55 protein-coding genes, 1 pseudogene and 1 other annotated feature (2 of these 57 only partly in view) are annotated in these 57,671 nt (G+C 47.7%); of the genes and pseudogenes, 46 read left to right on the top strand and 10 right to left on the bottom strand.

From position 1 onward, the window contains the following. On the bottom strand, positions 1-38 hold the 5' portion of the coding sequence (gene ytvI, locus SB24_RS15565) for a sporulation integral membrane protein YtvI (protein ID WP_003152446.1). 1,078 nt of this gene lie to the left of the window's left edge; 38 of the gene's 1,116 nt are visible here — the first part of the coding sequence; its start codon is at positions 36-38; its stop codon lies off the left edge, out of view. Between the two features lie 97 nt (positions 39-135). Here ytvI and SB24_RS15570 point away from each other — a divergent pair, with 97 nt between their 5' ends. The 12 genes and pseudogenes from SB24_RS15570 (at position 136) to coaE (ending at position 13,504) form a co-directional block, all read left to right on the top strand. Continuing rightward, on the top strand, positions 136-600 hold the full coding sequence (locus SB24_RS15570) for a DUF441 domain-containing protein (protein ID WP_015417989.1): 465 nt from the start codon (positions 136-138) through the stop codon (positions 598-600). 126 nt (positions 601-726) lie between these two features. Next, positions 727-863: pseudogene (locus tag SB24_RS19730) on the top strand (peptidoglycan-binding domain-containing protein); the annotation flags it as partial. Positions 864-1,025: 162 nt separating this feature from the next. Next, the gene (locus tag SB24_RS15575) at positions 1,026-1,436 is read left to right on the top strand and encodes a YjdF family protein (protein WP_031379142.1); all 411 of its coding nucleotides are present in this window, start codon (positions 1,026-1,028) and stop codon (positions 1,434-1,436) included. A 746-nt stretch (positions 1,437-2,182) separates the two neighbouring features. Next, a complete protein-coding gene (citZ, locus tag SB24_RS15580) occupies positions 2,183-3,301 on the top strand; it encodes a citrate synthase (protein WP_007613059.1) in 1,119 nt (372 codons plus the stop codon). Positions 3,302-3,461: 160 nt separating this feature from the next. Then, complete coding sequence (gene icd, locus SB24_RS15585) at positions 3,462-4,733, top strand: NADP-dependent isocitrate dehydrogenase (protein ID WP_007408075.1); 1,272 nt, start codon at positions 3,462-3,464, stop codon at positions 4,731-4,733. Between the two features lie 45 nt (positions 4,734-4,778). Next, on the top strand, positions 4,779-5,717 hold the full coding sequence (gene mdh / locus SB24_RS15590) for a malate dehydrogenase (RefSeq protein ID WP_003152455.1): 939 nt from the start codon (positions 4,779-4,781) through the stop codon (positions 5,715-5,717). A gap of 215 nt (positions 5,718-5,932) precedes the next feature. After that, entirely contained in the window at positions 5,933-6,652 is a 720-nt protein-coding gene (locus SB24_RS15595; RefSeq protein ID WP_031379143.1) for a response regulator transcription factor, read from the top strand. After that, positions 6,645-8,384, top strand: a complete 1,740-nt coding sequence (gene pnpS / locus SB24_RS15600) for a two-component system histidine kinase PnpS (protein ID WP_039254239.1) — start codon at positions 6,645-6,647, stop codon at positions 8,382-8,384. The genes SB24_RS15595 and pnpS overlap by 8 nt, the downstream gene beginning before the upstream one ends. 246 nt (positions 8,385-8,630) lie before the next feature. After that, positions 8,631-11,270 (top strand): DNA polymerase I, encoded by a 2,640-nt coding sequence (gene polA / locus SB24_RS15605; protein ID WP_039254241.1) that lies wholly within the window; start codon positions 8,631-8,633, stop codon positions 11,268-11,270. 24 nt (positions 11,271-11,294) lie between these two features. Next, positions 11,295-12,131: a DNA-formamidopyrimidine glycosylase gene (gene mutM, locus SB24_RS15610; protein WP_099686882.1), complete on the top strand. Its 837-nt coding sequence runs from the start codon at positions 11,295-11,297 to the stop codon at positions 12,129-12,131. Positions 12,132-12,262: 131 nt separating this feature from the next. After that, a complete protein-coding gene (gene ytaF, locus SB24_RS15615) occupies positions 12,263-12,895 on the top strand; it encodes a sporulation membrane protein YtaF (protein ID WP_003152461.1) in 633 nt (210 codons plus the stop codon). Between the two features lie 15 nt (positions 12,896-12,910). Further along, complete coding sequence (gene coaE / locus SB24_RS15620; protein WP_039254246.1) at positions 12,911-13,504, top strand: dephospho-CoA kinase; 594 nt, start codon at positions 12,911-12,913, stop codon at positions 13,502-13,504. 38 nt (positions 13,505-13,542) lie between these two features. Here the strand turns inward: coaE and SB24_RS15625 are convergent, their stop codons facing one another. Next, on the bottom strand, positions 13,543-14,385 hold the full coding sequence (locus SB24_RS15625) for an aldo/keto reductase (protein WP_007408081.1): 843 nt from the start codon (positions 14,383-14,385) through the stop codon (positions 13,543-13,545). 58 nt (positions 14,386-14,443) lie between these two features. Beyond that, positions 14,444-15,643: an MFS transporter gene (locus SB24_RS15630; protein ID WP_007408082.1), complete on the bottom strand. Its 1,200-nt coding sequence runs from the start codon at positions 15,641-15,643 to the stop codon at positions 14,444-14,446. Positions 15,644-15,826: 183 nt separating this feature from the next. Between SB24_RS15630 and SB24_RS15635 the strand changes: the two genes are divergently transcribed. From SB24_RS15635 to thrS, 9 genes are all read left to right on the top strand, one after another. After that, positions 15,827-16,213 (top strand): winged helix-turn-helix transcriptional regulator, encoded by a 387-nt coding sequence (locus SB24_RS15635; RefSeq protein WP_003152469.1) that lies wholly within the window; start codon positions 15,827-15,829, stop codon positions 16,211-16,213. Between the two features lie 207 nt (positions 16,214-16,420). Beyond that, positions 16,421-17,443, top strand: coding sequence for a glyceraldehyde-3-phosphate dehydrogenase (locus SB24_RS15640; protein WP_007408083.1), 1,023 nt, complete (start codon positions 16,421-16,423; stop codon positions 17,441-17,443). Positions 17,444-17,681: 238 nt separating this feature from the next. Continuing rightward, positions 17,682-18,062: an adenosylmethionine decarboxylase gene (speD, locus tag SB24_RS15645; RefSeq protein ID WP_003152471.1), complete on the top strand. Its 381-nt coding sequence runs from the start codon at positions 17,682-17,684 to the stop codon at positions 18,060-18,062. 247 nt (positions 18,063-18,309) lie between these two features. After that, complete coding sequence (nrdR, locus tag SB24_RS15650; RefSeq protein ID WP_003152473.1) at positions 18,310-18,768, top strand: transcriptional regulator NrdR; 459 nt, start codon at positions 18,310-18,312, stop codon at positions 18,766-18,768. Between the two features lie 111 nt (positions 18,769-18,879). Further along, positions 18,880-20,289 (top strand): replicative helicase loading/DNA remodeling protein DnaB, encoded by a 1,410-nt coding sequence (locus SB24_RS15655; protein ID WP_039254250.1) that lies wholly within the window; start codon positions 18,880-18,882, stop codon positions 20,287-20,289. Between the two features lie 24 nt (positions 20,290-20,313). Next, a complete protein-coding gene (dnaI, locus tag SB24_RS15660; protein WP_012118157.1) occupies positions 20,314-21,249 on the top strand; it encodes a primosomal protein DnaI in 936 nt (311 codons plus the stop codon). A 31-nt stretch (positions 21,250-21,280) separates the two neighbouring features. Further along, complete coding sequence (locus tag SB24_RS15665) at positions 21,281-21,922, top strand: TVP38/TMEM64 family protein (RefSeq protein WP_007408086.1); 642 nt, start codon at positions 21,281-21,283, stop codon at positions 21,920-21,922. A gap of 65 nt (positions 21,923-21,987) precedes the next feature. Beyond that, positions 21,988-22,818: a putative sporulation protein YtxC gene (gene ytxC / locus SB24_RS15670; RefSeq protein WP_039254253.1), complete on the top strand. Its 831-nt coding sequence runs from the start codon at positions 21,988-21,990 to the stop codon at positions 22,816-22,818. Positions 22,819-23,227: 409 nt separating this feature from the next. Next, positions 23,228-25,159 carry a threonine--tRNA ligase gene (gene thrS, locus SB24_RS15675; protein WP_015417978.1) on the top strand — a complete coding sequence of 644 codons (1,932 nt, stop codon included), beginning with the start codon at positions 23,228-23,230 and terminating at the stop codon, positions 25,157-25,159. A gap of 53 nt (positions 25,160-25,212) precedes the next feature. Here thrS and SB24_RS15680 read toward each other — a convergent pair whose 3' ends face one another. Then, entirely contained in the window at positions 25,213-26,007 is a 795-nt protein-coding gene (locus SB24_RS15680; RefSeq protein WP_015240354.1) for an HAD family hydrolase, read from the bottom strand. 186 nt (positions 26,008-26,193) lie between these two features. Between SB24_RS15680 and SB24_RS15685 the strand changes: the two genes are divergently transcribed. The 8 genes from SB24_RS15685 (at position 26,194) to SB24_RS15720 (ending at position 31,771) form a co-directional block, all read left to right on the top strand. Beyond that, a complete protein-coding gene (locus tag SB24_RS15685; RefSeq protein ID WP_039254256.1) occupies positions 26,194-27,975 on the top strand; it encodes a sensor histidine kinase in 1,782 nt (593 codons plus the stop codon). Beyond that, positions 27,953-28,687: a LytR/AlgR family response regulator transcription factor gene (locus tag SB24_RS15690; RefSeq protein ID WP_015417976.1), complete on the top strand. Its 735-nt coding sequence runs from the start codon at positions 27,953-27,955 to the stop codon at positions 28,685-28,687. The genes SB24_RS15685 and SB24_RS15690 overlap by 23 nt, the downstream gene beginning before the upstream one ends. Before the next feature lie 129 nt (positions 28,688-28,816). Further along, positions 28,817-29,254 (top strand): antiholin-like murein hydrolase modulator LrgA, encoded by a 438-nt coding sequence (gene lrgA / locus SB24_RS15695; protein ID WP_015417975.1) that lies wholly within the window; start codon positions 28,817-28,819, stop codon positions 29,252-29,254. A gap of 12 nt (positions 29,255-29,266) precedes the next feature. Continuing rightward, the gene (gene lrgB / locus SB24_RS15700; protein WP_015417974.1) at positions 29,267-29,950 is read left to right on the top strand and encodes an antiholin-like protein LrgB; all 684 of its coding nucleotides are present in this window, start codon (positions 29,267-29,269) and stop codon (positions 29,948-29,950) included. A gap of 182 nt (positions 29,951-30,132) precedes the next feature. Next, positions 30,133-30,263 (top strand) — a sequence feature (ribosomal protein L20 leader region). 58 nt (positions 30,264-30,321) lie between these two features. Then, positions 30,322-30,843 (top strand): translation initiation factor IF-3, encoded by a 522-nt coding sequence (gene infC, locus SB24_RS15705; RefSeq protein ID WP_071543361.1) that lies wholly within the window; start codon positions 30,322-30,324, stop codon positions 30,841-30,843. Between the two features lie 12 nt (positions 30,844-30,855). Further along, a complete protein-coding gene (gene rpmI, locus SB24_RS15710) occupies positions 30,856-31,056 on the top strand; it encodes a 50S ribosomal protein L35 (RefSeq protein WP_003152493.1) in 201 nt (66 codons plus the stop codon). Positions 31,057-31,087: 31 nt separating this feature from the next. Beyond that, positions 31,088-31,447, top strand: a complete 360-nt coding sequence (gene rplT, locus SB24_RS15715; RefSeq protein WP_003152495.1) for a 50S ribosomal protein L20 — start codon at positions 31,088-31,090, stop codon at positions 31,445-31,447. Positions 31,448-31,504: 57 nt separating this feature from the next. After that, a complete protein-coding gene (locus SB24_RS15720) occupies positions 31,505-31,771 on the top strand; it encodes a DUF1294 domain-containing protein (protein ID WP_039254261.1) in 267 nt (88 codons plus the stop codon). A 15-nt stretch (positions 31,772-31,786) separates the two neighbouring features. On the opposite strand, the gene SB24_RS15725 is transcribed toward SB24_RS15720, so the two are convergent. Beyond that, entirely contained in the window at positions 31,787-32,179 is a 393-nt protein-coding gene (locus tag SB24_RS15725; protein ID WP_007408095.1) for a hypothetical protein, read from the bottom strand. A gap of 183 nt (positions 32,180-32,362) precedes the next feature. On the opposite strand from SB24_RS15725, the gene SB24_RS15730 reads away from it, so the two are divergent. The 12 genes from SB24_RS15730 to cstA all read left to right on the top strand — a co-directional run bounded on the left by SB24_RS15730 (position 32,363) and on the right by cstA (position 47,146). After that, entirely contained in the window at positions 32,363-33,448 is a 1,086-nt protein-coding gene (locus tag SB24_RS15730) for a M42 family metallopeptidase (RefSeq protein ID WP_007408096.1), read from the top strand. A gap of 141 nt (positions 33,449-33,589) precedes the next feature. Further along, positions 33,590-34,555, top strand: a complete 966-nt coding sequence (locus SB24_RS15735) for an arabinan endo-1,5-alpha-L-arabinosidase AbnA (RefSeq protein WP_039254265.1) — start codon at positions 33,590-33,592, stop codon at positions 34,553-34,555. A gap of 182 nt (positions 34,556-34,737) precedes the next feature. Further along, the gene (gene araA, locus SB24_RS15740; protein ID WP_032866712.1) at positions 34,738-36,231 is read left to right on the top strand and encodes an L-arabinose isomerase; all 1,494 of its coding nucleotides are present in this window, start codon (positions 34,738-34,740) and stop codon (positions 36,229-36,231) included. Between the two features lies 1 nt (position 36,232). Next, entirely contained in the window at positions 36,233-37,918 is a 1,686-nt protein-coding gene (gene araB / locus SB24_RS15745; RefSeq protein WP_039254268.1) for a ribulokinase, read from the top strand. Then, entirely contained in the window at positions 37,911-38,621 is a 711-nt protein-coding gene (gene araD / locus SB24_RS15750; protein ID WP_039254270.1) for an L-ribulose-5-phosphate 4-epimerase, read from the top strand. The genes araB and araD overlap by 8 nt, the downstream gene beginning before the upstream one ends. Further along, the gene (locus SB24_RS15755) at positions 38,587-39,384 is read left to right on the top strand and encodes a sugar-phosphatase AraL (protein ID WP_039254273.1); all 798 of its coding nucleotides are present in this window, start codon (positions 38,587-38,589) and stop codon (positions 39,382-39,384) included. Before araD ends, SB24_RS15755 begins: the two co-directional genes overlap by 35 nt. After that, positions 39,381-40,565 (top strand): sn-glycerol-1-phosphate dehydrogenase, encoded by a 1,185-nt coding sequence (locus SB24_RS15760; protein ID WP_039254278.1) that lies wholly within the window; start codon positions 39,381-39,383, stop codon positions 40,563-40,565. The genes SB24_RS15755 and SB24_RS15760 overlap by 4 nt, the downstream gene beginning before the upstream one ends. Positions 40,566-40,596: 31 nt before the next feature. Further along, positions 40,597-41,892, top strand: coding sequence for an arabinooligosaccharides ABC transporter substrate-binding protein AraN (locus SB24_RS15765; protein ID WP_012118143.1), 1,296 nt, complete (start codon positions 40,597-40,599; stop codon positions 41,890-41,892). Between the two features lie 41 nt (positions 41,893-41,933). Then, on the top strand, positions 41,934-42,875 hold the full coding sequence (locus SB24_RS15770; protein ID WP_039254282.1) for an arabinooligosaccharides ABC transporter permease AraP: 942 nt from the start codon (positions 41,934-41,936) through the stop codon (positions 42,873-42,875). Positions 42,876-42,893: 18 nt separating this feature from the next. After that, positions 42,894-43,721 carry an arabinooligosaccharides ABC transporter permease AraQ gene (locus SB24_RS15775; RefSeq protein ID WP_032871724.1) on the top strand — a complete coding sequence of 276 codons (828 nt, stop codon included), beginning with the start codon at positions 42,894-42,896 and terminating at the stop codon, positions 43,719-43,721. An 18-nt stretch (positions 43,722-43,739) separates the two neighbouring features. Beyond that, positions 43,740-45,239, top strand: coding sequence for an arabinosylfuranosidase ArfA (gene arfA / locus SB24_RS15780; protein WP_039254283.1), 1,500 nt, complete (start codon positions 43,740-43,742; stop codon positions 45,237-45,239). 110 nt (positions 45,240-45,349) lie between these two features. Beyond that, positions 45,350-47,146 (top strand): carbon starvation protein CstA, encoded by a 1,797-nt coding sequence (gene cstA / locus SB24_RS15785; RefSeq protein ID WP_039254287.1) that lies wholly within the window; start codon positions 45,350-45,352, stop codon positions 47,144-47,146. A gap of 70 nt (positions 47,147-47,216) precedes the next feature. Here the strand turns inward: cstA and SB24_RS15790 are convergent, their stop codons facing one another. The 4 genes from SB24_RS15790 to sspI all read right to left on the bottom strand — a co-directional run bounded on the left by SB24_RS15790 (position 47,217) and on the right by sspI (position 51,416). Then, positions 47,217-48,545, bottom strand: coding sequence for a (Fe-S)-binding protein (locus SB24_RS15790; protein WP_039254288.1), 1,329 nt, complete (start codon positions 48,543-48,545; stop codon positions 47,217-47,219). Beyond that, complete coding sequence (gene glcD, locus SB24_RS15795; protein WP_015417962.1) at positions 48,542-49,954, bottom strand: glycolate oxidase subunit GlcD; 1,413 nt, start codon at positions 49,952-49,954, stop codon at positions 48,542-48,544. The genes SB24_RS15790 and glcD overlap by 4 nt, the downstream gene beginning before the upstream one ends. Before the next feature lie 99 nt (positions 49,955-50,053). Then, positions 50,054-51,139 (bottom strand): CdaR family transcriptional regulator, encoded by a 1,086-nt coding sequence (locus SB24_RS15800; protein WP_039254291.1) that lies wholly within the window; start codon positions 51,137-51,139, stop codon positions 50,054-50,056. 61 nt (positions 51,140-51,200) lie between these two features. Beyond that, entirely contained in the window at positions 51,201-51,416 is a 216-nt protein-coding gene (sspI, locus tag SB24_RS15805) for a small acid-soluble spore protein SspI (protein ID WP_003152527.1), read from the bottom strand. Between the two features lie 119 nt (positions 51,417-51,535). Here sspI and SB24_RS15810 point away from each other — a divergent pair, with 119 nt between their 5' ends. From SB24_RS15810 to pheT, 3 genes are all read left to right on the top strand, one after another. Next, positions 51,536-52,282 (top strand): TrmH family RNA methyltransferase, encoded by a 747-nt coding sequence (locus tag SB24_RS15810; RefSeq protein WP_039254294.1) that lies wholly within the window; start codon positions 51,536-51,538, stop codon positions 52,280-52,282. Positions 52,283-52,643: 361 nt separating this feature from the next. Next, positions 52,644-53,678 (top strand): phenylalanine--tRNA ligase subunit alpha, encoded by a 1,035-nt coding sequence (gene pheS / locus SB24_RS15815; protein ID WP_003152530.1) that lies wholly within the window; start codon positions 52,644-52,646, stop codon positions 53,676-53,678. 13 nt (positions 53,679-53,691) lie between these two features. Beyond that, a complete protein-coding gene (pheT, locus tag SB24_RS15820; RefSeq protein WP_012118137.1) occupies positions 53,692-56,106 on the top strand; it encodes a phenylalanine--tRNA ligase subunit beta in 2,415 nt (804 codons plus the stop codon). A gap of 36 nt (positions 56,107-56,142) precedes the next feature. Here pheT and rnhC read toward each other — a convergent pair whose 3' ends face one another. Beyond that, a complete protein-coding gene (rnhC, locus tag SB24_RS15825) occupies positions 56,143-57,084 on the bottom strand; it encodes a ribonuclease HIII (RefSeq protein WP_039254299.1) in 942 nt (313 codons plus the stop codon). A 133-nt stretch (positions 57,085-57,217) separates the two neighbouring features. Here rnhC and zapA point away from each other — a divergent pair, with 133 nt between their 5' ends. Next, positions 57,218-57,475, top strand: a complete 258-nt coding sequence (gene zapA, locus SB24_RS15830) for a cell division protein ZapA (RefSeq protein WP_007408114.1) — start codon at positions 57,218-57,220, stop codon at positions 57,473-57,475. 7 nt (positions 57,476-57,482) lie between these two features. Beyond that, positions 57,483-57,671 carry the 5' portion of a CvpA family protein gene (locus tag SB24_RS15835; RefSeq protein WP_003152534.1) on the top strand. Its footprint extends 345 nt past the window's final position, so the window shows 189 of its 534 coding nt (coding positions 1-189); the start codon lies at positions 57,483-57,485; its stop codon lies off the right edge, out of view.

Below are 57,671 nucleotides of genomic sequence, written 5' to 3' on the forward strand. Positions count from 1 at the left end.
AGCGCGCGGAAAAAAACAGTTGCATAGTGCGGATTCACATCGATCCTCCTCTCGGTCGGCACGTCCTATTACATTAGTTTATTCGTCAAAAAAAAGGATATGAATACAGATATGATGAAAGAAGGTGCTTTCAGGATGTTTACACAGGCGAATTTATTTTTACTATTATTGCTGGCCATCGCATTGGTAGCCAAAAATCAGTCATTGCTTTTTGCCGTCGGCTTTCTCATTGTGATAAAAGCTGTCGGTCTTGATCAGAAACTATTTCCGGTTATTCAGTCAAAAGGCATCAACTGGGGAGTCACCGTCATTACAATCGCCGTTTTAGTGCCGATTGCCACAGGCGATATCGGTTTTAAACAGCTCGGAGAAGCGATGAAATCATATTATGCGTGGATCGCTCTCGGTGCCGGGATCGCGGTTGCCTTAATCGCCAAAAACGGTCTCACCTTATTGGAAAACGACCCTCATATTACAACGGCGCTGGTCATCGGCACGATACTTGCCGTCGCGCTTTTCGGAGGCGTCGCCGTCGGCCCGTTAATCGGCGCCGGAATCGCCTACTTGGCCATGCAAATCGTTAAAATGTTCACTTCGTAAAGTAAAAAAGCGGCGTAAAGCTGCTTTTTTTTGTGGAGAAAATTAGAGTTTGCACCTTCGCATTTTGTAGTTCAGACAAATGCCATTTGCATTATTCCGATGAATGAAGTGGCTTACCATGTAACAAAGAACTTCGGAATCGACGGCGCATATGGCACGAAGACTGAAGATGCAGTAAGGCGGTTCCAATTGATGAATGGATTAAAAGCTGATGGAATTTATGCACTTGAACCAAATCAAAACTTGAAGTGTTGTTAAAATAAGCGGAGACCCTTTCCTTCAATTTGAAAGTTTGTTAAATTTATAATGAGAATGAAAAAACACAATTCGGTTGGTAGTCCGGATGCATGATTTAAAATGTCAGTAACCTTCCCCTCCTCGGGATGTCCATCATTCTTCAGTAAATTTAGGAGGAGGGAATCGTTATGAAATTAACGGTTTACTACGATGGTCAGTTTTGGGTAGGAGTAATTGAAGTTGTGAATGATGGGAAATTAAGAGCAATTCGTCATTTGTTTGGACAACAGCCAAAGGATTCAGAAATAATGCATTTTGTTAATAATCAACTTTTACAGACTCTCTCCCACACTGAACAAGAAGGGGTTTGTGTTAAAGCAAAATCTAAGAAATTAAACCCAAAAAGATTGCAGCGACAAGCTTCTAAAGAAATGAAAAATATCGGGATATCAACTAAGGCACAAAAAGCGATAAAACAGGAGCTTGAAGCAAGAAAAGAAAAGAAAAAACAACTGAATAGAAAACAAAGAGAAAAAATAAAGGAACAAAAATATTTAATCAGAAAACAAAAAGCAAAAGAAAAGCATAGGGGAAAATAGTTGGAGAGCCCGATGAAGCCCTTCGATTGAAAAGTTGAGCGGCATCAGTTAGTTTCTTCGGACTGATTTAGAGAAAAAGAAGTATAAGTCAGAGCCCTTCTCGAAATGAGGAGGGTTTTTCTGCCATTTATTTAAAATCACTTACATCAGTAAATGAGTCAGTTTCAATTGATGAACGGTTTGATGAGGATATTTACAGCCCGAAAACAGCGCAAATGCAGTCAAACGATTCCAGTCCATGTGCGGGGAGCCAACTAAAAACCAAGACCTGGATTTCTGAAGCTGATCCGAACATTGATTCAGTCGAGTAAACAAAATAACCCCCTTCTCCGGTAAAGAAGGGGGTTAAATTTGCGGTGAAGTTGTCGCGCCTGTCCTTTTAAAGTCTCCTCCAAAACTCCCCCAAATGAAAACATGAGAATACATGGTTTTACAAAGCGCCTGAAAGCAAACGATTAAATTTATCAACGCGAAGCCTTGATATATAGGGCTTTTAAAACATTTTTAGTTAAAAGTCTACAAATTAATCAGATTATTGTTTATAATAAGAATAGGCTTAAACTTAAATAAGCTTATAAGAATTTGTTATGTTCCTCTATAAGCATATCGGTTATGTAACCGCAACCAGTGAAATGTAAGCATTTTCTTGAAGGGGAAAGGGAGTGTTTGCATGACTCATTTTAAGTAAGCCGTATGTTTTATATACTCTTTAAAGGGGAATTTTGATTGAAAAGGAGAGGTTGAATATGACAGCAACACGCGGTCTTGAAGGGGTTGTGGCAACAACATCATCTGTAAGCTCTATTATCGACGATACCCTTACATATGTAGGGTACGATATTGACGACTTGACAGAGAATGCAAGTTTTGAAGAAATCATTTATTTGCTGTGGCATCTGCGCCTGCCGAATAAAACGGAACTTGCTGAACTGAAAAAACAGCTTGCGAAAGAAGCTGCCGTTCCACAAGAAATCATTGAGCACTTCAAATCCTATCCCCTCAATAACGTACATCCAATGGCTGCGCTCCGGACGGCGATTTCATTACTCGGTCTGACTGACAGTGAAGCCGATGTTATGAATCCGGAAGCGAACTACAGAAAAGCCATCCGTCTGCAGGCGAAAGTGCCGGGCATTGTCGCCGCTTTCTCAAGAATCCGCAAAGGACTTGATCCTGTTGAACCGAAGGAAGAGTACGGAATCGCGGAGAACTTCCTTTACACTTTAAACGGTGAAGAGCCTTCTCCGATCGAAGTGGAAGCGTTTAACAAAGCGCTCATTCTTCATGCGGATCATGAGCTGAACGCATCAACATTTACGGCGAGAGTATGTGTCGCCACCTTATCTGATATTTACTCAGGCATCACTGCTGCCATCGGCGCTTTAAAAGGGCCGCTTCACGGCGGAGCTAATGAAGCCGTCATGAAAATGCTGACAGAAATCGGCGAAGTGGAAAACGCCGAGCCTTATATCCGCAGCAAAATGGAGAAAAAGGAAAAAGTAATGGGCTTCGGACACCGTGTGTATAAGCATGGAGACCCGCGCGCCAAACACTTAAAAGAAATGAGCAAACGCCTGACGAATCTGACGGGTGAAAGCAAATGGTACGACATGTCAATCCGTGTCGAAGAAATCGTAACGTCGGAGAAAAAACTCCCGCCTAACGTTGATTTCTATTCCGCATCTGTATACCACAGTCTCGGCATTGATCACGATCTGTTCACGCCGATCTTTGCGGTCAGCAGAATGTCAGGATGGATCGCCCATATTCTTGAACAGTACGATAACAACCGCCTCATCCGCCCGCGCGCTGATTACACGGGTCCGGATAAGCAGACTTTTGTTCCGATTGATGAAAGAGCCTGATCAAACGGGAGGCTGGTGATTTTCATGTCGTTAGCCTCTTGTTAATCAAGCCCGGATTGGTTTACAATTTTGATAGAATCTTGAGAAAAGTCATTTTATTTTCTATACAAGAAAAATAAAATGTTTTCTAAATATGAATTACATACTGGGAGGTAATATTGTGTCACAAGGTGAAAAAATTACAGTCTCTAATGGAGTATTAAACGTACCAAATAATCCGATTATCCCGTTTATTGAAGGCGACGGCACAGGCCCTGATATTTGGAACGCCGCTTCTAAAGTACTGGAAGCCGCTGTTGAAAAAGCATATAAAGGCGAGAAAAAAATCACGTGGAAAGAAGTTTATGCCGGTGAAAAGGCTTATAATAAAACAGGTGAGTGGCTTCCTGCCGAAACGCTGGAAGACATCAGAGAGTACTTCATCGCCATCAAAGGTCCTCTGACGACACCGGTCGGCGGCGGTATCCGTTCTCTGAACGTGGCGCTGAGACAGGAGCTTGATTTGTTTACGTGCCTGCGCCCTGTCAGATATTTCACGGGAGTGCCTTCTCCGGTTAAACGACCTGAAGATACGGATATGGTCATTTTCCGCGAGAATACGGAAGATATTTATGCCGGAATTGAGTATGCGAAAGGTTCTGAAGAGGTTGAAAAGCTGATCAGCTTCCTGCAAAATGAAATGGGTGTTAACAAAATCCGTTTCCCTGAAACGTCAGGAATCGGCATCAAACCTGTTTCTGAAGAAGGCACAAGCCGCTTAGTCAGAGCTGCCATTGAGTATGCGATCGAAAACGGCCGTAAGTCTGTCACGCTTGTCCACAAAGGAAACATCATGAAGTTCACTGAAGGGGCATTTAAAAACTGGGGCTACGAGCTTGCCGAAAGAGAATACGGAGATAAAGTATTCACTTGGGCTGAATATGACCGCATTGTCGAAAAAGACGGAAAAGAAGCGGCTGATAAAGCGCAGAGCGACGCGGAAGCGGCAGGAAAAATCATCGTCAAAGACAGCATCGCTGATATTTTCCTTCAGCAGATCTTGACCCGTCCGAGCGAATTCGACGTCGTGGCGACAATGAACTTAAACGGAGACTATATCTCTGATGCGCTTGCCGCTCAGGTAGGCGGAATCGGAATCGCGCCGGGAGCGAACATCAACTATGAAACAGGGCATGCGATTTTCGAAGCGACTCACGGAACGGCTCCTAAATATGCCGGCCTTGACAAAGTCAACCCGTCATCCGTCATCCTTTCAGGAGTGCTTCTTCTTGAACACCTGAACTGGAATGAGGCTGCTGACTTGATCATTAAATCTATGGAAAAAACGATTGCTTCAAAAGTAGTAACGTACGATTTTGCTAGATTAATGGACGGTGCAACTGAAGTGAAATGTTCAGAGTTTGGTGAAGAGCTAATTAAAAACATGGACTGAACCTAAAGCAGACTTCTAATGAAGCCAAAAAAGGAGAAGAGAATCATGGGAAAAACACGCAGTAAAGTTTCTGTTATCGGAGCAGGATTTACGGGAGCGACAACAGCCTTTCTGACAGCTCAAAAAGAGCTTGCGGACGTTGTGCTCGTTGATATTCCGCAATTAGAAAACCCGACAAAAGGAAAAGCGCTAGACATGCTCGAAGCAAGTCCGGTTCAAGGATTTGACGCGAAAATCACAGGCACGTCCAACTACGAGGACACAGCCGGTTCTGATATCGTCGTCATCACAGCCGGAATTGCGAGAAAACCGGGCATGAGCCGTGACGATCTCGTATCTACAAACGAAAAAATCATGAGAAGCGTCACACGTGAGATCGTGAAATATTCTCCTGACTGCATTATCGTTGTATTGACAAACCCTGTTGATGCGATGACATATGCGGTGTACAAAGAATCAGGCTTCCCGAAAGAACGCGTCATCGGACAATCCGGAGTGCTTGACACTGCGCGATTCAGAACATTCGTCGCTGAAGAATTAAACCTGTCTGTAAAAGATGTGACCGGTTTTGTTCTTGGCGGACATGGTGACGACATGGTTCCTCTCGTCCGTTATTCCTATGCGGGCGGCATTCCGCTTGAAACGCTTATCCCGAAAGACCGTCTTGATGCGATAGTAGAACGCACAAGAAAAGGCGGCGGGGAAATCGTCAACCTTCTCGGCAACGGAAGCGCCTACTACGCGCCTGCTGCATCACTGACTGAAATGGTAGAAGCCATTTTGAAAGATCAGCGCCGCGTGCTTCCGACCATCGCTTACTTAGAAGGCGAATACGGTCATGAAGGCATTTACTTAGGCGTACCGACAATTATCGGAGGAAACGGCCTAGAGCAAATCATCGAGCTTGAACTGACAGACTATGAAAAAGCGCAGCTGAGTAAATCAGTTGAATCTGTCAAAAACGTGATGAAAGTATTGTCATAAGAAAAAAGGGAAGGCTTCCGAATCAGAAGCCTTCCTCTTTTTACAATTAATGAAAGCGTTTTCTTTTTCCCTGAGCGATCCTTTCTCTGAAAATGATCAAAAAGGCGAATTGTCTGAACGGGCAGTATTGGATAAAATGAAATCATAAAGTGATATGCAGCACATAAAATAGAGAAAATTGGATGTCGGGGAAAATAGACAGCGGAGGGCGCAGCATGAACAAAAAAATTTTAGTTGTAGATGATGAACAATCTATCGTTACTCTTTTACAGTATAATCTGGAACGGTCCGGCTATGATGTCATTACCGCATCAGACGGCGAAGAGGCTTTGGAGCAGGCAGAGAACGAAAATCCGGATTTAATCGTACTGGATGTCATGCTGCCGAAAGTGGACGGAATCGACGTCTGTAAACAGCTCAGACAGCAGAAAATGATGGTTCCGATCTTGATGCTGACAGCAAAAGATGAGGAGTTTGATAAGGTGCTGGGACTGGAGCTCGGAGCGGATGATTACATGACAAAGCCGTTCAGTCCGCGGGAAGTCACTGCGCGGGTGAAAGCCATTTTAAGAAGGGCTGACATTTCTTCGCTGGCACAAGGCAGAGAAGAGGAAAAGGACGGGCAGATCCTCATCGGCGAGCTGAAAATTCTTCCGGAGCATTACGAAGCGTACTTCAAGTCAGAACAGCTGGAATTGACGCCTAAAGAATTTGAACTGCTTCTGTATTTGGGAAAACATAAGGGAAGAGTGCTGACGAGAGATCTTCTGCTGAGCGCGGTCTGGAACTATGATTTTGCCGGGGATACCCGGATTGTTGACGTTCATATCAGCCATCTGCGCGACAAAATCGAATCAAATACCAAAAAACCCATCTATATTAAAACAATCAGAGGTTTGGGGTATAAACTGGAGGAGCCAAAAATGAATGAATAAAGTCCGTGTGCGTCTGTTCGCTTTACTCGTTGTATGTATCATATTGGTTTTCAGTGTTCTCGGCCTTTTTTTACAGCAGCTTATTTCTTCATCCGCTGAAGAAAGAACGGCGGATCAGCTGAAAAAGGAATCGGTATACATAGCGGGCCTTCTTGACACCGGCCGAATCGGCAATAAAAGCAATGAAACGGTAATCCGTGACGCCGGCCGCACCCTCGGTATAAACGTCGCCGTGCTCAACGAGAAGGGTGACGCCGTATATCATTCCGGCAGTCATGCTGATGATTCAGCCGTAAAGGAGTTCATTTCTCACAATAAAAGCGAGGAAGCCGTACAGTCGAAAAGCAAAGTCATCCGCGGCACTGCCGTAAAAAATGACGCCGGGAAAATTGCGGGGTATGTACTCGTTTCCTCTGAGATCAACGGCGGTTCAAGCGTTACCGGAGAAATGTGGGGCATGCTGGCAGCAAGTCTTTGTACCGCTTTTATCATTATCGTTTTCTTTTATACAAACATGACGTCCCGTTACAAAAAATCAATCGACGCCGCGACAAAGGTGGCGACGGAGCTGTCCAAGGGGAATTATGACGCCCGCTCCTACAGCGGTTACGCAAGGCGGTCGGACCGTCTCGGGCGTGCGATGAACAGCCTGGCGGTCGATTTAATGGAAATGACGAGAACGCAGGATATGCAGCGCGATCGTCTGTTAACCGTCATTGAAAATATCGGATCCGGTTTGATTTTAATAGACGGGAGAGGTTTTATCAATCTCGTGAACCGGTCATACACGAAGCAGTTTCATACAAAGCCTGAACGTCTGCTTCGGCGCCTTTACCATGATGCGTTTGAACATGAGGAGATCATTCGGCTTGTCGAAGACATTTTTATGACGGAGACGAAAAAATGCCAGCTGCTCAGACTTCCCATCAACATTGAGCGGCGCTACTTTGAAGTTGACGGCGTTCCGATCATGGGCCCTGACGATGAATGGAAGGGCATCGTCCTCGTCTTTCACGATATGACGGAAATTAAAAAATTGGAGCAGATGAGAAAGGACTTCGTCGCCAATGTCTCCCATGAACTGAAAACACCGATCACCTCGATTAAAGGATTTACGGAAACACTGTTAGACGGAGCGATGAAAGACGAAAAGGCGCTTTCAGACTTTCTGTCTATCATTCTGAAAGAAAGTGAGCGGCTCCAATCTCTCGTGCAGGATTTACTGGATTTATCCAAGATGGAGCAGCAAAACTTTACGATGCGCGTAGAGTCCTTTGACGCTGCAAAAATTCTGCATGAAATTGAAGCGCTTTTGCGGCATAAGGCTGAGGAAAAAGGCATCAGCTTTCAGCTCGATCTCCCGGAAGAGCCGATTTTTGTGACGGGTGACGCGCACAGGCTGAAGCAGGTGTTTTTGAATCTGGCGAACAATGCCCTGACCTACACGCCTGAAAAAGGGACGGTGGGGATTTTGGTACATGTGAAAGAAACCGTTGTCGATATCAAAGTGTCCGATACGGGAATCGGCATTCAAAAGGAAGAGATCCCGAGGATATTTGAGAGATTCTACCGCGTGGATAAAGACAGAAGCCGCAACTCGGGAGGAACTGGGCTCGGCCTCGCCATCGTGAAGCACTTAATAGAAGCCCATGAAGGTAAAATCGAGGTCACAAGCGAGCCGGGACAGGGGACTGTATTTACCGTGACGCTGAAGCGGCAGCCGGAAGCGTGATCAGCTTTACAAAGGATTAACAATTTCTTCATGACCTGTTAAACCTATCTTGTTAGGATGTAACAGAACCCCTTCATCCAAGGAGCCAATTTTGACGGCGGGAACGTGTTTTCTTGTTCCCGTCCTTTTTTGCGTTTTCACGGGGTTCGCTCATTTTCCTTTCAAATTGAACTTTGTTAAAATAAGAGAAGCTGTGAAATTAAAAAATAGAGGAATGACGAGCTTTTGCTCTTAGGAGGATATTGAATGACGGAACGAAAAAAATTAGTGCTTGTCGACGGAAACAGTCTGGCGTACCGGGCGTTTTTTGCATTGCCGCTTTTAAGCAATGAAAAAGGCATCCATACAAATGCCGTATACGGGTTTGCGATGATTTTGATGAAAATGCTGGAAGATGAAAAGCCGACCCACATGCTGGTGGCTTTTGATGCGGGAAAAACCACTTTCCGCCACAGCACGTTTAAAGAATATAAAGGCGGAAGACAAAAAACGCCGCCGGAGCTTTCAGAACAGATGCCGTTCATCCGCGAGCTCCTTGATGCCTACAAAATCAGCCGCTACGAGCTTCCTGAATATGAAGCGGACGATATTATCGGCACCCTTGCCGTTTCTGCTGAAAAAGAAGGCTTCGAAGTAAAGGTAGTGTCGGGGGACAAGGACTTAACCCAGCTTGCAACCGGGAAAACGACCGTTGCCATTACGAGAAAAGGCATTACTGACGTGGAAGATTACACGCCGGAGCACGTGCAAGAAAAGTACGGTCTGACCCCTTTGCAAATCATTGATATGAAGGGATTAATGGGGGATTCATCCGATAACATACCGGGCGTCCCCGGCGTCGGAGAAAAAACCGCGATTAAGCTTTTAAAGCAGTTCCATTCGGTTGAGAAACTGCTTGATTCCATTGATGAAGTCAGCGGAAAAAAATTAAAAGAAAAGCTTGAAGAATATAAGGAACAAGCCCTGATGAGCAAAGAGCTGGCGACGATTATGACAAATGCGCCGATTGAAGTCAAGCCCGAAGATTTAGATTACCAAGGGTTTGACCGTGAACAAGTTGTTGCCATTTTTAAAGACCTGGGTTTTAATACGCTTCTTGAGCGGCTCGGTGAAGAAAGCGGCGAAACGGCGGAAGAAAATTTTGAAGACATCAATGTCGAAACGGCAGAAGAAATCACTGAAGATATGCTCGTTTCGCCGTCCGCTTTGGTCGTTGAACAAATCGGTGATAACTATCACGAAGAACCGATCCTCGGCTTTTCCATCGTGAATGAAACAGGTCTTTATTATATTCCGAAAGAAATCGCCATTCAGTCTGAAGCTTTTAAATCTTGGGCTGAAGATGAATCGATGAAAAAGTGGGTGTTCGACAGCAAACGTTCCGTCGTCGCTTTGCGCTGGCAGGGAATTGAGCTGAAGGGAACGGAATTTGACGCGCTTCTTGCTGCCTACATTATAAACCCGGGCAATTCGTACGACGATGTCGCGAGCGTAGCGAAAGAATACGGGCTGAATATCGTTTCAAAAGATGAAGCGGTATACGGAAAAGGCGCAAAGCGCGCCGTTCCGGCTGAAAAAGAGCTTGCCGATCATCTCGCGCGGAAAGCGTCTGCTGTTAACAGCCTCCGTGACAAACTGCTCGACGCTTTGGAAGAAAATAATCAGCTTGAATTATATGAAGATCTCGAACTCCCGCTTGCGCTTATTCTCGGAGAAATGGAGTCAATGGGCGTCAAAGTGGATGTTGAAAGACTGAAGCGAATGGGCGAAGAGCTTAAGGCGAAGCTGAAAGAATATGAAGAAAAAATCCATGACATCGCCGGTGAGCCGTTTAACATCAATTCACCAAAACAGCTCGGCGTCATTCTGTTTGAAAAGCTCGGCCTGCCGCCAGTAAAGAAAACAAAAACAGGCTATTCCACTTCAGCTGATGTGCTTGAGAAGCTCGCAGACAAACATGATATCGTCGCGCACATTCTGCAATACAGACAAATCGGCAAACTCCAATCGACTTATATAGAAGGGCTGCTGAAAGTCACACGCAAGGATTCTCATAAGGTGCATACACGATTCAATCAGGCATTGACTCAAACCGGACGCCTCAGCTCAACAGATCCGAACCTGCAAAATATTCCGATCCGGCTGGAGGAAGGGCGGAAAATCCGCCAGGCTTTCGTACCGTCCGAACCGGACTGGCTTATTTTCGCCGCCGATTATTCACAAATTGAATTAAGGGTGCTTGCGCATATTTCAAAAGATGAAAATCTGATCGAAGCGTTTACGAATGACATGGACATTCACACAAAAACCGCCATGGACGTATTTCATGTCAGTGAAGATGAAGTGACACAAGCGATGCGCCGCCAGGCAAAGGCCGTCAATTTCGGTATTGTTTACGGCATCAGTGATTACGGGCTGTCACAAAACCTCGGCATCACCCGGAAAGAAGCGGGCGCTTTTATAGACCGCTATTTGGAGAGCTTCCCGGGCGTTAAGGCGTATATGGAAGAATCGGTGCAGGAAGCGAAGCAAAAAGGATATGTCACGACACTTATGCAGCGCCGCCGCTACATTCCTGAGCTGACAAGCCGCAACTTCAACCTGCGGAGCTTTGCGGAACGGACGGCCATGAATACGCCGATTCAGGGAAGCGCCGCCGATATTATTAAAAAAGCCATGATTGACATGGCAGCTGAGCTGAAAGAAAAAAACCTGAAGGCGCGACTGCTGCTTCAGGTGCACGATGAATTGATTTTTGAAGCGCCTAAGAAAGAAATTGAAATATTAGAGAAGCTGGTTCCTGAAGTGATGGAGCATGCTTTGGCATTAGACGTGCCGCTGAAGGCGGATTATGCTTCAGGGCCGTCTTGGTACGATGCAAAGTAAACAGAGAAAAAGGAAGTGATGATTGTGCCGGAATTACCAGAAGTTGAAACGGTCCGGCGCACTCTGACCGGTCTTGTGAAGGGGAAAACGATTGAATCGGCGGATATCAGATGGCCGAATATCATCAAAAAACCCGCCGAGCCGGAGGAATTCGCGCGGCAGATTGCAGGAGAAACAATCCGATCCATCGGAAGAAGGGGAAAGTTTTTGCTTTTCCATCTGGATCATTATGTCATGGTGTCCCACCTGCGGATGGAGGGGAAATACGGTCTTCATCAGGCCGATGAGCCTGACGATAAACATGTGCACGTCGTGTTTCACATGACGGACGGAACACAGCTCCGCTACCGGGATGTCCGGAAATTCGGCACGATGCATTTGTTTGCGCCGGGAGAGGAATTGAATGCATTACCGCTTTCACAGCTCGGGCCAGAACCCGATGATGAAGCATTTACCGCTGCTTATTTAAAAGAGCGGCTTGCAAAAACGAACCGCGCGGTGAAAACCGCCCTGCTCGACCAAAAAGCGGTCGTCGGCCTCGGCAATATTTATGTCGATGAAGCTTTATTCCGGGCGCGTATTCATCCTGAGACAAAAGCGAACAGTCTGTCAGACGGGCAGATAAAAACGCTTCATACAGAAATTAAAGACACCCTTCAGGAAGCGATTGACGCGGGCGGGAGCACCGTCCGGTCTTATATCAATTCTCAAGGGGAAATCGGAATGTTTCAGCTCAAACATTACGTATACGGCAAAAAGGATGAGCCGTGCAAAACGTGCGGCACGATGATTTCTAAAATCGTGGTCGGCGGAAGGGGTACTCATTTTTGCGCCCGCTGCCAAAAAAAAATCATAAACTGAAGCGGTTCAAGCAGGCGGCAGCAGAATGACTTTTTTCTAACACAGTTGATGACCTTTCTCCATATATATATTGTGATTCACCCAATAGGCATATGTCACAATTGCCGATCAAGAGAAAGGGAGAAACGGATATGGAGATTGTTTCTTTGCTGCTTTTGGCTTTTGCTGTCAGCTTGGACAGTTTTTCAGTCGGGTTTACGTATGGTTTGAGAAAAATGAAAATCCCGTTCAAAGCGATTGCCGTGATCGCTTGCTGTTCAGCCTCTGTGATGTTTATATCCATGCTGATCGGCCATTTTCTGACAAAGATTTTTCCCGTATCCGTCACGGAAAAACTGGGCGGGCTGATCTTAATCGGAATCGGGGCATGGGTCATCTGGCAATTTTTCAAACCGGCTAAAGAGCCGGATTACTTATTGCATGAAAAAACGTTACTTAATCTTGAAGTGAAATCGCTCGGCATCGTCATTCATATTTTGAAAAAACCGACCAGCGCCGATATTGATCAATCCGGAACCATTAACGGAGTCGAGGCGCTTCTGCTCGGTATCGCCTTATCCATTGACGCGTTTGGCGCCGGGCTGGGAGCGGCCATTCTCGGCTTTTCTCCGGTTATGATGAGCGTGACTGTCGGGCTGATGAGCTCGCTGTTTGTTTCACTCGGCATAAACGCGGGGCATTTGCTTTCAAGATGGAATTGGATAGATAAAATGACATTTTTGCCGGGAGTCCTGCTGATTATCATCGGGATTTGGAAAATGTAAGAAGGAGTGGGCTTTTTGAGCTTGGTCATCGGTTTAACGGGAGGCATCGCAAGCGGCAAAAGCACGGTAGCGCGTATGCTGATCGACAAAAAAATAACAGTCATTGATGCGGATGTCATCGCAAAACAGGCGGTGGAAAAAGGAATGCCGGCTTACGGACAAATTGTGGAGGCATTCGGAAAAGACATCCTGCTGGAAAATGGCGGTATTGACAGAAAAAAACTCGGTTCTATCGTTTTCACTGACGAACAGAAGCGTCTGAAGCTGAATCAGATCGTTCATCCGGCAGTACGTGCGGAAATGCTGAAACAGCGGGATGAAGCCGTTGCGCGAAAAGAGCAGTTCGTCGTTTTGGATATACCGCTTTTGTATGAAAGCGGGCTTGATTATCTTGTCGGCAAGGTGCTCGTCGTCACCGTACCGGCAGACATTCAGCTTAAACGGCTGATGGAGCGGAATTCCCTTACAGAAGAAGAAGCGATGAGCCGGATAACGTCGCAAATGTCTTTAGCGGATAAAACAAAAAAAGCTGACGCCGTCATTGATAACAGCGGCAGTCTTGAATATACAAAGCACCAGCTTGAGGAAGTATTGAGCGGCTGGGCATAAACAAACACCGTTCGGAAAGCCGAACGGTGTTTTTCTGGTTAAAAATCAAAATTGTCAGGATCCGGACCGACACGGAGGTTTTCGTTCAGATCATCAATCCGCTTCATATCGTCAGCTGACAGTTCGAAATCAAAGACATTTGCATTTTCTTCAATACGGTGTTTTTTCGTTGATTTCGGAATGGTGATGACACCGTTCTGCAAATCCCAGCGCAAAATCACTTGGGCGGCTGATTTGCCGTACTTCTCAGCGATTTCCTGTAAAACGGTGTGATCAAGCAGCTGACCTTGCATCAATGGCGACCACGCTTCAAGCTGAATGCCTTGTTCAGTGCAGAAAGCAAGCAGTTCTTTCTGTGTCAGACGAGGATGGTACTCCACCTGGTTGATCATCGGCTTGATTTCCGTCTCTTTCATGAGATGTTTCAGATGGTGAATTTGGAAATTGCTGACCCCGATCGCCTTAATGCGTCCATCCCGGTAGAGGGTTTCGAGCGCCCGCCACGCATCGATGTACTTTCCTTCGACAGGCCAATGGATCAAATATAAATCCAAATAATCTAAACCGAGTTTTTCTAAGCTTGTGTCAAACGCTTTTAACGTTTCTTCATATCCTAAATCGGCATTCCATACTTTTGACGTGACAAAAATGTCTTCACGTTTTAATCCCGCTTCTTGCAGCCCTTGGCGGATGCCTTCGCCGACACCTTCTTCATTTCCGTAAATCGCGGCGGTATCAACGCTGCGATAGCCGTGCACCAATGCCGTTTTCACCGCGTTGACGAGTTCCGCGCCTTCCTCTACTTTGAAAACTCCGATGCCGAACCAAGGCATCTCTACTCCGTTATGCAATGTTGCTTTTGCTTGTAAATGTGTTGTCATGTATATATTCCTCCTATTAGTTGTCTGTTGAAACAATCAAAATGCGCTGAAGAAAAACTCACCTCCTTTCAAGGGCAGTGCGATCCCGCTTTTCAAGCTTCCTGCTCCATCCGGTTAATACGACCGCGCTGAGCACCATTAGCGCCCCGATCCAAGCGGTATGAATGATTCCGATTGAGTCTGTAATGATTCCGCCGGCAAACGAGCCGATCGCGATTCCGGCATTAAATGCCGCGATATTTAATGCTGATGCTGTATCAACGGCGCTTGGCGCAAAACGTTCACTCAGCATCACGACATATACCTGAAGCCCCGGCACATTCATAAACGCCAACAGCCCCATGAAAATAATGGTGATCAGCCCGGCTGTTTTAAACGGCGCGGTAAAAGTCAGAACAAACAGCACAGCAGCCTGGACAATGAACATATAAAACAAGGCTTTCAGCGGATTTCGGTTTGATAAACGGCCGCCAATCATGTTTCCGATGGCAATCGCAATTCCGTAAATGAGCAGGATGGCCGCGACGGTTTCTTTCTGAAAACCGGTTACCTCCTGAAGAAGCGGAGATAAATACGTAAACACGACAAACGTTCCGCCGTAGCCTAACGCGGTAATGATAAATAAAAGCAATAACCGGCCGTTTGTGACGAGTTTGACCTGCTCGGCAAATGCGGTTTTCGTCCCTTTGCGCAAATGTGACGGAACGAGAAGCGCGTTTGTGAGGAATGCGATGATTCCTACCGCCACAATGACGGCAAATGCGATTCTCCATCCGAATTGCTGGCCGAGATAGGTGCCGAATGGAACGCCGGTCACCGTAGCCACCGTCAGCCCCGTAAACATGATAGAAATCGCGCTTGCTCTTTTATGCTCCGGCACGATATTGGCGGCGATTGTTGCCCCGATTGACATGAAAATGCCGTGGGAAAAAGCCGAAATAACCCGTGCCGCCAGTAAGACGCCGATTGAGGAAGCGCTCGCTGCGAGTGTATTTCCGGCGATAAAAATTAACATCACCCAGAGCAGCAGCGTTTTCCGCGACATGCCGGATGTGAGAGACGTTAAAACCGGCGCGCCGAATGTCACGCCCAGAGCATACATGGAAACGGTAAGTCCCGCCGTTGTCACAGGTATATGCAGATCTTGAGATATAAGCGGCAGCAGCCCGACGCTGATAAATTCGGTTGTGCCGATCGCAAAAGCGCTGACGGCTAATGCCAGCAGCGCTGGTAAATAGCTTTGGCGATGTGAAGACATCTGTTTTCCTCCTTGAACGATAATGTATGGTTGAAATGATGCCGGGTAAACGATATAAGTATAAGAGTACATTCCTTTTCAGCCGGCAAATGTCATTATGATCGATAGAAGTGTCATTGAAAAGAACGTACTTTTAAGTGCCATAGGCACTTTTTAGTTCCTATAGATGAGGAGGAATTACCGTTGCTGAAGAAAAAATACAATATATCCGTAGAGGCGGCGCTTGAAGTGATCGGCGGAAAATGGAAGTGTGTGATCCTCTGCCACCTCATGCGCGGGAAAAAACGGACAAGCGAATTGAAGCGGCTTATGCCGGACATCACCCAGAAGATGCTGACACAGCAATTGCGGGAGCTGGAAGCTGACGGCGTCATCAACCGGATCGTATACAATCAGGTGCCGCCGAAAGTGGAATACGAGCTGAGTGAATACGGGCACAGTCTGGAAAGAATTTTAAACGCGCTGTGCGACTGGGGCGCGATGCATATTGCTAAACGGTACGGCGAGGTGTCTTCCGTTTTAGAGGACAGCATTTTAAATGACAAATTTAAAGAACCGGGACAAATATAAGAAAAAAGCAGGCAGCCTGAGACGCTGATCCTGCTTTTTTTATGGAAGAAAGATCATTTTATATGCAAAAAAACCGATTGAACAACATATTGATCGGTATAAGGGTGGATTTTTATCAAGTTGTACTGGCGGATTTCTTTTAATGTGTTATACTATATATAAATAAAGGTAAATTAGAGTGGCATATTAAAAAGGGGTGACCTGAGCATGAAGGTAAAAGTAGCAATCAACGGGTTTGGAAGAATCGGAAGAATGGTGTTCAGAAAAGCAATGGAAGATGATCAAATTCAAATAACAGCCATTAATGCAAGCTATCCCCCGGAAACGCTTGCTCATTTGATAAAGTATGACACAATTCACGGCAAATACGATCAAGAAGTTGAGACCTCCGACGACAGCCTGATCGTCAACGGAAAACATATTATGCTGTTCAATCGCCGGGACCCGAGAGAGCTTCCGTGGAAAGAATGCGGAATAGACATCGTCGTAGAGGCAACGGGGAAATTTAATTCAAAAGAAAAAGCAATGAGCCATATTGAAGCAGGGGCGAAAAAAGTCATTTTAACGGCTCCGGGCAAAAATGAAGACGTTACCATTGTCATGGGAGTAAATGAAGAGCAGTTCAATCCCGATGAACATGTCATTATTTCAAATGCATCCTGCACGACAAACTGTCTTGCGCCGGTCGTCAAAGTGCTTGATCAGGAATTCGGGATTGAAAGCGGCCTGATGACGACTGTTCACGCTTACACGAATGATCAAAAAAATATCGACAATCCGCATAAAGATCTGCGGAGGGCGAGAGCGTGCGGAGAATCCATCATTCCGACTTCTACAGGCGCCGCCAAAGCGCTGTCGCTCGTGCTGCCTCATTTGAAAGGAAAACTTCACGGTCTCGCTTTGCGTGTTCCCGTTCCGAATGTGTCATTAGTGGACCTTGTCTGCGATCTGAAAACAGATGTGTCGGCCGAGCAAGTGAACGCCGCTTTCCAAAGAGCCGCAAAAACGTCGATGTACGGAATTCTTGATTATTCGGATGAGCCGCTCGTTTCTTCGGATTATAATACGAATTCACACTCTGCGATCATCGACGGACTGACAACGATGGTGATGGAAGACCGAAAAGTAAAGGTACTCGCCTGGTATGACAATGAATGGGGATATTCCTGCCGGGTCGTTGATCTTATCCGTCACGTCGCCGCGCGAATGAAACACCCGTCAGCTGTGTAGACTAAAGATCATGGACATTTGTTAGAAAAAAACCCTTAACGGCATATTCGCAAAAAACACACCTTGCAAAATAAACTTAAACACAGTATACTATCTTTCGTGAACTTCTTGCTCGTGACTGCTTCGGAATTACTTAAAGGGTTAGGACCTCTCCGGACTAACTTTCCCCCGTGGTAAATGGCCGGGTCAGTTCTCGGAAATTCACTTTTTTAATTCTTGTTAAGGGGGGTCCATGATTATGGAAACAATGGGGCGTCACGTCATCTCCGAGCTGTGGGGATGCGATTTTGATAAGCTCAATGACATGGATTTTATTGAAAAAACGTTTGTAAATGCTGCTTTGAAATCAGGAGCTGAAGTGCGCGAGGTCGCATTTCACAAATTTGCACCGCAAGGCGTAAGCGGAGTCGTTATTATCTCTGAGTCACATTTAACGATTCACAGTTTTCCTGAACACGGATATGCAAGCATTGATGTTTATACTTGTGGAGACCTGGATCCTAATGTGGCTGCGGATTACATTGCGGACGCATTACATGCAGATACAAGAGAAAACATTGAAATACCGCGAGGAATGGGGCCTGTACAGATTAAACAGGCACAAGCGAAAGTACTGTAATTTTCAAAACGCAAACACAAGGGAGCTAAGCTGAAAAAGCCATTACGCGCTTTGAAGCTGATGCTCCTTTTCTAATGTAAAAAACAGCATTGCTTTTTCTTTAAGCATTTTTTTTGTAAAATAGAAAAGATAAGGCCGGTCTATCGGCTCTCCCAACAAATAGGCTCATCCTAGAAACGTTGGCGGGCATTTACCGGAAGCTTGCGAACCGCATTACAGCAACGAAACAGATGGGAGCTGATCCAATTTGAAATGTCCTTCATGCCAGCACAACGGTTCCCGCGTACTTGATTCACGGCCTGCGGACGAAGGGAAATCAATCCGCAGAAGGCGGGAATGCGAAGCCTGCCATTACCGCTTCACTACATTTGAGAAGTTTGAAGAGATGCCTCTGATCGTCGTGAAAAAAGAAGGCGTCCGGGAAGAATTCAGCCGTGAAAAAATGCTGCGCGGGTTAATTAAAGCTTGTGAAAAAAGACCCGTTCCTTTAAAAACATTGGAAGACATGTGCTTTGACATTGAAAAAGAGCTGAGAAACCAAGGTGTATCTGAAGTCAAAAGCGAACTTGTCGGAGAAATGGTAATGGACCGTCTGGCGAAAATCGATGAGGTGTCTTATGTCCGCTTTGCCTCCGTCTACCGGCAGTTTAAGGATATAAACGTGTTTATCGATGAATTGAAAGATTTAATAAAGAAAGAACGCTGAGAGAGCTAAGAGATTGTGTCTGGCTCTTTTCTCATGAGCAAAATTGGCATTTGATAGATCGCAGAAACGGTGTAAAATGAGAGTAGAAACATATCGGAAGGTTTGAGAATCATGGCTGACTATTGGAATGACGTATTGCCTGTAGATCCTTATACGGTCAAAAGCCGTTCGCTTCTTCAGGATGTCGACAGACAGGTTTTGACACATCTGTACCAGCCGCTGATCGGTTCTTTTGCATTCTCCCTTTATATGACCTTATGGGGAGAGCTTGAGCAGAACCGCTTGTGGGGAGCGGAATCCACGCACAGGCAGCTGATGGGCATGATGCAGTCAAATTTAAAAAAGATTCATCATGAACAGGGAAAGCTTGAAGGAATCGGGCTGCTGAAAGTGTATATCCGGGAGTCCGAGCAGAAAGAGCGGATGTTTATTTATGAGCTGCTGCCCCCGCTCAGACCGAATGATTTTTTTGAAGACGGCATGCTGAATGTCTTTCTTTATAACAGAGTCGGTAAAACGAAATACCAGCAGCTGAGACAATTTTACACGCACCCTTCCGTCGGCGCGGACGCAAGGGAAATTACCCGTCCGTTTAATCACGCCTTTGCCTCTTTTCAGCCGAGCGAATGGAAAATGACGCCTGATATGGAAGAGGCGATGAAGCTCCCCGAGGACTATGAGACGGCGTCTGTCGGACAAGCGCCTTCCTATACGGTGACGGAGGAAGTATTTGATTTTGAGCTTTTCATGGCGGGACTGTCAGAAACGATGATACCGCGTAAATCAATCACGCAGGACGTGCGGGAGAGCATTAAAAAGCTTTCATATTTATACGGAATAGATCCTATCTCCATGCAGCACGTCGTCATGACCGCAATTAATGAACAGGATACGATAACGGCCGAAGCGCTGAGGAAAGCGGCCAGCGACTGGTACCAAATTGAAAGAAGCGGTAAGCTTCCGGAACTGATTGATAAAACACAGCCTGTCACCTTGAGAGAAAACCGGACGGAAAAGGACGATTCATTGAACGGCGAACTCATCGCACAGCTTGAGACCATATCACCGAGAAAGCTTCTTCAGGACATTGCGGACGGGACCGAGCCGTCAAAAGCCGACTTGCAGATTATCGCCGATATTATGTTCGAACAAAAGCTTGAGCCCGGCGTCACCAATGTGCTGATTTATTATGTCATGCTGAAAACGGATATGAAGCTGTCCAAAAACTATATCCAAAAAATCGCCGCCCACTGGGCCAGAAAGAAAGTCAAAACGGTACGGGAAGCAATGAAGCTCGCAATAGAAGAGCACAGGCAATATCTTGATTGGGCGGACGGCAAAACAAACGGCGCGGCGCGCGGCAAAAAAACCGTCCGGGAAGAAAAGCGCCCTGATTGGATGAAAGAAGAAGAAACCGGGAAGAAACAAGAACAGCCGGCTCTTTCCGTGCAGGATCTTGAAGAACAGAAGAAAAAAATGATGGAAGAAATGAAAAAACTGAAAAAATACTCTGCCTATTGAGACAGAGAAGCGGGGTGATATTGAATGGAACCGATCAGCCGATCCTTAGAAGGCGTGACGAAAAGACCTGACTTTCAAAAACGCCTGGAACGAATGCAGCAGCAAGTCATGGCCGACGAAGACGTCCAGGCTTTTTTGAAGGAACAGAAAGATGTAATCAATCAAAGCATGATTGACAGAGGGTTAAATAAACTGTACGAATTCGTTCAGCAAAGCAAACAGTGCGCCTTCTGTTCGAAAGACAGCCGGACGAACAGCCTGCTTGAAGGCTATCATCCGAAGCTTGTGATCAACGGGCGTTCCATCGATATTGAATATTACGAATGTCCGGAAAAGAGAAAGCTCGACCGCCAGAAAAGGCAAAAGTCCCTGATGAAGAGCATGTATATCCAGCAGGATCTTCTCGGCGCGACGTTTCAGCAGATCGACATTACCGATCCGAGCAGAGTCGGCATTTTCCAGCATGTGACGGATTTTCTGAAGAGCTATAATGAAACAGGAAAAGGCAAAGGGCTGTATCTGTACGGAAAATTCGGAATCGGAAAGACATTTATTTTAGCCGCCATTGCTAACGAACTGGCGGAAAAAGAGTATTCATCAATGATCGTATATGTTCCCGAATTTGTCAGAGAGCTGAAAAACTCGCTCCAGGATCAGTCGTTGGAGGCGAAACTGAATATGGTGAAAACGACGCCCGTATTGATGCTTGATGACATCGGAGCGGAGTCAATGACAAGCTGGGTCAGAGATGAGGTCATCGGCACCGTGCTTCAGCACAGAATGAGCCAGCAGCTTCCCACTTTCTTCTCGTCTAATTTCTCACCTGACGAGCTGAAGCATCATTTTACGTATTCACAGCGGGGAGAAAAGGAAGAAGTAAAAGCGGCAAGACTGATGGAGCGGATTTTATATTTGGCTTCGCCCGTCCGTCTTGACGGGGAAAACCGCCGCCGTTCATGATGCCGGCGTCCAATGGGAAGGATTTGAGGGAATGAGGAATAAGAAGGCTGTCACTTGGGCTGCGGCTGCGGCGGGAGCGGGCCTTTTGCTGTGGGCAAACCGCAAATATCTGAATCTGTCGCCTAAGGAGATCCGGCTGTGGGTGTTATCGTTCGGTGTTTTTGCGCCGCTTGTGTTTATCGGAATTTCCATCGTCAGGCCTTTTGTGCTGTTTCCCGTATCAATCGTTTCCGTCGCCGGAGGATTGGCGTTCGGCCCGTTTTTCGGCACCGTGTATACGCTGGCGGGCTCAATGGGCGCTGCCGCCGCGTCTTTTTTTGCGGCGGGGCTGTTTGCCTTTAATGAGAAAAGCCGTCATGGAAAAATGGAAGCCATTCAAAAGCAGATGAAAACCAATGGCTTCTTTTATATTTTTATCCTGCGTATTCTGCCTGTTAACTTTGATGTGATCAGCTATGCCGCGGGCCTATCGAAAGTCAGGCCGATGACGTATTTTTTGGCGACCGCAGCGGGCATCATTCCGGGGACGATCGTCCTGAATGTGCTCGGCGCGAGCTTTATGTCCGGCAATGTGCTGACCGTACTCGGCGTGATCTGTCTTTACATCGTATTTTTATCGCTTCCCGTTATATTTAAAAAGAAGGTGCGCCATTTGTTCGGCGGTGAAAGCTAACCTTTACGTCTATTTTAAAAACATCCCCCATATACTTGTAACAGATGCCGTAAGGGGGGACAAATATGCTTGAAGTGATCTTTGAAGATGACCACGATACCGCCGCTTTTTTACATCTCATTCAGCAATCGGACGACCGGAGACATTTTATTGTCCGTGAAGGCATAAAAAAAGTCGGAATCGCAAGGTCTGAAACGGCTTTTGGCGTTCAGCGCTTTATTGAGCCGATACTTGTCAGGTTTTTTTTGGAATGCAAAGAAGACGAGCATATGCTTTCGCTTATTGAGGATGCATACTGCTTCACCGATCAGGATGAACAGCAGCAAATCCTTCAGCTTGCACACAGCATTATGGAAGGAGAGCTTGATGATCATCCGTTCGAGCCGAAGAAAGAGCCGCGCACACAGTTTATTTCAGATGCGCTCCGGACGATTTCACTTGATGCGGGTGTTTTTTCCGTGCGTTCGTTTCAGACGTTCCGGCTCGGCAGGTATTATGAGCGGCTCAGAGAATACGCGGAGGCTGCGATAGATGAATATCGGATGGAACAGGAATATCAAAACTTTATCCAGTCTCTGAGAGATTATGTGACATCCAATCCGCCGCGGATGAAGAAAGTCCGCATCGTACATGACCGGGCTTTTACGCTGTGGGAGCTGCGCTATTTGTCAGAACGGGAACAGAAAAAATACATAGACAGACGGTTTGTGCGGGAGCACCCGATGTATATAGATTCCCATCTCCTTGCGCCGCTGATCTCCATTGCGCCTGAGACGGTAGAACTGTATACGGACAAACCGGAGCATATGATGTCCAGAACGATTCAAAACGTGTTTCAGGAGAGGGTGCGCCTTTTTCCGCTGGGCGCGTTTGCAGCCGAGAAGACGGAAGGATAGCCGCACGGACGGCCTTGTGTAAGCGGCAGGGCTGTCTTTGCGAAATCAGACGGAAAACCGAGTTGCATTTTTCTCACAGACATTTTATAATACATAAAAGATTAATGATTGCTACACGTATTGATAAGGACATGAAGCATTGATACCGGCTTTATAAGAGAGGAGAGCCCAGGCTGAAAGCTTTCCAGCTATGGATCATTGTCTTTACCGCCTTTGAACTTCAGCTGTGAACGCCGGAAGAAGCGCCAGTAATAGCTGACGGGAACTCCCGTTACAGAGCTTAGAGCCGCAGGTGCCGAAGCAATCGGCCGCGCGGAAAAAAGGGTGGAACCACGATTCCGTTTATTTAACCTCGTCCCTTTCATAGGGGGCGGGGTTTTTGATTTGCATAAAAAAAGGAGTGACGAAGATGTCAGATATGATCAACATCACATTTCCGGACGGAGCGGTAAAGGAATTTCCGAAAGGAACAACAACAGAAGATATCGCGGCATCCATCAGTCCGGGATTAAAGAAAAAGTCTTTAGCCGGAAAACTGAACGGACAGGAAATTGATTTAAGAACGCCGATTCAAGAGGACGGTGCCGTAGAAATCATTACAGAAGGCACAGAAGAAGGTTTGAACATCATGCGGCACAGCACGGCGCATTTATTGGCCCAGGCGATTAAACGCATTTATAAAGATGTGAAATTCGGAGTCGGCCCCGTCATTGAAAACGGGTTCTATTATGACGTTGAAATGGAACAGGCGCTGACGCCGGATGACCTTCCGAAGATTGAAAAAGAAATGAAACGCATCATCGGTGAAAATCTGCCGATCATCCGAAAAGAAGTGAGCCGTGATGAAGCAAAAGCCATGTTTGCGGAAATCGGCGATAATCTGAAGCTTGAACTGCTGGATGCCATCCCTGAAGACGAAACGGTCTCCATTTATGAGCAGGGCGAATTTTTTGACCTGTGCCGCGGCGTGCACGTGCCGTCTACAGGCAAAATTAAAGAATTTAAGCTGCTGAGCCTTGCGGGCGCATACTGGCGCGGCGACAGCAAAAACCAAATGCTTCAGCGCATTTACGGCACGGCCTTCTTTAAAAAGGATGACCTGAAAGAGCATTTGCGGATGCTTGAAGAAGCGAAAGAGCGTGACCACCGAAAACTGGGCAAAGAATTAAAATTGTTCGCCAACTCTCAAAAAGTCGGACAAGGTCTGCCGCTCTGGCTGCCGAAAGGCGCGACCATCCGCCGCGTGATCGAGCGCTACATTGTGGATAAAGAGCTGAGCCTCGGTTATGAGCACGTCTATACGCCTGTTCTCGGAAGCAAAGATCTGTACGAAACATCGGGCCATTGGGATCATTATCAGGATACGATGTTTCCGCCGATGGAAATGGACAATGAAACACTCGTGCTCCGTCCGATGAACTGTCCTCACCATATGATGATTTACAAGCAGGACATTCACAGCTACCGCGAGCTTCCGATCCGGATTGCAGAGCTGGGAACGATGCACCGATACGAAATGTCCGGGGCGCTTTCAGGTCTTCAGCGCGTACGCGGCATGACGTTAAATGACGCGCACATTTTCGTCCGCCCTGATCAGATTAAAGAAGAATTCATCCGCACGGTCCGTTTGATTCAAGACGTATACGAAGACTTCGGCCTGAATGATTACACATTCCGCCTGTCTTACCGCGATCCTGAAGACACGGAAAAATATTTTGATGATGATGAGATGTGGAACAAAGCGCAATCCATGCTGAAGGCGGCAATGGATGAGATGGGGCACGACTATTATGAAGCGGAAGGCGAAGCGGCGTTTTACGGCCCTAAACTTGACGTGCAGGTGAAAACGGCGATCGGCAAAGAAGAGACATTGTCAACTGTACAGCTTGACTTCCTTCTTCCGGAACGCTTTGATCTCACTTACGTCGGAGAAGACGGCAAACAGCACCGCCCTGTCGTTATTCACCGCGGCGTCGTGTCAACGATGGAGCGTTTCGTTGCTTTCTTAATCGAAGAGCACAAAGGCGCCCTTCCGACATGGCTTGCGCCGGTGCAATTCCAAGTCATTCCTGTATCACCGTCCGTGCATCTTGACTATGCGAAAAAAGTGCAGGAGCGCTTGCAGCGCGAAGGCCTGCGTGTCGAGCTTGACAGCCGGGACGAAAAAATCGGCTATAAAATCCGTGAAGCGCAAATGCAAAAAATCCCGTACATGCTTGTGGTCGGTGACCAAGAAGCGGAAAACGGCGCGGTAAACGTCCGGAAATACGGCGAGCAGAAATCAGAAACCGTCTCATTGGACGATTTTGTGAAAAAGGCTGTAGCCGAAGCGAAAAAATAACCGGAAATACAAAAACCCCGTTCATTCAGAATGGGGTTTTTTTGCGTATAACATTATCTTTCTTTTTGTTTCTCTATAATCGCAAACAGCTCGTGAAGATCGCTGATCACGTAATCAGGCGCAATGTCCGTATCATTTTTCTTTTGCGTCCGGTTTACCCAGACTGTCGTAATGCCTGCCCGTTTCGCTCCCAATATATCAGTATTGAGGTTATCTCCGACCATAATGGCGTCTTCTTTTTTCAGGTTCAGGAGGCCGAGGCAATGTTCGAATATGGAGGCGTCGGGTTTCCCTTTTCCGAAAGCGCCTGAGATGACGATTTCATTAAAATAAGGCGCGAGCTCAGGAACGCCGGCGAGTTTTTCTTTCTGCAGGCTGGGATCGCCGTTTGTCAGCAGAAGCAATTCATAAACACCTTTCAGCTTATCAAGCACCGCAAACGTTTCATCATACACGTACGGACGCTGTCTGCGTTCCGCCGCGAAAAACTCCGCCAAATATTCGCCGTAAGCCGCATCGTCTATACCGACGCTTTTTAAGCCGTTTGTCCAGGCGTTTCGTCTGTATTCCGGGGCAATCCGATTCAGCTGTTTAAATCCTTCGCTGACCGGCTCGGAAAAATTCGCCCACAATCCTTCAAATGGATTAATGCCGATCATGACCGTATAAGGATAGGTTTCGTATGACATATACAATTCCCGTGCCGCTTTCCGAACCGCATCTTCAAATGTATGCGGGTCAAGGCCATATTTTTTTTCCGCTTGTAAACATGTTTCCCTGAATGTTGTTCTGACGCTTTTTTCATCCCATAACAGTGTATCGTCCAAATCAAAAAATACGGCTTTCATGATCTTCTCCTCTTTGTTATATTCTGAAACTCTCTGCCGCAAGGCTCCCGTTTATTCTACAATAGATATATAGACTGTGAAAGATTTGTTTTCAGATGATTTGAAAAAAACAGGCAGGTTTGTGTCAGATTCTGTCTCAGGCTCAAAAACGTGATAAAATAAAATTTGAAAGAACAGGTGAAAAGTATGCTGCATTTGATCATCATGATGCTGGAAAGAGTCGGAATTATCGTCATATTGGGATTTGTTCTGGCTCATACCAGATTGTTCAGACAGGCGCTCCAGCAGCCTGAGAGCTATAAAGGCAAAGCGGTGCTGATTTCAATTTTCTCGCTGTTCAGTATCATCAGCAACTATACGGGAATAGAAATTCAGCGGAATACAATCATGAATAATGACTGGGTGTTTCAAATTAATCCGTCCGGTTCAATTGCCAATACAAGAATTATGGGCGTTGAAATCGGCGGACTCTTAGGCGGCCCGTATGTGGGGATCGGCGTCGGCATACTGGCCGGCCTGCATCGTTTATCACTCGGCGGCGCGACCGCAGTCAGCTGTGCCGTCTCATCCGTTTTAGCGGGCATTTTGTCCGGCTGGATCGGACGGTATTTCAGAAAACGCTATGCGATGCCGACACCGCGGGTGGCCGCGCTTGTCGGACTCGGAATGGAATCGCTGCAAATGCTGCTCATCCTCTTGATGGCCAAGCCGTTTTCTGATGCTTGGACGCTTGTGAGCATCATCGGCATCCCGATGATATTGGTAAACGGGTCAGGGACTTTTATTTTTCTTTCGATCATTCAGTCGATTATCCGGAAGGAAGAACGGGCGAGAGCCCTTGAAACCCACAGGGTGCTGATGATTGCCGACCAGACGCTTCCGTTTTTCCGCCAGGGGCTGAATGAAAGCTCATGCAAAAGCGTCGCCGCCATCATTCACAGTCAAACAGGAACGGACGCGGTATCGCTTACGGATAACGAAAAGATTTTGGCGCACGTCGGCGCGGGTGCCGACCATCATATTCCGTCTGAAAGCCTGATCACCGGATTGTCAAAACGCGTCATTAAAACGGGTCATATTATGAAAGCGACATCAAAGGAAGAAATTGAATGCACGCACGATCCCTGTCCGCTGCATGCGGCGATCGTATTGCCGCTGACGTCAAACGGCAAAACGATCGGGACGTTGAAGATGTACTTTAAAAGCCCGTCAGGTTTAAGCCGGGTTGAAGAAGAGCTTGCAGAAGGACTCGCCATGCTGTTTTCCACTCAGCTTGAACTCGGCGAGGCGGAACTGCAGAGCAAATTGCTGAAAGACGCAGAAATAAAGGCGCTTCAGGCCCAGGTCAATCCGCATTTTCTGTTTAATGCGATCAATACGATTTCTGCTCTTTGCCGTACGGATGTGGAAAAAACCCGAAAGCTTCTGCTGCAGCTCAGCGTCTATTTCCGTTCCAATCTGCAGGGGGCAAGGCAGCTGCTCATCCCGCTTTCTAAAGAACTGAACCATCTGCAGGCATATTTATCATTGGAGCAGGCCCGTTTTCCCGGGAAATATAAAATCAGCCTTGAAATCGAACACGGTTTGGAGGACATCGAAATTCCTCCTTTTGTGCTGCAGATCCTCGTCGAAAATGCGCTCCGTCATGCATTTTCAAGAAAGCAGGACAGCTGTGCCGTCAATGTCAGCGTGGTATCCGCCGGTCAATCGGTTTTAATGCGGGTTGGAGACAACGGGCGGGGAATTGATCCGGAATTGCTGTCCGTGCTCGGAAACCGTCCGCTGCCGTCTAAAGAAGGGACGGGAACCGCGCTTTACAATTTAAATCAGCGGCTGATCGGGCTGTTCGGCCCCAAAGCAGCCCTGCGATTGGAAAGTGAGGCCGGCAAAGGTACGGACGTATCATTTGAGCTGCCTTTGAAACTGATGACTAAAGGAGAAGAACATGCTGAAGGTGTTAATCGTTGATGATGAAATGCTGGCAAGAGATGAATTAGCTTATTTGCTGAAACGGACGAATGAAGTAAGTGACATAAACGAAGCTGAAAATATTGAATCCGCTTTTGACAGTATGATGGATCAAAAACCGGATCTGCTGTTTTTGGACGTTGATTTGTCAGGAGAAAACGGATTTGACATTGCCAAACGGCTGAAAAACATGAAAAATCCGCCGGCCGTCGTTTTTGCGACGGCGTATGACCAATTTGCTTTAAAAGCCTTTGAAGTCGACGCGCTCGATTATTTAACGAAGCCTTTTGATGAAGAAAGAGTGCGCCAGACGATCAGAAAGTTTAAAAGAGTGAAGCGGGACAGGGCAGGAGCCGTCTCAGAGCAGCCGTCCGCGGCCGGAGCGCATAAACTGGCTGTATCAGCCGGTGAATCAATTGTCATTTTAGATACGAAGGACATTATTTACGCCGGCATGGAGGACGGACACGTTTCCGTCAAAACGTTTGCCGCGTCTTATTCCGTTCATGAAACTTTGGCGGTCATTGAGAAAAAACTGCCTGATACGGGTTTCTTGAGAGTGCACCGCGCGTTCATCGTGAATACGGAGCATATTACGGAAATTCATCCGTGGTTTAATTCGACGTACAATCTTATCTTAAAAGACGGCTCTAAAATTCCCGTCAGCCGTACATACGCCAAGGACTTAAAAAAGCTGCTTCATATTATATGAGGCGGCTTTTGCATTTCAGCAGCCGTTTTTTGCATTTCAGAATGAATATTCAGCCGTTTGTTATGAAAGCGCTTCAAAAGGCGATTCCTCTTTTATAATGGACCTAACAAAGAGAAAGAGGTGAAGAAAATGAGTGCGAAAAAAGTGTACGGATTTCTGACACAAGCATTTATTTTTGCCGTAATTATGCTCATATCTAATGGGATTGCAGCGATTGTCCCCATTCCTATACCCGCTTCCGTAGTAGGTTTGGTGTTATTATTTGTCCTCTTATGCCTGAAAGTGATTAAGCTTGAACAAGTAGAAACGCTGGGAACATCATTAACGTCACTGATCGGATTTTTATTTGTCCCGTCGGGCATCTCCGTGATGAATTCACTTGGCGTCATGCAGCAGTACGGCGTGCAGATCGCACTCGTCATCTTACTCGCTACCATCATTCTGTTAGGGGCGACGGGCCTTTTTTCTCAGCTGATCTTGTCTGTCAGCCAAAAACGTCAGAAGGCAGCCCCTGAAAAACAAACGGTGCGCCGTTCCAATCATGAAAAAGAACTTGTGCAGCATTAGGAGGGAAATCGGATGAGTCCATATTTCGGTATTGTCGTTTCACTTGCGGCCTTTGGCGTCGGCACGTATTTATTTAAAAAAACGAGAGGCTTTTTCCTCTTCACCCCGCTGTTTGTCGCGATGGTGCTTGGAATCCTTTTTCTGAAGCTCGGCGGTTTTTCATATGAAGATTATAAAAGCGGGGGAGACATTATTAAATTCTTCCTGGAGCCCGCGACGATCGCTTTCGCCATCCCTTTATACAAACAGCGTGACAAACTGAAAAAATACTGGTGGCAGATCATGTCTTCTATCATTGTCGGCTCTATCTGCTCAGTCACGATTGTCTATTTGATCGCAAAAGGCATTCATCTTGACGCGGCCGTTATGAAAAGCATGCTTCCGCAGGCGGCGACAACGGCAATTGCCCTTCCGCTGTCAAAAGGAATCGGCGGCATCACCGACATCACCGCTTTCGCCGTTATTTTCAACGCCGTTATCGTCTATGCTCTGGGCGCTCTATTCTTAAAACTGTTTAAAGTAAAGCACCCGATCTCTAAAGGACTGGCTCTCGGCACATCCGGACACGCACTCGGTGTTGCGGTCGGTATTGAGATGGGGGAAGTAGAAGCGGCAATGGCAAGTATCGCGGTTGTCGTCGTAGGAGTGGTGACGGTGCTGGTCATTCCGGTATTCGTTCAGCTCATCGGAGGATAAACCCGGGTCATAGACCCGGGTTTTTTTATTGTGTTGGCACGTCCGCGTGCGGCAAAGAACGAAATTTCACATTTTTCCTTGCGCTCGCCCCGGCATCGTGTTAAAATGAAAAAGTTGATCCGGAGAAGTCATTCTTGACTAATGATCCGGTATTGTGTAGAATAGTTATTGAATTGAATATAAATCACAAGCAGAGGCACCCGCTTCTCACCTGATTGACACATTCATGTAGTTGGCAGGTTGACCGTACATTTTTATTTATGCAGATGTTCGTAGTGTGGGTGTGTTGTCATGCCCGCACTTTTTGTTTGCCTGCAGAATGCAGTCAACAAGCGTTGTGAATCAATTCGAAGAAACTATGGAGGTGGCTCATTATTAGCAAAGATCAATTGGTTAATGAGGGTATCCGTGCACGTGAAGTTCGTCTGATCGGACAAAATGGCGATCAGCTCGGCATCAAGTCCCGTCAGGAAGCACTTGAAATCGCCGGCCGCGCAAATCTTGACCTTGTGTTAGTTGCAGCAAATGCAAAACCGCCTGTCTGCCGCATCATGGACTACGGTAAGTTCAGATTCGAGCAGCAGAAAAAGGACAAAGAAGCACGCAAAAATCAAAAAATCATTAACTTAAAAGAAGTTAGATTAAGTCCGACGATCGATGAGCATGACTTTAACACGAAATTGCGCAATGCGATTAAATTCCTTGAAAAAGGCGATAAAGTGAAAGCTTCTATCCGCTTTAAAGGGCGCGCAATCACTCATAAAGAAATCGGCCAGCGCGTATTGGACCGTTTCTCTGAAGCATGTGCGGAAGTTGCGACAGTCGAAACAAAACCAAAAATGGACGGCCGCAGCATGTTCTTAATGCTCGCGCCGAAAAACGAAAAGCAATAAGGAGGAAATCCCATGCCAAAAATGAAAACTCACCGCGGATCTGCTAAACGTTTTAAAAAGACAGGTTCTGGGAAGTTAAAACGTTCTCATGCATACACAAGTCACTTATTCGCCAACAAATCCCAAAAGCAAAAGCGTAAGCTTCGCAAGGGTGCTATTGTGAGCGCAGGAGACTTCAAACGCATCAAACAACAGCTTGCCAACATCAAGTAATCGGACAAGGAACAATTAGGAGGGAAATCTAATGCCAAGAGTAAAAGGCGGAACTGTTACACGTAAGCGTCGTAAAAAGGTTCTTAAATTAGCAAAAGGTTATTTCGGTTCAAAACATACATTATACAAAGTAGCAAACCAGCAGGTCATGAAATCAGGAAACTATGCATTCCGTGACCGCCGTCAGAAAAAACGTGATTTCCGTAAGCTTTGGATCACTCGTATCAACGCTGCTGCACGTATGAACGGTCTTTCTTACAGCCGTTTAATGCACGGTCTTAAGCTTTCAGGCATCGAAGTAAACCGCAAAATGCTTGCTGATCTTGCTGTAAACGATCTTACTGCTTTCAATCAGCTTGCTGATGCTGCTAAAGCTCAGTTAGACAAGTAAGTTGAAAAAGCCGCTCTCTTTCCGGGAGCGGTTTTTTTACGTAAAGGGTGACAATCAATGGCTCTCTTCATTTACGCCGTATTGATAAACGGATACGGCTTTTGGATCATGGGCGCTGATAAAAGAAGAGCAAAGGCGCACAGGTGGAGAATATCAGAGAAACGAATATGGCTCACAGCCGCCATGTTCGGCTCACTCGGCGTATGGATCGGCATGCGCACCTTCAGGCATAAGACGAAACACAAATCCTTTTTATACGGGGTGCCGCTGCTTTTTCTCACTGAAGCCGTCCTTGTGCTGATGTATTTGATGTATAAAACATAAAAAAAGCAGGAGAGCTTATCGCTCGCCTGCTTTTTTCGCTTTTTTGATGGGCTGGTCCCAATCAATCTTGCAATTCGGGTACCGCTCCAATACCTTTTTTTCGACTTCTTCAAAATCACCTGCAGAAAAGCGGTTCAGCTTTTCCGGATTTTCGGTCCATACAAAAATCGTATGAATAAACAGCGGATGATCTTTGGAAGGGATATGCTTTTCTCCTTCAAAGAGCACTCCTTTATAAGTAAGCTGGAGATTTTTTCGCGTGTTTTTCTGTTCGTCAATAAAATAAAAATTCTCTTTTGATTGCGCCAGTCTGAGCCTTCTTTTCGGGTTTGCGTAAAATTTGACGCCCATGTAAATAAAATAAATAAGAAGTGCAAGCAAGACAATCCTCAATACTGTAATGGCCATATGTGTGAAGGCACCTCCTCACCTTTGTCATGATCTGATGTAATACGAAAAACAAAACAAAAGGTTTCATTTTTTTAAAAGAAATAGATAAAAACATTTACCCGTTTTTCAGGCGAATTAATCGTATGCTTCAGCATTGGTTTTGTATAATAAGAAGGGTAGTGAAAAAAAGGAGGTCTATTGATGACAAAATTAGATGAAACGCTCACCATGCTGAAAGCGTTAACGGATGCAAAAGGGATACCGGGAAATGAGAGAGAAGTAAGACAAGTGATGAAATCATACATAGAACCATTTGCCGATGATGTCACAACAGACCGGCTGGGAAGCTTAATCGCTAAAAAAACCGGCAAAGAAAACGGTCCGAAAATCATGATCTCAGGGCATTTAGACGAAGTCGGTTTTATGGTGACGCAAATCACTGATAAAGGCTTTCTCCGCTTTCAAACCGTCGGCGGATGGTGGTCTCAGGTCATGCTGGCCCAGCGCGTCACCGTCGTGACAAAAAAAGGGGACATCACGGGGATCATCGGTTCGAAACCGCCTCACATTCTGCCTCCTGACGCCAGAAAAAAAGCCGCCGATATTAAAGAGATGTTCATCGATATCGGGGCGTCCAGCCGTGAAGAAGCAATGGAATGGGGCGTTCTTCCGGGTGACCAGATTGTGCCGTATTTTGAATTTACAGTGATGAACAATGAAAAACATTTATTGGCGAAGGCATGGGACAACCGTATCGGCTGCGCGATTGCCATCGATGTATTAAAAAATCTGAAAAACAGCGATCATCCGAATGAAGTATACGGGGTCGGAACGGTTCAGGAAGAAGTCGGGCTGCGCGGGGCGAAAACAGCGGCACATACGATCCAGCCTGATATCGCGTTCGGTGTGGATGTCGGAATTGCCGGAGATACACCGGGAATTTCTGAAAAAGAGGCGCAAAGCAAAATCGGCGAAGGGCCGCAAATTATTCTGTATGACGCGTCAATGGTATCTCACAAAGGGTTGCGCGACCTTGTCGTGAACACGGCGGAAGAAGCGGGAATTCCGTATCAATTCGATTCCATTGCCGGAGGGGGCACGGATTCAGGTTCCATTCATTTAACCGCAAACGGAGTGCCGGCGCTGTCCATTACGATCGCGACGCGCTACATTCACACTCATGCCGCTATTTTGCATCGGGATGATTATGAGAATACGGTAAAATTGATCACAGAAGTGATTAAAAAATTAGACCGGGAAACGGTTGACCGTATTACTTATCAATAAAGATACGGAAGAATCTGCTTTTTTACAGCAGATTCTTTTTTTGTCTGTACAAATATGAGCCCTGCGTCTACAATAAGAGAAGACATAGAAAAATCTGACAACATGTTTTTGAAAGCGCTTTAAAAAAGGGAGGGTTTACAAATGAAAAACAGATTCAGACGCATGATCCGCTTTTCATGCGCAGCCGTTACAGCCGGTCTGCTGCTGATGTCTTCATCTCCGGCATCTGCCGCGTTTTGGGGGGCATCAAATGAATTGCTTCACGATCCGACAATGGCGAAGGAAGGAAACACGTGGTACGCTTTCGGAACCGGTTTGGAAGGGGAGAGGGGGCTTCGCGTCTTAAAGGCGGGCAGCGGCGGCATATGGACCGTTCAGAAATCAATCTTTACTTCCCCGCTGTCATGGTGGGGCAATTATGTGCCGAATTACGGGCTGAATCAATGGGCTCCCGATGTTCAATATTTTAACGGAAAGTATTGGCTGTATTATGCCGTTTCTTCATTCGGCAAAAATACCTCCGCGATCGGCCTTGCATCATCTATAAGCCTCAGTTCGGGAAACTGGAAGGACGAAGGGCTCGTCATCCGTTCAACAAGCGCCGATAACTACAATGCAATTGATCCGGAGCTGACAATTGATAAAGATGGAAACCCTTGGCTTGCCTTCGGTTCTTTTTGGAGCGGCATTAAGCTGACAAAGCTTGATAAAAATACAATGAAACCGACGGGATCACTTTATTCCATCGCTGCCAGACCGAATAACGGCGGAGCTTTGGAAGCGCCGGCCATCACCTACCAGAACGGCTACTATTACTTAATGGTGTCGTTTGATAAATGCTGTTCAGGCGTGAATAGTACGTACAAAATCGCTTATGGAAGATCCAAAAGCATCACCGGCCCATATCTCGATAAAAGCGGGAAAAGCATGTCAGAAGGCGGAGGGACGATTCTTGACTCCGGCAATGACCGCTGGAAAGGCCCGGGCGGTCAAGACATTGTGAACGGGAATATTTTAGTGCGTCATGCGTATGATGCCGAAAACAGCGGAATTCCGAAGATGCTCATCAATGATATCGATTGGAGTTCAGGCTGGCCTTCCTATTAATTGATCAGCCGGGCATGTGTGTCCGGCTTTTTTACTTGCAATAAAAGATTGACAGTTTGATTCCTCCTTAACTATAATAAAATTGTTCGTACAAATAAAAGGATTAAAGTTTTATAGTTTATATTCGTACGTATATTTTTAAAAATGCAAGCGCTTTATTTTGATAGGAAGGGGAAATGAATGTGCTTCAGAACAAAGAATATGAATTTTGGTTTGTAACGGGAAGCCAGCACTTATACGGAGAGGAAACGCTGCAGCTTGTCGATAAACACGCAAAGGGAATATGTGACGGCCTCAGCGGGGTGTCATCAAGATACAAGATCAGGCATAAACCGGTTGTCACGTCATCTGAAACGATCAGAGAGGTTTTGCGGGAAGCGCAGTATCAAGAAAACTGTGCCGGGGTCGTGACATGGATGCATACATTTTCCCCTGCGAAAATGTGGATTGAAGGTCTTTCCGCTTTTCAAAAGCCGATGCTTCATCTTCATACCCAGTATCATCGCGACATCCCGTGGGAAACGATTGATATGGACTTTATGAACAGCAACCAATCCGCTCACGGAGACCGGGAATACGGGTATATCCAGTCAAGAATGGGGCAGACGAGAAAAGTCATCGCAGGCTATTGGGATGATGAGGAAGTCAAACATGACATTTCGCAATGGATGAACACTGCTGCCGCCTGGAATGAAAGCAGGAATATTAAAGTAGCCCGGTTCGGCGACAATATGCGGAATGTGGCGGTTACTGACGGAGACAAAGTCGGCGCCCACATCCAATTCGGCTGGCAGGTTGACGGGTACGGAATCGGCGATCTTACCGAGGTGATGAACAACGTCACCGACGGAGAAATTGAGGCGCTTTATGAGGAATACGACAAATTGTATGTCATCAGCGACGAAACAAAACGGGATGAAGCAAAAGTTGCTTCCATTAAAGAACAGGCGAAAATTGAACTCGGATTAACGGCCTTTCTCGAACGGGGCGGATATACAGCGTTTTCGACCTCGTTTGAAGTTTTGCACGGAATGAAGCAGCTTCCGGGTCTTGCCGTTCAGCGTCTCATGGAAAAAGGGTACGGATTTGCCGGCGAAGGCGATTGGAAAACGGCTGCCCTTGTGCGAATGATGAAAATAATGGCGGACGGAGAACAAACCTCCTTCATGGAAGATTATACGTACCATTTTGAACCGGGGCGTGCGATGATTCTCGGATCACATATGCTTGAAGTATGTCCGACGATCGCCCTTGATCAGCCGAAAATCGAAGTCCATCCTCTCTCAATCGGAGGGAAGGAAGATCCGGCCCGGTTGGTCTTTAACGGAATCGGCGGTTCAGCCATCATCGCCAGCATCATTGATATCGGCGGGCGATTCCGTCTCATTCTGAATGAAGCGGAAGGCAGGGAGATTGATCATGATATGCCGAATCTTCCTGTGGCGCGGGTGCTATGGAAGCCGGAGCCATCGCTGAAAACAGCTGCGGAAGCATGGATTTTGGCGGGAGGCGCCCATCATACTTGTATGTCCTTCCGGCTTACGGCTGAACAGATGCTTGACTGGGCTGAGATGGCAGGCATTGAAAGCATCTTTATTTCCCGCAATACCGAAATACATGAGCTGAAAAAAGAGTTGAAATGGAATGACGTATTATACCGGCTGGGAGGGAATTGATATGGCGTATACGATTGGTGTTGATTTCGGCACATTGTCCGGCCGGGCGGTGCTTGTCAATGTCCGCACGGGCGAAGAAATCGCGTCTGCGGTAAAAGAATATACTCATGCTGTCATTGACCGCACGCTGCCGAAGACGGGTGAAAAACTCCCTCGGGACTGGGCGCTTCAGCATCCTGCCGATTATATCGAAGTTCTGGAAACAGCGATTCCGAACCTGCTTCAAGAGGCGGGCACTGATCCAAAAGACGTGATCGGCATAGGAATTGATTTTACCGCCTGCACGATTTTGCCGATAGACGTCGCGGGGCAGCCGCTTTGTATGCTGCCGGAATTTGAACGGGAGCCCCACAGTTATGTGAAGCTGTGGAAGCATCATGCGGCTCAAAAACATGCAGACCGTTTGAACACGATTGCCGAAGACACAAAAGAAACATTCCTTAAAAGATACGGCGGTAAAATTTCTTCTGAATGGATGATCCCGAAAATCATGCAAATCGCGGAAGAAGCGCCGCATATATACAAGGCGGCAGATCGGATTGTGGAAGCGGCAGACTGGATCGTCTATCAATTGTGCGGTTCATTGAAGCGAAGCAACTGCACGGCCGGCTACAAAGCAATCTGGAATGAGGAGACGGGGTATCCGCCGGATCATTTTTTCGAAAGGCTCAACCCGTTAATGAAAACGATTACAAAGGATAAATTAAGCGGCACCATTTATTCAGTCGGGGAAAAGGCAGGAGGTTTGACCGAAAAAATGGCGGAGCTGACCGGGCTTCTGCCGGGGACGGCCGTTGCCGTCGCCAATGTCGACGCCCACGTGTCAGTGCCCGCGGTCGGTATTACAGAGCCGGGGAAAATGCTGATGATTATGGGAACGTCTACCTGCCATGTGCTGCTCGGCGAGGAAGAACATATCGTCCCCGGTATGTGCGGGGTCGTCAATAACGGCATCTTGCCCGGATATGCGGGATATGAAGCGGGGCAGTCCTGTGTCGGCGACCACTTTGAATGGTTCGTCAAAACGTGCGTTCCGAGAGACTATGAGAAGGAAGCTGAGGATAAACAAATAGACATCCACGAGCTGCTCAGCAAAAAAGCAGCTGAACTTGTTCCGGGGGAAAGCGGCCTTCTCGCGCTTGACTGGTGGAACGGAAACCGGTCAACCTTGGTGGACGCCGATTTGACGGGCATGATGCTCGGCATGACGCTGCACACGAAGCCGGAAGAAATCTACAGGGCATTGGTTGAAGCGACGGCGTTCGGAACGAGGATGATTATCGAAACGTTTCGGGAAAACGGCGTTCCGGTCGAGGAGCTTTACGCAGCCGGAGGAATCGCCGAAAAAAATCCGTTTGTCATGCAGATTTATGCAGACGTCACAAATATGGACATTCAATTATCCGGGTCTCCGCAGGCGCCTGCACTCGGCTCCGCGATTTTCGGAGCGCTCGCCGCGGGACGGGAAAACGGGGGTTTCTCCAATATTGCTGAAGCATGTGCGCATATGGGGAAATTAAAAGACGGCTTTTATGCCCCGAACCGGGAAAGAGTTGAGATTTATGACAGCTTATATGCTGAATATAAAGAGCTCGTACACTACTTCGGCAAAGAAAACAATGTCATGAAACGCCTGAAAGCCATTAAAAACCGTGATTTTGCGAAAGGGGGGAGCCGCCATGCTTGAAGCGTTAAAAGAAGAAGTGCTCGCCGCCAATCTGAAGCTTGAGGAACATAACCTTGTCACGTTTACATGGGGGAATGTCAGCGGCATTGACAGAGAGAGCGGGAGAATCGTCATTAAACCGAGCGGTGTCGATTACAGTGAGCTGACCGCTGACAAACTGGTCGTCCTGAATGAGGACGGAGACATTCTCGAAGGCTCGCTGAAACCGTCTTCTGACACGCCGACCCATCTTTATCTGTATAAAGCGTTTCCGGCTATCGGCGGAATCGTTCATACGCACTCCCGCTGGGCGACGAGCTGGGCTCAGTCCGGAAGAGACATACCCGCTCTCGGAACGACTCACGCGGATTACTTTGAAAGCGCTATACCCTGCACGAGGGAAATGTATGAAGAAGAAATTGTGAAAGATTACGAATATCATACAGGCAAAGTCATAGCCGAAACCTTTCAAAACGAACCGTATGAACAAAACCCGGGTGTCCTCGTCCACAGCCACGGCCCGTTCTGCTGGGGAACGGACGCGCTGAATGCCCTGCATAACGCCGTTGTGCTCGAAACGGTAGCGGAAATGGCCTACCATTCGCTTATGCTGAACAAACAGCTCAGTCCGATCGACAGAGTGCTGCATGATAAGCATTTTTACAGAAAACACGGGGCGAATGCTTATTATGGCCAAACTTTACGCAGCCGGGTTTCTGATTGATTTAGACGGAACCGTATTCAGGGGGCGGGAGCTGATTGACGGCGCAAAAGAAGCCGTTCATACCCTTCAGTCACTGGGCAAAGCCGTTGTCTTTTTAAGCAACCGCGGCAATCTATCAAGAGCAATGTGCCGAAAGAAACTGCTGGGTGCCGGTATCCGCACGGATGAACGGAGCATCGTGCTGTCCTCCAGTGTGACGGCATCATTTTTAAAGAAGCATTATCCTTTGTCAAAGGCGTGGGTGTTAGGGGAAAAAGGGCTGACTGATGAACTCGCTTTAGCGGGTGTCGCCCTGGCGCAAAACCCGCAGGCGGCAGACTGGCTTGTCATCTCCCTGCATGAAACCGTCACCTATGAGGATCTGAATCTCGCTTTTAAGGCGGCTTCCTCCGGCGCGCGCATCATCGCCACGAACCGGGACCGCTCCTTTCCGAATGAAGACGGCCATGCCATGGACGTCGCGGGAATGATCGGGGCCATTGAAGCATCCGCCGGAGCAAAAACGGAGCTTGTCATCGGCAAACCGTCTTGGCTGATGGCTGAGGCGGCATGTGAAGCGCTCGGACTTCCCCCTGAGGAATGCGCCATTATCGGAGACAGCCTCGAATCAGATATCGCAATGGGCAGCCTGTACGGGATGAAAAGCGTATTGGTTCTGACGGGGTCGGCCAAACTTGGGGAGCCCCGTCTATATGAACCTGACATCGTCCTTGATTCTATTAAAGACCTGACAGAATTAGCGAAGGAGGGAATCCTTTTATGAAACGTTCTCCTGAGGACATTCAATCCGAGTTTGACAAGGAAGGGGCCAGCCGCTCACCGATTCAAATAGAAGATATCGTGATCGGGGCGAATGCAAAAGAAGAGCTTCTCAGATTTCTGCAAAAAAAATGCTGGAATCATCCGGTCATCGTCTGTGACCGGAACACGTACGAGGCGGCGGGGCGTCTGCTTGCGGACGAATTGAGGGCAGGCGGGATCAAAGCGTCAAAAGTCATTATTCCGGAGCATGAAGCCGGGGCCGCCGCGGCTGATGAGAGGACATTGGTCTATACGCTGATCAATCTCGCGGAAGAGACGGATGTCATCATTGCGGCCGGTGCAGGAACGATTCACGACATTACGCGGTTTGCCGCCTGCCAGCGCGGATTGCCGTTTATCTCATTCCCCACCGCTCCGTCAGTCGACGGTTTTACGTCGGCGGGAGCGCCGCTCATATTAAACGGAATCAAAACGACGATTCAAACGAAAGCGCCGATCGCCTTATTTGCGGATACGAATGTATTAAAAGAAGCGCCCCGTTCAATGACAGCCGCGGGCTTCGGAGACATGCTCGGAAAAATAACATCGCTGGCAGATTGGGAGATTTCCCGCAGGCTTGCGGGTGAGCCGTACTCAGAAGCCGGGGCGAAGCTTGTGAAAGACGCGCTTTGGCAGTGCATTGATCACCGCGCTGACATTGCCATGGGAACGGAGGCCGGCATTCAGATACTGATGGAAGCGCTGATCGTTTCGGGTCTTGTCATGCTTGCGCTTGACCACTCCCGCCCCGCCTCAGGAGGAGAACATCACATCTCGCATTGGATTGAGATGGAAATGCTGAAGGCAAAACAGCCTCCGATTCTCCACGGTGCGAAGGTCGGCTGTGCGTGCGCGGTGCTGAGTGATATTTACAAAGAACTGGCTTGTCACGAAAAGCTTGCTGAACTGCCGCCGCACTTTCGCGAGGCGATTCAATCTGCATATGAAGGGCTTCCCGACGGCAAGACAATTGCCGGGTGGCTCGCATCTGCGGGAGGTCCCGCCTGTTTCGATGAGATCGGTGTAAAACAGGACCTTGTCAGCGATGCGCTTAAGCATGCGCACACACTGCGAGACCGTTATACCGGTTTAACCATCATAAATGAAAATGCAGCGCTCTTTGCACATCATTTGCATCAATAGCCGCACGGCCTAAAGTGGAAGGGGTAATGACATGAAAAAAACGACCGCTGTATGTTTGGTGCTGATGATGCTCTTCTTGTTTACCGCCGGCTGTTCACAAGAACGGACTGCCGGCCGGCCGGGAGAAACAGAGCTGACGTTTTGGACATTTAACGGTCTGCACGAACAGTTTTATCAGGAAATGGTCAAAGAATGGAATCAGAAATATCCGGATCGCAAAATCAAGCTGAATACCGTTGTTTATCCTTATGGACAAATGCATGATAATTTATCGGTTTCGCTGATCGCGGGTGAGGGGCTTCCCGATATAGCCGACGTGGAATTAAGCCGGTTCTCGAACTTTCTGAAGGGGAAGGATATCCCGCTTGCCGATCTGACGCCGCTGATTGAAAAAGACCGCGATAAGTTTGTGGAAGCGCGTCTGGCCTTATACAGCAAAAACGGAAAATTGTACGGCCTTGATACACATGTGGGGACGACCGTCATGTTTTACAACATGGATATCATGAAAAAAGCGGGCGTTGATCCCGCCTCCATTAAGACATGGGAAGATTACCGGCGGGCAGGGAAAAAAGTGCGTGAGGCCGCTGGGAAACCGATGGGAACGGTTGAAACAAACGACTCCGCCACATTCCTATCCATGATTTCGCAGCAAGGGTCAGGCTACTACAGCAAAAACGGAAAATTGATTCTGAACAGCAAGACGAATACAGACACACTGAATTATGTAAAGGACATGGTAAATGATAAAACCCTTCTGCCGGCTCCCGGCGGCGGCCATCACAGCGAAGAATACTACGGTTTTATGAATCAGGGCGGGGCAGCCTCAGTGCTGATGCCCATTTGGTACATGGGACGGTTTATCGATTATATGCCTGATTTAAAAGGAAAAATGGCGATTTACCCTATGCCGGCCTGGAAAGAAGGCGGTGACAGATCAGCGGGTTTAGGCGGAACAGCCACCGTCGTGCCGAAGCAGGCTGAACATCTGAAGCTCGCGAAAGAATTTCTCGGTTTTGCGAAAGGTTCGAAGGAAGGGAATATAAAGCTTTGGACGGTGCTCGGCTTTGACCCGCTCCGCTGGGACGTGTGGGATTCAAAAGAATTGAAGGAGAAAAACAAGTACACGGATTTCTTCCGGAACGGTACGTCAATTTTTTCCTCGCTCCTTGAAATAAAAGATGAGATCAATCCGATTTATCTGCATGAAGACTTCTCTAAAGCGGCTGATCTCGTTGTCAGACAAGTGCTGTTCGATGCGCTGAAGACGCAGGAAAAAACACCTAAGGAAGCCTTGGACGAGGCGGCAGAGCAATTAGAGAAATAGGAGAAGCCGCCCTATCTAACAGTGAAAGCGGGGGAGCTTTTATGAGACCTGTAAAGACAGAGACAGCGCAAACCGTTTCTGCAGTCCGGAAGAAGCCGCGCCGGCGCAATGTGCTGTATTCAAAAAAAGCGGCGCCTTATCTGTTTACGGCGCCATTTATCATTTCGTTTCTCGTTTTCTTTTTGTATCCGATTATCAGCGTGTTTATCATGAGCTTTCAGCGGATACTGCCGGGAGAAGTTACATTTGTCGGGTTTTCCAATTATACCGCTCTTCTTAATCCAACCTTTTATACGGCATTATTTAACACATTGGAATATACCTTCTGGACGCTGATCGTGCTGATTCCGGTGCCGCTTCTTTTGGCGGTGATTCTGAATTCGAAGCTCGTCAGGTTCAGAAATGTGTTTAAATCGGCTCTGTTTGTACCGGCTTTAACATCGACGATCGTAGCGGGGATTATTTTCCGTCTGATGTTCGGAGAAATGAATACGTCGCTTGCAAACGAGCTGATGATGAAGCTTGGCGCATCACCCCAAAACTGGCTCAACAACAAAGGTACCGGCATGTTTTTAATGGTGCTGCTTGCGTCATGGAGGTGGATGGGCATTAACATTCTTTACTTTCTGGCGGGATTGCAAAACGTGCCGAAAGAATTGTATGAAGCGGCTGAAATTGACGGGGCGAGTACGTGGAAAAAGTTCCGGCATATTACCCTTCCATTTTTAAAGCCGGTGTCCGTTTATGTGTTAACGATCAGTATTATCGGCGGTTTCAGAATGTTTGAGGAAAGCTATGTGCTTTGGCAGAATAATTCCCCGGGCAATATCGGCCTCACGCTTGTCGGTTATTTATATCAGCAGGGGCTTGCATACAACGAAATGGGGTACGGGGCCGCAATCGGAATTGTCCTTTTGCTTGTCATCTTACTAGTCAGTCTTGTTTCACTGAAACTGTCCGGTTCGTTTAAAGGGGAGGGATAAGCGTTGCGTAACAATCACATGTCTTCCGTGTACAGAGTCGCGTTTACCTTGTTTTTTATCATGCTGAGCCTGTTGTATATCTTTCCGATGATCTGCCTATTGCTCGGTTCTTTAAAGCCGTCATCTGAGCTGATGCGTATCGGGCTGAATCTGCGTCTTGATCCGGATGTGATGAGCCTTGATAACTACACCTATTTGTTCAACGGGGGGAGCATTTATTTCAAATGGTTTTTTAACAGCCTGCTGCTCGGCGTTCTCACCACGGTTCTCACGCTGTTTTTTTCCTCTTTGATCGGCTACGGACTCGGTGTCTACGAATTTAAAGGCAGAAATATTATTTTCGTTCTTGTGCTGATCATTATGATGGTGCCTCTTGAAGTGATGATGCTTCCGTTGTTCAAATTGACGGTGGGTCTTCATTTGATCGATTCTTATACTGGGGTGATTCTGCCGTTTATTGTGTCGCCTGTCGCCGTGTTCTTTTTCCGGCAATATGCGCTCGGACTTCCGAAGGATCTGCTTGATTCAGCAAGAATGGACGGCTGCACCGAATTCGGCATTTTTTTCAGAATTATGGCGCCGCTCATGAAACCGGCATTCGGGGCAATGATCATTCTTCAATCTTTAAACAGCTGGAATAACTTTTTATGGCCGCTGATCGTGCTTCGGTCGAAAGAAATGTTTACGCTTCCAATCGGACTTTCAGGGCTGCTGAGTCCGTACGGCAACAACTATGACATGCTGATTTCCGGGTCCGTTTTTGCGATACTGCCGGTGATCATCATATTCTTGTTTTTCCAAAAATACTTCATTTCCGGACTCACAGTAGGCGGAGTGAAGGGATAGAGAGAGGGAGGAAATATAATGAAAAAAGCGGGGATTACAGCAGATAAAGAATATATCATCGGTGAAGTGGACAAACGGATGTACGGATCATTTATAGAACATATGGGCCGGGCGGTGTATGAAGGCATTTATGAGCCCGGACACCCGAAAGCCGACAAGGACGGCTTCAGAACAGACGTGCAGGAGTTAATCAAGGAATTGCAAGTGCCGTTCATCCGCTATCCGGGAGGGAATTTTCTCTCGGGCTACAATTGGGAAGACGGCGTCGGGCCGGTGAAGGGCCGCCCGCGGAGGCTAGATTTGGCATGGCAGACGACAGAAACGAACGAAGTAGGGACGAATGAATTTTTAACGTGGGCGAAAAAAGTGAACGCCGAAGTGAATATGGCGGTCAATCTCGGGACGAGAGGGATCGATGCCGCCCGGAACCTCGTCGAATACTGCAACCATCCTGAAGGGTCATACTGGAGCGACTTACGAAAATCGCACGGATATGAAAAACCTTATGGCATCAAAACATGGTGCTTAGGAAATGAGATGGACGGCCCTTGGCAGATCGGTCATAAAACGGCGCATGAATACGGACGGCTCGCCGCTGAAACGGCAAAGGTGATGAAATGGACGGACCCGACGATCGAATTGGTGGCTTGCGGAAGCTCAAACAGCGGCATGCCGTCCTTCATTGAGTGGGAGGCCGAGGTGCTTGAGCATACGTACGAGCATGTGGATTACATCTCACTGCATACGTATTACGGCAACCATGAAAATGATCTTGAGAACTATTTGGCGAAATCAATGGATTTAGACCATTTTATTAAATCCGTCACAGCCGTATGTGATTATATGAAAGCGAAAAAACGCAGCAAAAAAACGATTCACCTTTCTTTAGATGAATGGAATGTGTGGTATCACTCAAATGAAGCGGATAAAAAAGTGGAGCCATGGATTACGGCCCGGCCGATTCTTGAAGACATCTACAATTTTGAAGATGCGCTGTTGATCGGTTCACTGCTGATTACCATGCTGCAGCATGCGGACAGACTAAAGATCGCCTGTCTCGCCCAGCTTGTCAACGTAATTGCGCCTATCATGACCGAAAAGGGCGGAGAAGCATGGAGGCAGCCGATCTTTTACCCTTACATGCACGCCTCTGTCTACGGGAGAGGGACTTCGATGAAGCTGCTGATTACCTCCCCGAAATACGACTCGGCGGATTTTACGGATGTGCCGTATGTTGATGCCGCGGCCGTTTACCATGAAGAGGATGAAGCACTGACCATTTTTGCCGTCAACAAAAGCAAGGAACTGATGGAAACGGAGATCAAACTGAGGGGGTTTGAAGATTACCGCATCATTGAGCATATTGTGCTGGAGCATCAGGATATGAAAGCGACCAATCAAAAAAACAGAAAAGAAGTCACGCCTCACTCAAACGGAACGTCTTCGGCAAATGCTGAAGGGATAACGGCTCATTTTACTCCGCTGTCCTGGAATGTCATCCGTTTATCAGGCAAATAATGTTCCGAAAAGCCGGGCTGCGCCGCCGGCTTTTTTTTGCGCAAAAATCATCTCCTGTTATCTGATAATTGTGATAATATTTAGAAAAAGAGAAAAGGGGCTGGGATTAAATGAATGCGATTACAATCGTCATAGCGTCTATATGTATTCTGGCGATCGCCTATCGGCTTTACGGTACCTTTATGATGGTCAAAGTATTAAAAATCAATGATCAGACACCGACTCCGGCCCATGTGCTTGAGGATGGGAAAGATTATGTGCCGACGAATAAGTGGGTGTCATTCGGCCACCACTTCGCGGCAATCGCCGCTGCCGGCCCGCTTGTCGGACCGATTCTGGCAGCTCAGTTCGGCTATCTGCCCGGGCTTTTATGGCTGTTAATCGGGGCGGTGATCGGAGGAGCCGTGCACGATATTGTCGTATTGTTTGCATCAATGCGGAAAAACGGGAAAACGCTTTCTGAAGTCGCCAAAGAAGAGCTCGGCCCGGTGGCGGGCTTTTGCACGGGTCTCTCGATGCTGTTTATCATTACGATCACGATGGCGGGGCTGTCCATGGTTGTGCTGCACGCGCTTGAGAAAAACCCGTGGGGAACGTTTGCGGTGGGGATTACGATTCCGATCGCGATGGGGGTCGGCCTCTACTATAAAAAAACGGGCAATCTCAAACTCGCATCAACTGTCGGGTTTCTTTTGTTAATGGCCGGTGTTGTAATCGGGCCGCGGCTGCAGACAACGGCTCTCGGGGACATGCTGACACTGGATGCGAAAACGCTTGCAGTGGCGCTTCCTGTCTATGCGTTTTTCGCCGCGGCGCTTCCGGTTTGGCTTTTGCTGGCTCCGCGTGACTATTTAAGCAGTTTTATGAAAATCGGGGTTTTTGCCGCTTTGATCGCAGGCGTCTTTTTCGTCAATCCCGCCATTAAATTTCCGGCCGTAACGGAGTTTATTCACGGCGGAGGGCCGGTGATCGCGGGTCCTGTCTGGCCGTTTATTTCAATAACGATTGCCTGCGGCGCCATTTCGGGCTTTCATGCATTTGTCGGTTCCGGCACAACGCCGAAAATGCTGGATAAATGGAGTGATATAAAGCCGGTTGCTTTCGGAGCGATGCTTGTGGAATGTCTCGTCGGAATTATGGCGCTCATTGCAGCTGCCGCTCTTGAGCCCGCCGACTATTTTGCTATTAACAGCACGCCTGAAATATTCCGCACCCTCGGGACGAATGTCGTCCATCTGCCTGAATTGAGTAAAGAAATCGGGCTCAGTCTGGAAGGAAGAACGGGCGGCGCTGTTACGCTTGCCGTCGGAATGACGTATATCTTTACGGAGATTCCGTTTTTCAGTCATTTGGCTTCATACTTTTTTCAATTCGTCATTATGTTTGAAGCGGTGTTTATTTTAACGGCGATTGATGCGGGAACCCGTGTCGCCCGGTATTTGATTCAAGAGTTTTTCGGAGAGGTCTATAAGCCGCTGAAAAAAACAGACTGGCTGCCGGGCTCGATTTTCTCAAGCGCGCTCGCCTGCCTGCTGTGGGGCTATCTTCTGTATTCGGGCGACATCAGCTCCATTTGGGCGCTGTTCGGCGTATCCAATCAGCTTATGGCGTCTGTCGGCTTAATTATCGGTGCGACCGTCGTATTAAAAATAGCGGATAAGCGGCGCTATATGCTGACATGCCTGATTCCTCTCGCTTATTTGTACGTGACCGTCAACTATGCGGGTTATTGGATGGTGCGGTATGTGTATTTGAACCCCGAAGCGGCGGGATACAACGTGCTGAATGGCGTTTTATCCATTATCATGCTCATTCTCGGGCTTGTGATTATCATTGCGGCTGTGAAAAAATGGGCGAATGTATGGCGTGATCCGAGTGCCAGACTGGAAGCTTCAATACCCGGATAAATCCGCGGCCGTCCGAACATTGCAGCATCATAAAAAAAGCAGAGAGCCGATCGGTCTCTCTGCTTTCATCTTATGACAAATCCGCCGCTTCCAAAAGGTAATCCGCCAAATGAACCGCGCGGACACGGCCTGTTAATCCTTCGCGTAAAATGCCGAGCTGCATTTGCAGAAGGCATCCGGGATTGGCTGTCACGATGACGGCCGCCTCCGTTTTTCCGGCGGCTTTCATCTTACTGTCTAATATTTTCATAGACATCTCTGACTCTGTTATATTATAAATTCCCGCCGACCCGCAGCAGCTGTCCGCCTTTTCCATTTCTCTGTACTCAGCCCCTTTAATGCTTTTCAAAAGCGTGCGCGGTTCCTCTGACGTATGCATCACATTGCGGAGATGGCAGGAGTCCTGATATGTGACGATATGAGGAGACTGCGCCCGCAGGTTTTTTTGATGGAACTTCAGATCAACCAGTACGGATGAAAAGTCTTTGAGCTTCCGGACGAATTGTTCGGCACGTTCCGCCCATCCAGGTTCATCTTTCAGTAAATGCGGATATTCCTGAAGAAAGGCGCCGCATCCGCCGGCATTTGTAATGATATAATCAGCGTCAAGCGCCTCAAAAGCCGCGATATTCCGCTTGGCCAGTTCTTTTCCCATCTCTTTTTCTCCGCTGTGCCCGTGAAGCGCGCCGCAGCACGCCTGGCCGTCCGGGACCGCGATTTCACACCCGGCCGCCTGTAAAAGCGCCGTTGTCGCATGATTTGTCGCTAAAAACATCGTATCCATTAAGCAGCCCGAGAAAAAAGCGGCCCGTTTTTGGACGGGACCCGCGGCAGGAAGAAAACGCGGCCTTTCCTTCATGTCTTTCCGTTTCGGGGCGGGCGGGAGCACTTGTTCCATTGTGCGCAGATGTTCAGGCAAAACGCTCAGCATACCGGTTTTTCTGACGGCGGTCTGCAGTCCCGATCTTTGGTATATTCCGAGAAGATTCACGGCTGTCTGCATGCGGTTTTGGTGAGGGAAAAGCCCGGTGAAGGCGGCTTTCCGCAAGAGACGCACGCCCGGCTTATGTTTTTTATTTTGATGAATGATATCCCTCGCTTCTTCAAGCAGCTGTCCGTAATTGACCCCTGCCGGACAAACGGGCTCGCATGCCCGGCATCCGAGACACAGCGAAAGTGAGCGCTCGACATCTTCATCCGGCTCGATCAGTCCGTCAGTGACGGCTTTCATCAGGGCGATCCGGCCGCGCGGCGAATGGGATTCTTGAAATCCCGATTCAATATAGGTCGGACAGGAAGGAAGGCAGAAGCCGCAGCGCATACAGTTCAGCAATTCACCTTCATCCATGCGGTTTTTGAATTCTGTTTGAATTTGTTGCTGCTCTTTAGCCGTTGTCATTTCATCACCACCACGCGTTTCCTTGATGAATTGGCGAATATTTTTCCCGGATTCAGCAGGTTTTGGGGATCAAGCGCTTGTTTGATCGCTTTCATGGCGGTGATGCCTTCTGTTTTCAGTTTCATTTCTAAATACGGCGCTTTTACGATGCCGACCCCGTGTTCACCCGTTATCGTCCCGCCCAGCTCAATCGCTTTTTCAAAAATGGCGGCAAAAGCTTTTTCGACACGTTCCATCTCCTCTGTATTTCGGATATCGGTGGTGCACGTCGGATGGAGGTTGCCGTCTCCGGCATGGCCGAATGTGCAGATGGACAGGCCGTATGTTTCTGCAATCTCGTTAATGGCTTTGACCATGCTGGCAATTTGTGATCTCGGCACGGTCGCATCTTCCAGAATCGTTGTCGGTTTCAGCCGGGCAAGGGCTGATAATGCGGACCGTCTGGCCTCTGTAAGCGCGAATGCCTCTTCCTCGGTTTCAGCCGTTTGGACGGATACGGCGGCTCCGTTTTTACAAATCGCTTCGATTTTTTCCATATCTCGTCTGACCGTGTCGATGTCACCGTCCTGTTCGATCAGCAGCACCGCTTTTGCGTCGGTCGGAAGCCCGATCTTGGCGTAATCTTCAATGACCTGCAGTGTCGGCTGATCCAGAAATTCGAGTGTCGCCGGAATGATTTTTTCAGCGATGATGGCAGAAACCGATTCCGCAGCCGCTTCAATATGTTCATAGAGTGCAAGCAGCGTTTTTTTCGTTTCCGGCTTCGGAACCAGCTTTAAAGTCGCTTCCGTCACAACGCCGAGCGTCCCTTCTGATCCGACGAAAAGCCGGGTCAGATCATAACCGGCGACATCCTTTGTCAGCTTTCCTCCTGTGCGGATGATATCGCCTGAAGCCAAGACGGCTTCAAGGCCGAGGACATAATCCCGGGTGACGCCGTACTTCAAACCGCGCAGCCCGCCGGAATTTTCATTAATATTCCCGCCGATTGTCGATATTTTCATGCTGCTCGGATCAGGCGGATAAAATAAACCTTTTTGTTCAACCGCACGGATCATATCTTGCGTAATCACGCCCGGCTGGACGGTTGCCGTCAAATTTTCTTCATCGATTTCTAAAATGCGGTTCATATGTTTGAATAAAAGCACAAGCCCGCCTTCAGACGGACATGTGCCGCCGCATAAGTTTGTGCCTGAACCCCTCGGCACGATCGGAATGTCATGCCTGCTGCAAATCGTTAATATACGGGACACGTCATCCGCGCTGCGGGGGGCGATTACCGCATCCGGCATGGCTTGCAGCTGAGGAGCCGCATCATAAGAATACACCAGACGGCCCGCCGCCGAATCATCATAATTCTCCTTCCCGACCGTCCGGATGAACGCTTCTTTTGCCTCTCGTGAAATCATGTTCTCCCAACCTCCCTGATAAGAAAAGCGTTTTCATTTAATTGTAAAGAAAAACGATTCCGCACACTATGGAGAAACATATGAAAAATGATGATATGATTACGTGCTTTTTGTATGTTGATCTAAAAAGCGCAACGCCAAATAAAAAGCCGTTATGTCTTCAGGGCGGTCCAGCTTCATATTTGTCAGTGATTCCAGTTTGGAAAGACGGTAGCGCAATGTGTTGATATGAATATGCATGTCGTTGGCGGTGCGCTTTAACGATAATTGCCGGTCGAAAAAGGCGCGCAGCGTATCCAGAAGTTCTTCCCGGCCGAGTACATGCTCGAGAACCCGCCGTGAAAATTCCGACCTCGTGCGGGGGGTGATATCGGCAAGACACATATCCAGTTTTAAATCTTCTTCAAAGACGGCCTGCTTGTCACCGATTCCGGCTGAAAGTGCTTTATCTGCCTGTTCGTATGATTCCGTGAGGCGCTCTCCCGGAACGATCCGTCCGATGCCGGCGGTGACAGGCAGCCCAAAAACGGCGCCGATCTTTTTAATGAGCTGTGTTTTGGAAGCCGAATTTGCTTCATGATTAATGAGAATTCGTTCATTTCCCCAGCGGACAAACAGGTCTTCAGGGCATTCGTACTGCCAGAGCCGCCCGAGCTCCTCCGCTTTATATTGCTCATAACGGCCTTGAATGAGTATGATCCGGCGGTATGCGTGAAGGTCTGCGCCGATGAGCTTTGCTTTTTCTAAAAAGCCCGGAGACCATTCTTTCAGCTGCAGCCAATCAACCATAAAGGATTCAAGCATTCTCGCACGCCACTGCGCTTCTTCCATATGGCGCGTTTCTTTAATAAACAGCTCCGTCATTTTTCTGAGCAATTCTCCGAAAGGCAGGATATCGTCAGGGTCTCCTGTCAGGCCGAATACTCCGATCACTTCATGGCCTGAAAAAACGGGGAGGTTCAGTCCTGCTTTTACGCCCTCGAGCCGTTTTTCATCTTCTTTCGTAATGATGACATTCCGTTTTTCGCGCGCGCAGATCAGTGCGCCTTCATGAAACCATCCGGCGCGCGCCTCGTTAGTGCCCGCGATGATCATGCCTTTTGTATCGGCAATAATCACTTCGCGGCTGTACATATGTTTGACTTCGGCAATCAATTTCTTTGCCAGTTCCGGCTGTAACTGCATGGCGATCCCCCTCGCCATTATTATACAAAAAAAACCGGGTGTCCCATCACCCGGTTCATGCTTATTGCGCAGGTTTTAACCCGCCTTCAAGTGTTTTGAGCATTTCATTTTTTTCTGAGTCCGACGCATGCTGCCAAAGAACTTCGAATAAGACGCCTAGGCCCGGAAGCATTTTTTCTTCACCGCTTTGGATGGCGTCAACGATCGTATGCTCCAGCTGATCCTGGTTATTGCCGGTTACATTGGCAATAACGGCATTGCGTAAATTAAGATCCATTACAACCGCTCCTTTTTCTGAATGTGATACGCATATTCTTACCGCGCACGCGGTTTATTATGTGCTGTTCTTAAGATATAATAACAACATGCATGAAAAAAGGAGAGCACAGACATAAAGTGAAACGAATCGACTCTGCAAAAAACCAAAAAGTGAAGGACTGGAAAAAACTTCACACAAAAAAAGAGAGACTTAAAACGTATACATTTCTGATAGAAGGAGAGCATCTGGCAGAAGAAGCGCTCAAATCAAAGGGAACGGTAAAAGAAATTCTCGTAAACGATGAGAGCGCCATCCCGGCCGATCTGGACATGAGCATTCCGTGCTACGTGCTGAGCGAAGACGCGTTTTCAGCCGTGACGGAAACAGAAACGCCGCAGCGGATCGCCGCGGTCTGCCATATGCCGGATAGGCAGCCTGATCAGCTGAAGCGGCTGCTTCTGATTGATGCCGTGCAGGATCCGGGGAATTTAGGAACAATGATCAGAACGGCAGATGCGGCGGGAATCGACGCCGTTGTCCTTGGTGAGGGAACAGCAGACCCGTACAATGGAAAAACGCTGCGTTCAGCACAAGGATCTCATTTTCATATTCCCATTTTGAAACGTCCGCTTGATGAGTTCACCGCTGAGCTGAAATCACAAGGCGTCACGATCTACGGCACGGCGCTTGAAAACGGTGCGGCTTATCAAAGCGTGAAGCCTGAAGAATCGTTCGCGTTGATCGTCGGGAACGAGGGGGCGGGAGTGGACGCCGGCCTTCTGCAAAAAACCGATCTCAACCTGTACGTTCCGCTGTATGGACAGGCGGAATCGCTGAATGTAGCGGTAGCGGCCGCCATCCTCGTTTATCATCTCAGAGGATAGGTTGCGAAAAGCCTTGGATTTCACTATAATAGATAGCAATAATGTAAAAACCGTGACAGAGGACGTCAATTTTTGCACACACTGCCTTCCAGGGAGAAAATGCCGCTGACTGAAAGCATTTTTATCGCAGCACAAAAATTGATTTTCACCTCTCGAGTTGTCACCGGGACCGCGCCAAACGCGCGTAAAGGTGAACCGGAACGATCGTTTCCGTTATGTCAATGAAGCTGTCGGCAGATGAAGTCTGCCTTAAAAAGGGTGGTACCGCGGCCACAACTCGTCCCTTCTCTCAAGGGGCGGGTTTTTTTGTTTTCTGAAAAAGGCATAGAACGGTTTGGTTTACATAAAAGGAGGATGCATGATGGAAGAGAAGCTTAAACAGCTCGAACTGGAAGCTGCAGAAAAAGTAGAAGCGGCGGGTTCATTAAAAGAAGTTAACGACATTCGGGTGCAATATCTCGGAAAAAAAGGGCCGATTACAGAAGTTCTCCGCGGCATGGGCAAACTGTCCGCCGAAGAGCGCCCGAAAATGGGAGCGCTCGCCAATGAAGTGAGAGAGCGCATTGCAGCAGCCATTACGGCGAAAAATGAACAGCTTGAACAAGAAGAAATGAATAAAAAACTCAGCAGCCAGACGATTGACGTCACGTTGCCGGGCAGTCAGGTAAACATCGGCGGGCGCCATCCGCTGACGGTCGTTATTGAAGAAATTGAAGATTTATTTATCGGCATGGGATATACCGTCGAAGAAGGCCCTGAAGTGGAAACGGATTATTACAACTTTGAGGCGCTGAACCTGCCGAAGGAACATCCGGCCCGCGACATGCAGGACAGCTTTTACATTACAGAAGAAATGCTGATGAGAACGCAGACGTCACCGGTGCAGACGCGCACGATGGAAAAGCATAAAGGAAAAGGCCCCGTCAAAATCATTTGTCCCGGTAAAGTGTATCGCCGCGACAACGATGACGCGACACATTCCCATCAGTTCATGCAGATCGAGGGTCTCGTCGTCGACCGCAAAATCAGCATGAGCGACCTGAAAGGCACGCTTGAATTGGTCGCCAAAAAAATGTTCGGCCAAGATCGTGAAATCAGGCTCCGTCCGAGCTTTTTCCCATTCACAGAGCCTTCTGTCGAGGTGGATGTGACCTGCTTTAAGTGCGGCGGACAAGGCTGCTCCGTCTGCAAAAAAACAGGCTGGATCGAAATTCTCGGCGCCGGCATGGTTCACCCGAACGTGCTGAAGATGGCTGGATTCAATCCTGAGGAATACCAGGGTTTTGCTTTCGGAATGGGTGTTGAACGTATCGCGATGCTGAAATACGGCATTGAAGATATCCGCCATTTCTATACCAATGATGTCAGATTCATTTCGCAGTTTAAACAGGCGTAAGAGGAGGATACACATGTTTGTTTCTTATAAATGGTTAGAAGATTACGTTGACTTGCAGGGAATCGACCCGGCCGTGCTTGCAGAAAAAATTACGAGAGCCGGTATTGAAGTTGAGGGTATCGAGTATAAAGGGGAGGGCGTAAAAGGCGTTGTCATCGGACACGTGCTTGAGCGCGAACAGCACCCGAATGCCGATAAACTCAACAAATGCCTTGTTGATATCGGTGCGGAGGAACCCGTGCAGATTATCTGCGGCGCCCCGAATGTTGATAAAGGACAGAAGGTTGCCGTTGCAACGGTCGGAGCCGTGCTTCCCGGCAATTTCAAAATTAAAAAAGCCAAGCTGCGCGGCGAAGCGTCTCACGGCATGATCTGTTCCCTTCAGGAGCTCGGCATTGAAAGCAAGCTCGTGGCGAAAGAATATGCGGAAGGCATTTTCGTTTTTCCGAATGATGCTGAAACGGGAGCTGACGCAATGGCGGCCCTTCAGCTTGATGATGCGATTTTAGAATTGGGCTTAACGCCGAACCGCGCCGACGCGATGAACATGCTTGGCGTGGCTTATGAAGTTGCGGCTATCCTCGGCGCAGAGGTAAAGCTTCCGGAGGCTTCATATGAAAAAGCGGCAGAAAAAGCGGCGGATGCTGTTTCCGTTAAGGTTGAAGATACGCAGGCCAATCCGCATTATGCCGCAAAAATCATTAAAAACGTCAAAATCGGCCCGTCACCGCTATGGATGCAGACGAAGCTGATGAATGCAGGCATCCGCCCGCATAACAACGTCGTGGACATTACAAACTTCGTCCTCCTTGAGTACGGACAGCCGCTTCACGCTTTCGATTACGACCGGTTCGGTTCAAAAGAAGTCGTCGTAAGAAAAGCGGCGGAAAACGAAACCATCGTGACGCTGGATGAACAAGAGCGCAAGCTGTCAAGCAGCCATTTGGTCATCACAAACGGAAAAAAAGCGCAAGCCGTTGCGGGAGTCATGGGCGGAGCAGAGTCTGAAGTCCGTGAAGACACCACTGCGATTTTACTGGAGGCCGCTTATTTCGACGGACAGACCGTCCGCAAAGCGTCGAGAGACCTCGGATTGAGAAGCGAAGCGAGCGCCAGATATGAAAAAGGCATTGATCCGGCCCGCGTTTTGCTGGCGGCTGAACGGGCCTGCAGTCTCATTCAGGCATATGCCGGCGGAGAAGTGCTCTCAGGCACGGTTGAAGAAAACCATTTGAAAATCGAAGCAAACAATATTCACGTGTCTGTTGAAAAAGTGAACGCCGTGCTCGGCATGACAATCGCTAAAGAAGAAATCATCAGCATTTACAAGCGCCTCGGGTTTGCAGTCGGTGAAGCTGAAGACGTTCTCGTCGTAACAGTGCCGTCGCGCCGCGGAGATATTAGAATAGAAGAAGACCTGATTGAAGAAGCGGCGAGATTGTACGGGTATGACAATATCCCGTCCACGCTTCCGGAAACGGCCGGCACGACAGGCGGCTTGACACCGTATCAGGCAAAACGCCGGAAAGTGAGACGTTTCCTTGAAGGAGCGGGTCTTTCACAAGCGACCACTTATTCATTAACGAATGATAAAAAAGCGGCCGCTTTTGCGATCGAAAAATCATTCAACACGATGCTTGCTCTGCCGATGAGCGAAGAAAGAAGCATTCTCAGACACAGCCTCGTGCCGAATCTTCTTGAAGCCGTTTCATACAATCTGGCCAGACAGACTGATTCCGTTGCTTTATATGAAACGGGTTCTGTATTTCTGACGAAAGAAGAAAACACAAAACCGGTTGAAAAAGAACGGGTTGCCGGAGCTGTAACCGGATTGTGGCGCAAAAATTTATGGCAGGGTGAGAAAAAGCCGGTTGATTTCTTCGTCGCCAAAGGAATCGTTGAAGGCCTGCTGCATCAATTGAATGTGTCAGACCGGGTTGAATTTGTCCAGTCAGAACGCAAAAACATGCATCCCGGCCGGACGGCAAACATTCTGTTGAACGGTTCGCTTGCCGGATTTATCGGCCAGGTGCATCCGGCAATGGAAAAAGAGCTGGATATCAAAGAAACGTATGTGTTCGAGCTTGATCTGCACGCGCTTCTGACCGAGGAAACAGAACCTGTCGTGTATACGCCGATTCCGAAGTACCCGTCTGTCACGCGCGACATTGCGCTTGTGGCAGATAAAACCGTTACAAGCGGACAGCTCGAAGCCGTGATCAAAGAAGCCGGCGGTGCGCTGCTGAAAGAAGTCACCGTATTTGATGTGTACGAAGGTGAGCATATGGAAGAAGGCAAAAAATCCGTCGCCTTCTCGCTCCAATATGTTAACCCTGAACAAACATTGACAGAAGAAGAAGTGACAAAAGTACATGAAAACGTGCTGAAAGCGCTGGAAGAAACGTATCAGGCCGTATTAAGAGGATAAAGAAAAAGCTTGCAGATCACTCTGCAAGCTTTTTTATTATGACCGCTTCCGTTCAACAAGGCGTTTCGCTTTTTGCGTATTGGCAAAATGAAGTTTGGTGAACGTTCTGAGCGCACCTTCTCCCTTATTGATGATCAGCTTGGCGGCAGCTTCATCGACATGCGGCCCCGCGCCTTTCGGAATCGTCATCCCAGCGTCTCGGGAAAGCTTATCCATTTCAATTAAGAAAGAATATCGCGCAATGATAGAGGCTGCGGCGACGGAAAGATGTATGCTTTCCGCTTTCGTGCTGAAAAACGTTTTTTCTTTTACGATATCCCGTCCGGAAAGATGCTTAAAATAGATGCCGGGGTCTGCGAATTGGTCAATCAGAATCGCTTCCGGTTTAACGCCGTTCATTTTTTTCAGCAGATTGGAAATCGCCTGATTATGAAGGAGCGCCTTCATTTTTCCTTGGCTCATGCCTTTTTCCTGCATCTGATTGTATTTTTCGTTTTTTAACACAAGCAGGCTGTAAGGGATGGTTTTAATTAACAGTTTGGCGATTTCAATAATCTGCGGATCTTTTAAATCCTTCGAATCCTTCACACCGAGTTCTTTCATTAAAGAGAGCTTTGATTTGTCTGCGTAGGCGCAGGCAACCGTTATCGGCCCGAAGTAATCGCCTGTTCCGACTTCATCAGAGCCGATCACTGACATGGAGGCAATGCCCGCCGGGGGAGCGTAAAGCGGGTCGGCCGCTTTTTTGACGGTTTTCTTTGATTTCGGCGCCTCAGCCGTTCCCCAGCGGGCCGCTTCTGTGCCGGCGTTTTTTCCTTGAAAGAGAACCTTGCCCGAGCGGTAGGCTGTAATGGTACAGCCCGGAGGCTTGGCCTGGAAGACGGCGCCCTGCGGAACGGAGGGAGTAAGGGAGCCGGCATAGGATTGTTTCATTTGTTCCATAGCGGAAGCGGATACTTTTATAACAGAATGGGACACGATATAATCTCCTTTTTTGGCACTTTTCACTGTATATACCAGTGTATCATAACAGCCCGAGGCTCGTCTTTCCATTCAAACGATAATCGTGGTATGATAGGAACTAGGATTCTCGCGGAATGGAGGAGAAACGTTGTCTGACGGCAAAAAAACCAAAACGACAGTAAACATTTACGGCCAGCACTTCACCATTATCGGGGAAGAAAGCAAAGCGCATATGCGCCATGTGGCCGGAGTGGTTGATGATAAAATGAGAGAAATCAACGAGAAAAATCCATATCTTGATATAAATAAGCTCGCTGTATTGACTGCGGTCAATGTCGTGCATGATTATATGAAACTGCAAGAAAAATATGAAATACTGGAGCGGCAGCTTAAAGAAAAGGAATGAACACCATATGATAGATATCATCATCTTAGTTTTGCTCTTAATGGGCACATTGCTTGGATTAAAAAGAGGATTTATCCTCCAATTTATATATTTAACGAGTTTCATCCTCTCGATTGCGTTTGCGGCGCTTTTTTACAAAAATCTGGCCCCGCATCTGAGCTTTATACCCGCGCCTGATTTTTCCGGCGGGCAGGCG

It is taken from the genome of Bacillus sp. Pc3 (genome assembly GCF_000815145.1).
In the GTDB taxonomy this organism is placed as follows: Bacteria; Bacillota; Bacilli; order Bacillales; family Bacillaceae; genus Bacillus; species Bacillus velezensis.

Bases quoted from the DNA above. Each gene is read 5' to 3' on its own strand.
- SB24_RS15570 (WP_015417989.1), top strand. From the start codon at position 136: ATGTTTACACAGGCGAATTTATTTTTACTATTATTGCTGGCCATCGCA.
- SB24_RS15575 (WP_031379142.1), top strand. From the start codon at position 1,026: ATGAAATTAACGGTTTACTACGATGGTCAGTTTTGGGTAGGAGTAATT.
- citZ (WP_007613059.1), top strand. From the start codon at position 2,183: ATGACAGCAACACGCGGTCTTGAAGGGGTTGTGGCAACAACATCATCT.
- mdh (WP_003152455.1), top strand. From the start codon at position 4,779: ATGGGAAAAACACGCAGTAAAGTTTCTGTTATCGGAGCAGGATTTACG.
- SB24_RS15595 (WP_031379143.1), top strand. From the start codon at position 5,933: ATGAACAAAAAAATTTTAGTTGTAGATGATGAACAATCTATCGTTACT.
- pnpS (WP_039254239.1), top strand. From the start codon at position 6,645: ATGAATAAAGTCCGTGTGCGTCTGTTCGCTTTACTCGTTGTATGTATC.
- polA (WP_039254241.1), top strand. From the start codon at position 8,631: ATGACGGAACGAAAAAAATTAGTGCTTGTCGACGGAAACAGTCTGGCG.
- ytaF (WP_003152461.1), top strand. From the start codon at position 12,263: ATGGAGATTGTTTCTTTGCTGCTTTTGGCTTTTGCTGTCAGCTTGGAC.
- SB24_RS15625 (WP_007408081.1), bottom strand. From the start codon at position 14,385: ATGACAACACATTTACAAGCAAAAGCAACATTGCATAACGGAGTAGAG.
- SB24_RS15630 (WP_007408082.1), bottom strand. From the start codon at position 15,643: ATGTCTTCACATCGCCAAAGCTATTTACCAGCGCTGCTGGCATTAGCC.
- SB24_RS15640 (WP_007408083.1), top strand. From the start codon at position 16,421: ATGAAGGTAAAAGTAGCAATCAACGGGTTTGGAAGAATCGGAAGAATG.
- speD (WP_003152471.1), top strand. From the start codon at position 17,682: ATGGAAACAATGGGGCGTCACGTCATCTCCGAGCTGTGGGGATGCGAT.
- SB24_RS15655 (WP_039254250.1), top strand. From the start codon at position 18,880: ATGGCTGACTATTGGAATGACGTATTGCCTGTAGATCCTTATACGGTC.
- dnaI (WP_012118157.1), top strand. From the start codon at position 20,314: ATGGAACCGATCAGCCGATCCTTAGAAGGCGTGACGAAAAGACCTGAC.
- SB24_RS15665 (WP_007408086.1), top strand. From the start codon at position 21,281: ATGAGGAATAAGAAGGCTGTCACTTGGGCTGCGGCTGCGGCGGGAGCG.
- ytxC (WP_039254253.1), top strand. From the start codon at position 21,988: ATGCTTGAAGTGATCTTTGAAGATGACCACGATACCGCCGCTTTTTTA.
- thrS (WP_015417978.1), top strand. From the start codon at position 23,228: ATGTCAGATATGATCAACATCACATTTCCGGACGGAGCGGTAAAGGAA.
- SB24_RS15680 (WP_015240354.1), bottom strand. From the start codon at position 26,007: ATGAAAGCCGTATTTTTTGATTTGGACGATACACTGTTATGGGATGAA.
- SB24_RS15685 (WP_039254256.1), top strand. From the start codon at position 26,194: ATGCTGCATTTGATCATCATGATGCTGGAAAGAGTCGGAATTATCGTC.
- SB24_RS15690 (WP_015417976.1), top strand. From the start codon at position 27,953: ATGCTGAAGGTGTTAATCGTTGATGATGAAATGCTGGCAAGAGATGAA.
- lrgA (WP_015417975.1), top strand. From the start codon at position 28,817: ATGAGTGCGAAAAAAGTGTACGGATTTCTGACACAAGCATTTATTTTT.
- lrgB (WP_015417974.1), top strand. From the start codon at position 29,267: ATGAGTCCATATTTCGGTATTGTCGTTTCACTTGCGGCCTTTGGCGTC.
- rpmI (WP_003152493.1), top strand. From the start codon at position 30,856: ATGCCAAAAATGAAAACTCACCGCGGATCTGCTAAACGTTTTAAAAAG.
- rplT (WP_003152495.1), top strand. From the start codon at position 31,088: ATGCCAAGAGTAAAAGGCGGAACTGTTACACGTAAGCGTCGTAAAAAG.
- SB24_RS15720 (WP_039254261.1), top strand. From the start codon at position 31,505: ATGGCTCTCTTCATTTACGCCGTATTGATAAACGGATACGGCTTTTGG.
- SB24_RS15725 (WP_007408095.1), bottom strand. From the start codon at position 32,179: ATGGCCATTACAGTATTGAGGATTGTCTTGCTTGCACTTCTTATTTAT.
- SB24_RS15730 (WP_007408096.1), top strand. From the start codon at position 32,363: ATGACAAAATTAGATGAAACGCTCACCATGCTGAAAGCGTTAACGGAT.
- SB24_RS15735 (WP_039254265.1), top strand. From the start codon at position 33,590: ATGAAAAACAGATTCAGACGCATGATCCGCTTTTCATGCGCAGCCGTT.
- araB (WP_039254268.1), top strand. From the start codon at position 36,233: ATGGCGTATACGATTGGTGTTGATTTCGGCACATTGTCCGGCCGGGCG.
- araD (WP_039254270.1), top strand. From the start codon at position 37,911: ATGCTTGAAGCGTTAAAAGAAGAAGTGCTCGCCGCCAATCTGAAGCTT.
- SB24_RS15755 (WP_039254273.1), top strand. From the start codon at position 38,587: ATGGCCAAACTTTACGCAGCCGGGTTTCTGATTGATTTAGACGGAACC.
- SB24_RS15760 (WP_039254278.1), top strand. From the start codon at position 39,381: ATGAAACGTTCTCCTGAGGACATTCAATCCGAGTTTGACAAGGAAGGG.
- SB24_RS15765 (WP_012118143.1), top strand. From the start codon at position 40,597: ATGAAAAAAACGACCGCTGTATGTTTGGTGCTGATGATGCTCTTCTTG.
- SB24_RS15770 (WP_039254282.1), top strand. From the start codon at position 41,934: ATGAGACCTGTAAAGACAGAGACAGCGCAAACCGTTTCTGCAGTCCGG.
- SB24_RS15775 (WP_032871724.1), top strand. From the start codon at position 42,894: ATGTCTTCCGTGTACAGAGTCGCGTTTACCTTGTTTTTTATCATGCTG.
- arfA (WP_039254283.1), top strand. From the start codon at position 43,740: ATGAAAAAAGCGGGGATTACAGCAGATAAAGAATATATCATCGGTGAA.
- cstA (WP_039254287.1), top strand. From the start codon at position 45,350: ATGAATGCGATTACAATCGTCATAGCGTCTATATGTATTCTGGCGATC.
- SB24_RS15790 (WP_039254288.1), bottom strand. From the start codon at position 48,545: ATGACAACGGCTAAAGAGCAGCAACAAATTCAAACAGAATTCAAAAAC.
- glcD (WP_015417962.1), bottom strand. From the start codon at position 49,954: ATGATTTCACGAGAGGCAAAAGAAGCGTTCATCCGGACGGTCGGGAAG.
- SB24_RS15800 (WP_039254291.1), bottom strand. From the start codon at position 51,139: ATGCAGTTACAGCCGGAACTGGCAAAGAAATTGATTGCCGAAGTCAAA.
- sspI (WP_003152527.1), bottom strand. From the start codon at position 51,416: ATGGATCTTAATTTACGCAATGCCGTTATTGCCAATGTAACCGGCAAT.
- pheS (WP_003152530.1), top strand. From the start codon at position 52,644: ATGGAAGAGAAGCTTAAACAGCTCGAACTGGAAGCTGCAGAAAAAGTA.
- pheT (WP_012118137.1), top strand. From the start codon at position 53,692: ATGTTTGTTTCTTATAAATGGTTAGAAGATTACGTTGACTTGCAGGGA.